At 37.5% G+C, this 44,160-nt stretch carries 45 protein-coding genes, 1 riboswitch and 1 other annotated feature; of the genes, 14 read left to right on the top strand and 31 right to left on the bottom strand.

What is annotated here, in order from left to right:
* Positions 1–120: 120 nt before the first annotated feature.
* Positions 121–348, bottom strand: coding sequence for a YuzB family protein (locus AO843_RS19800; protein ID WP_054612798.1), 228 nt, complete (start codon positions 346–348; stop codon positions 121–123).
* Between the two features lie 238 nt (positions 349–586).
* On the opposite strand from AO843_RS19800, the gene AO843_RS19805 reads away from it, so the two are divergent.
* Positions 587–1,237, top strand: coding sequence for an RsfA family transcriptional regulator (locus AO843_RS19805; RefSeq protein ID WP_054612799.1), 651 nt, complete (start codon positions 587–589; stop codon positions 1,235–1,237).
* 38 nt (positions 1,238–1,275) lie between these two features.
* Here AO843_RS19805 and AO843_RS19810 read toward each other — a convergent pair whose 3' ends face one another.
* The gene (locus AO843_RS19810) at positions 1,276–2,109 is read right to left on the bottom strand and encodes an octanoyl-[GcvH]:protein N-octanoyltransferase (protein WP_054612800.1); all 834 of its coding nucleotides are present in this window, start codon (positions 2,107–2,109) and stop codon (positions 1,276–1,278) included.
* A gap of 156 nt (positions 2,110–2,265) precedes the next feature.
* Between AO843_RS19810 and hemQ the strand changes: the two genes are divergently transcribed.
* Positions 2,266–3,015: a hydrogen peroxide-dependent heme synthase gene (gene hemQ, locus AO843_RS19815; protein WP_054612801.1), complete on the top strand. Its 750-nt coding sequence runs from the start codon at positions 2,266–2,268 to the stop codon at positions 3,013–3,015.
* A 43-nt stretch (positions 3,016–3,058) separates the two neighbouring features.
* Here the strand turns inward: hemQ and AO843_RS19820 are convergent, their stop codons facing one another.
* Positions 3,059–3,241, bottom strand: a complete 183-nt coding sequence (locus tag AO843_RS19820) for a hypothetical protein (RefSeq protein ID WP_054612802.1) — start codon at positions 3,239–3,241, stop codon at positions 3,059–3,061.
* 159 nt (positions 3,242–3,400) lie between these two features.
* Entirely contained in the window at positions 3,401–3,571 is a 171-nt protein-coding gene (locus tag AO843_RS24935; protein WP_197278966.1) for a hypothetical protein, read from the bottom strand.
* A gap of 246 nt (positions 3,572–3,817) precedes the next feature.
* Here AO843_RS24935 and AO843_RS19825 point away from each other — a divergent pair, with 246 nt between their 5' ends.
* Together AO843_RS19825 and gerQ are read left to right on the top strand one after the other, a co-directional pair.
* Positions 3,818–4,243 carry a cell wall hydrolase gene (locus tag AO843_RS19825; RefSeq protein ID WP_054612803.1) on the top strand — a complete coding sequence of 142 codons (426 nt, stop codon included), beginning with the start codon at positions 3,818–3,820 and terminating at the stop codon, positions 4,241–4,243.
* A gap of 22 nt (positions 4,244–4,265) precedes the next feature.
* Positions 4,266–4,601: a spore coat protein GerQ gene (gene gerQ, locus AO843_RS19830; protein WP_008176019.1), complete on the top strand. Its 336-nt coding sequence runs from the start codon at positions 4,266–4,268 to the stop codon at positions 4,599–4,601.
* Positions 4,602–4,685: 84 nt separating this feature from the next.
* On the opposite strand, the gene AO843_RS19835 is transcribed toward gerQ, so the two are convergent.
* The 5 genes from AO843_RS19835 to AO843_RS19855 form a co-directional block, all read right to left on the bottom strand.
* Entirely contained in the window at positions 4,686–5,861 is a 1,176-nt protein-coding gene (locus tag AO843_RS19835) for a M20 family metallopeptidase (protein WP_054612804.1), read from the bottom strand.
* Positions 5,862–6,016: 155 nt separating this feature from the next.
* Positions 6,017–6,397, bottom strand: coding sequence for a DUF423 domain-containing protein (locus AO843_RS19840; protein ID WP_054612805.1), 381 nt, complete (start codon positions 6,395–6,397; stop codon positions 6,017–6,019).
* A 27-nt stretch (positions 6,398–6,424) separates the two neighbouring features.
* Complete coding sequence (locus tag AO843_RS19845; RefSeq protein WP_054612806.1) at positions 6,425–6,694, bottom strand: YwdI family protein; 270 nt, start codon at positions 6,692–6,694, stop codon at positions 6,425–6,427.
* Positions 6,694–6,870 (bottom strand): hypothetical protein, encoded by a 177-nt coding sequence (locus tag AO843_RS19850; protein WP_054612807.1) that lies wholly within the window; start codon positions 6,868–6,870, stop codon positions 6,694–6,696. Before AO843_RS19850 ends, AO843_RS19845 begins: the two co-directional genes overlap by 1 nt.
* A gap of 75 nt (positions 6,871–6,945) precedes the next feature.
* Positions 6,946–7,623 (bottom strand): uracil-DNA glycosylase, encoded by a 678-nt coding sequence (locus AO843_RS19855; protein WP_054612808.1) that lies wholly within the window; start codon positions 7,621–7,623, stop codon positions 6,946–6,948.
* A 174-nt stretch (positions 7,624–7,797) separates the two neighbouring features.
* On the opposite strand from AO843_RS19855, the gene thiD reads away from it, so the two are divergent.
* Positions 7,798–8,628: a bifunctional hydroxymethylpyrimidine kinase/phosphomethylpyrimidine kinase gene (gene thiD, locus AO843_RS19860; RefSeq protein WP_054612809.1), complete on the top strand. Its 831-nt coding sequence runs from the start codon at positions 7,798–7,800 to the stop codon at positions 8,626–8,628.
* Positions 8,629–8,671: 43 nt separating this feature from the next.
* Here the strand turns inward: thiD and AO843_RS19865 are convergent, their stop codons facing one another.
* Positions 8,672–9,220, bottom strand: a complete 549-nt coding sequence (locus tag AO843_RS19865; RefSeq protein ID WP_016993384.1) for an acyl-CoA thioesterase — start codon at positions 9,218–9,220, stop codon at positions 8,672–8,674.
* A 192-nt stretch (positions 9,221–9,412) separates the two neighbouring features.
* Here AO843_RS19865 and AO843_RS19870 point away from each other — a divergent pair, with 192 nt between their 5' ends.
* The 3 genes from AO843_RS19870 to bshB2 all read left to right on the top strand — a co-directional run bounded on the left by AO843_RS19870 (position 9,413) and on the right by bshB2 (position 11,374).
* A complete protein-coding gene (locus AO843_RS19870; RefSeq protein ID WP_054612810.1) occupies positions 9,413–9,694 on the top strand; it encodes a hypothetical protein in 282 nt (93 codons plus the stop codon).
* Between the two features lie 626 nt (positions 9,695–10,320).
* Complete coding sequence (locus AO843_RS19875; protein ID WP_008176033.1) at positions 10,321–10,671, top strand: YojF family protein; 351 nt, start codon at positions 10,321–10,323, stop codon at positions 10,669–10,671.
* Positions 10,672–10,684: 13 nt separating this feature from the next.
* The gene (bshB2, locus tag AO843_RS19880) at positions 10,685–11,374 is read left to right on the top strand and encodes a bacillithiol biosynthesis deacetylase BshB2 (RefSeq protein ID WP_054612811.1); all 690 of its coding nucleotides are present in this window, start codon (positions 10,685–10,687) and stop codon (positions 11,372–11,374) included.
* A 47-nt stretch (positions 11,375–11,421) separates the two neighbouring features.
* Here bshB2 and AO843_RS19885 read toward each other — a convergent pair whose 3' ends face one another.
* Positions 11,422–12,165, bottom strand: coding sequence for a TerC family protein (locus tag AO843_RS19885; RefSeq protein WP_054612812.1), 744 nt, complete (start codon positions 12,163–12,165; stop codon positions 11,422–11,424).
* A gap of 367 nt (positions 12,166–12,532) precedes the next feature.
* Here AO843_RS19885 and ilvA point away from each other — a divergent pair, with 367 nt between their 5' ends.
* Positions 12,533–13,795 carry a threonine ammonia-lyase IlvA gene (gene ilvA, locus AO843_RS19890; protein ID WP_054612813.1) on the top strand — a complete coding sequence of 421 codons (1,263 nt, stop codon included), beginning with the start codon at positions 12,533–12,535 and terminating at the stop codon, positions 13,793–13,795.
* A 456-nt stretch (positions 13,796–14,251) separates the two neighbouring features.
* Here ilvA and AO843_RS19895 read toward each other — a convergent pair whose 3' ends face one another.
* From AO843_RS19895 to AO843_RS19905, 3 genes are all read right to left on the bottom strand, one after another.
* A complete protein-coding gene (locus AO843_RS19895; protein ID WP_054612814.1) occupies positions 14,252–15,046 on the bottom strand; it encodes an ABC transporter ATP-binding protein in 795 nt (264 codons plus the stop codon).
* A complete protein-coding gene (locus tag AO843_RS19900; RefSeq protein ID WP_054612815.1) occupies positions 15,039–16,067 on the bottom strand; it encodes an ABC transporter permease in 1,029 nt (342 codons plus the stop codon). Before AO843_RS19900 ends, AO843_RS19895 begins: the two co-directional genes overlap by 8 nt.
* An 81-nt stretch (positions 16,068–16,148) precedes the next feature.
* Positions 16,149–17,171: an ABC transporter substrate-binding protein gene (locus tag AO843_RS19905; RefSeq protein WP_054612816.1), complete on the bottom strand. Its 1,023-nt coding sequence runs from the start codon at positions 17,169–17,171 to the stop codon at positions 16,149–16,151.
* Positions 17,172–17,491: 320 nt separating this feature from the next.
* A riboswitch (PreQ1 riboswitch) is annotated at positions 17,492–17,536 on the top strand.
* Between the two features lie 6 nt (positions 17,537–17,542).
* Between AO843_RS19905 and AO843_RS19910 the strand changes: the two genes are divergently transcribed.
* Positions 17,543–18,025: a QueT transporter family protein gene (locus AO843_RS19910; protein ID WP_054612817.1), complete on the top strand. Its 483-nt coding sequence runs from the start codon at positions 17,543–17,545 to the stop codon at positions 18,023–18,025.
* A 69-nt stretch (positions 18,026–18,094) separates the two neighbouring features.
* Positions 18,095–18,295, top strand: a binding site (T-box leader).
* Positions 18,296–18,354: 59 nt separating this feature from the next.
* On the top strand, positions 18,355–19,518 hold the full coding sequence (gene trpB / locus AO843_RS19915; protein ID WP_054612818.1) for a tryptophan synthase subunit beta: 1,164 nt from the start codon (positions 18,355–18,357) through the stop codon (positions 19,516–19,518).
* Between the two features lie 184 nt (positions 19,519–19,702).
* Here trpB and AO843_RS19920 read toward each other — a convergent pair whose 3' ends face one another.
* Both AO843_RS19920 and AO843_RS19925 read right to left on the bottom strand, forming a co-directional pair.
* The gene (locus AO843_RS19920; protein WP_054612819.1) at positions 19,703–20,656 is read right to left on the bottom strand and encodes an L-threonine 3-dehydrogenase; all 954 of its coding nucleotides are present in this window, start codon (positions 20,654–20,656) and stop codon (positions 19,703–19,705) included.
* 349 nt (positions 20,657–21,005) lie between these two features.
* Entirely contained in the window at positions 21,006–22,676 is a 1,671-nt protein-coding gene (locus tag AO843_RS19925) for a HAMP domain-containing methyl-accepting chemotaxis protein (protein WP_054612820.1), read from the bottom strand.
* 279 nt (positions 22,677–22,955) lie between these two features.
* On the opposite strand from AO843_RS19925, the gene AO843_RS19930 reads away from it, so the two are divergent.
* Positions 22,956–24,086 (top strand): FtsW/RodA/SpoVE family cell cycle protein, encoded by a 1,131-nt coding sequence (locus tag AO843_RS19930; protein ID WP_231630210.1) that lies wholly within the window; start codon positions 22,956–22,958, stop codon positions 24,084–24,086.
* A 58-nt stretch (positions 24,087–24,144) separates the two neighbouring features.
* Here AO843_RS19930 and AO843_RS19935 read toward each other — a convergent pair whose 3' ends face one another.
* The 14 genes from AO843_RS19935 to AO843_RS20000 all read right to left on the bottom strand — a co-directional run bounded on the left by AO843_RS19935 (position 24,145) and on the right by AO843_RS20000 (position 40,456).
* Entirely contained in the window at positions 24,145–25,122 is a 978-nt protein-coding gene (locus AO843_RS19935) for an N-acetylglucosamine kinase (RefSeq protein WP_054612822.1), read from the bottom strand.
* 12 nt (positions 25,123–25,134) lie between these two features.
* Positions 25,135–26,136, bottom strand: coding sequence for an asparaginase (locus AO843_RS19940; RefSeq protein ID WP_054612823.1), 1,002 nt, complete (start codon positions 26,134–26,136; stop codon positions 25,135–25,137).
* 18 nt (positions 26,137–26,154) lie between these two features.
* Positions 26,155–27,306, bottom strand: coding sequence for an ROK family transcriptional regulator (locus AO843_RS19945; protein ID WP_054612824.1), 1,152 nt, complete (start codon positions 27,304–27,306; stop codon positions 26,155–26,157).
* Between the two features lie 14 nt (positions 27,307–27,320).
* Complete coding sequence (locus AO843_RS19950) at positions 27,321–28,202, bottom strand: sugar phosphate isomerase/epimerase family protein (RefSeq protein ID WP_054612825.1); 882 nt, start codon at positions 28,200–28,202, stop codon at positions 27,321–27,323.
* 1 nt (position 28,203) lies between these two features.
* Positions 28,204–29,262 carry a Gfo/Idh/MocA family protein gene (locus AO843_RS19955; protein ID WP_054612826.1) on the bottom strand — a complete coding sequence of 353 codons (1,059 nt, stop codon included), beginning with the start codon at positions 29,260–29,262 and terminating at the stop codon, positions 28,204–28,206.
* Between the two features lie 12 nt (positions 29,263–29,274).
* Positions 29,275–30,153, bottom strand: a complete 879-nt coding sequence (locus AO843_RS19960) for a sugar phosphate isomerase/epimerase family protein (protein WP_054612827.1) — start codon at positions 30,151–30,153, stop codon at positions 29,275–29,277.
* 19 nt (positions 30,154–30,172) lie between these two features.
* On the bottom strand, positions 30,173–31,138 hold the full coding sequence (locus AO843_RS19965) for an ABC transporter ATP-binding protein (RefSeq protein ID WP_054612828.1): 966 nt from the start codon (positions 31,136–31,138) through the stop codon (positions 30,173–30,175).
* Positions 31,131–32,123, bottom strand: coding sequence for an ABC transporter ATP-binding protein (locus AO843_RS19970; RefSeq protein WP_054612829.1), 993 nt, complete (start codon positions 32,121–32,123; stop codon positions 31,131–31,133). The genes AO843_RS19965 and AO843_RS19970 overlap by 8 nt, the downstream gene beginning before the upstream one ends.
* Positions 32,124–32,134: 11 nt before the next feature.
* Entirely contained in the window at positions 32,135–33,031 is an 897-nt protein-coding gene (locus AO843_RS19975) for an ABC transporter permease (RefSeq protein ID WP_054612830.1), read from the bottom strand.
* A gap of 13 nt (positions 33,032–33,044) precedes the next feature.
* Positions 33,045–33,968 carry a nickel ABC transporter permease gene (gene nikB, locus AO843_RS19980; RefSeq protein WP_054612831.1) on the bottom strand — a complete coding sequence of 308 codons (924 nt, stop codon included), beginning with the start codon at positions 33,966–33,968 and terminating at the stop codon, positions 33,045–33,047.
* Between the two features lie 68 nt (positions 33,969–34,036).
* A complete protein-coding gene (locus AO843_RS19985; protein WP_054612832.1) occupies positions 34,037–35,620 on the bottom strand; it encodes a glutathione ABC transporter substrate-binding protein in 1,584 nt (527 codons plus the stop codon).
* Positions 35,621–36,095: 475 nt separating this feature from the next.
* The gene (locus tag AO843_RS19990) at positions 36,096–37,451 is read right to left on the bottom strand and encodes an aspartate aminotransferase family protein (RefSeq protein ID WP_054612833.1); all 1,356 of its coding nucleotides are present in this window, start codon (positions 37,449–37,451) and stop codon (positions 36,096–36,098) included.
* A 38-nt stretch (positions 37,452–37,489) separates the two neighbouring features.
* Positions 37,490–39,019 carry a CoA-acylating methylmalonate-semialdehyde dehydrogenase gene (locus tag AO843_RS19995; protein ID WP_054612834.1) on the bottom strand — a complete coding sequence of 510 codons (1,530 nt, stop codon included), beginning with the start codon at positions 39,017–39,019 and terminating at the stop codon, positions 37,490–37,492.
* A 24-nt stretch (positions 39,020–39,043) separates the two neighbouring features.
* Positions 39,044–40,456 (bottom strand): amino acid permease, encoded by a 1,413-nt coding sequence (locus AO843_RS20000; RefSeq protein WP_054612835.1) that lies wholly within the window; start codon positions 40,454–40,456, stop codon positions 39,044–39,046.
* A gap of 233 nt (positions 40,457–40,689) precedes the next feature.
* On the opposite strand from AO843_RS20000, the gene AO843_RS20005 reads away from it, so the two are divergent.
* Positions 40,690–42,258, top strand: a complete 1,569-nt coding sequence (locus AO843_RS20005; RefSeq protein WP_054612836.1) for a PucR family transcriptional regulator — start codon at positions 40,690–40,692, stop codon at positions 42,256–42,258.
* A gap of 51 nt (positions 42,259–42,309) precedes the next feature.
* On the opposite strand, the gene AO843_RS20010 is transcribed toward AO843_RS20005, so the two are convergent.
* Positions 42,310–43,104, bottom strand: coding sequence for a carbon-nitrogen family hydrolase (locus AO843_RS20010; RefSeq protein WP_054612837.1), 795 nt, complete (start codon positions 43,102–43,104; stop codon positions 42,310–42,312).
* 551 nt (positions 43,105–43,655) lie between these two features.
* On the opposite strand from AO843_RS20010, the gene AO843_RS20015 reads away from it, so the two are divergent.
* Positions 43,656–44,123 (top strand): SHOCT domain-containing protein, encoded by a 468-nt coding sequence (locus AO843_RS20015; RefSeq protein ID WP_054612838.1) that lies wholly within the window; start codon positions 43,656–43,658, stop codon positions 44,121–44,123.
* Positions 44,124–44,160 lie beyond the last annotated feature (37 nt).

The following is a 44,160-nucleotide window of genomic DNA, read 5'->3' on the forward strand; positions in this document are numbered from 1 at the left end:
AGAAACGATTAAACGGCTTGAGTCCTTTAGAATTCAGAGCTCAAGCCGCTTAATACATTTTTTATTATTTCCACTGTCTACTTGACGGGGTGCAGTTCACAAGTAGAGATAGCTTTTTGTTTACTTATTTTTTAATTTTACTAAAACCTTTTCCATTAGTTCTTCTTCTGTTAATGCAGCAACAGGGCGGCTATTTACAAAGGTAAATGTCTTTTTGCGTCCTGGACCACAATAAGAATGACAGCCAATTTCGATGGTTGCATCAGGATCGATTTCCTTTAATTTTGGAATTAACGTTTTTAAGTTAACGGCCTGACATTCATCGCAAACTTTAAATTCGTTTGCCATTTTGTCAACAACCCTTTCTATATAGTATTTTTTCAAACAAAAAAAATCGCTCTATGGAACGCATGACCTTCACATATTTAAGTATGCAGCATACGTACAAACCTACATCGGGTATTGTATCGTACTTTTCCCCTTCTATTCAAGCATAATTCGTTCTACATGGATGAATAAAAGGTTAAAAGATTGGTCATGCTAGTCTTAAATAACAAGTTCCAAATAAAGGTGGGAGGATTTTAATATGAGTAAAATAAGACAAGATGCTTGGTTAAAAGAAAATGATGAATTATTAGCAGAGGCGGTAATTCGTCATGTAACGGAGGGTAGCACACAGCTAAACGCCTTTGAAGAAGCTGGTGATGCGTTAAATCGTACTGCTGCAGCCTGTGGTTTCCGTTGGAATGCTGTTGTTCGCAAAGAATTTGAAGAGCAATTAGCTGAGGCTAAAAAGGAAAGAAAAGAGAGAATGCGAGTGTTAGGAGCTCCTGCAAGACGTCGCACTTCTAGTATGTTTACAGTGAATAGTAGTGCAGCAGAAGGAAAATCAATTCCGCTATCTGCCCTTTCTCTTGATATTGTCATAGCTTATTTACTACGTTTACAGCATTCTGGTGAAGTAGGAAACGAATCTTCAAAATGGAGACAGCTTGTACATGTAACATCGGAGAAAAATAAAAAACTAGAGAAAACCATTATAAAGCTAGAAGAAGAAAATCGTGCGATCCGCAAAGATTACGAGCAATTCGTTCAAATTATGAATCGTGCTAGACGACTTGTCACATTAGATGAAGAGGAAGAACGAGTTGCACCTGTTTTCAAAATGGAGAAAAACGGTAATCTCGTAGTAAGTAGTTCTAATTTTCAGCCTGAAAATGGCGATGCGCTAAATTAGCAGCATCGCCTTTTTTTATGTTTACTATAATTACCCTATTATTTTCGCTCTAGCATTTTGGCATTTCTCTCAAAAACACGTTGCAAATAAAAACCGTATAATGTTAATTCATCGTCACGGAAAGACTCAGGATGTACTTCTCCAGCTAAATGCTGAAGTAATTGTTGTAGACGAATAACGACCGCTTCTACTGTTAAGTGTGGATCGACAAGCTCCGATAATGAAGCCATGACGTCAGGAACGATTTGTGGATAAGTAAATTTTGTCTCTGCTTGTTGTAAACTTTCTTCGTAAAAATCACCAATGAGCGCTGCACGCTGTGAACCGCTTCCTTCTATACATAAATAAATTTGCACGGCTACACCTTGGCGTAATCGTCTTTGTGAAATCCCTGCAAATTTTTTTCCTTCAATACTCAAATCATAAGATCCTGGGCAATATGAGCCTACTATTTCATAGGCTTCAATTTTTTCAGCTACCTCTGGAAACAAGCCTTTTACAAGGTCGACCATCACATCATAGCCATCATTTATACTTAATGACTCCATTTGTTCAGATAATATAATGGAAATATTAAGAATCCCCTCATCTAGGACGACAGCTAACCCACCTGAATTCCGTACAATAGGTTGATAACCTCGTGACTCTAGTAAATCCATTCCCTGCTGTACATAGGGCAAACGATGGTCTTGAATACCAAGCACAACGGATGCCTCGTGAACCCATGTCCGAATAGTTGGTGGTGAAACTAATTGTCCGACTAACTGGCACAAAGTATCATCGGTTGCAAAGGATTCTAACGGCGATCGTTGCTTCGCGCTAATGGATTGATCATAATAACGCCAAATTGGCTGCTGTAAAATACTTTTCATATTGGTGCTCCTCTAACTACATCTCTTCTCTTTAGCATACATCATCTATAGTTAGTGTCAAATTCGTGAAATACATTCATGAACTTATGGATTTTGTACAAACTATGATAAACTAAATTTTGAATGGTATTCACTTATAAAGGAGTGTTTTCAATAATGAATGAAGCAGCAATTACGTTAGATGGATGGTACGCTTTACATGAATTTCGCTCAATTGATTGGGCTTCCTGGAAACTCGTTTCTGCTGAAGAACGTCAAGCAGCAGTAGAAGAATTTATTGCTTATTTAGAGAAATTGAACGAAGCAGATGTTGCTAAAACAGGTGCTCATGCCTTTTATGCAATCGTTGGTCAAAAAGCTGACTTTATGATTATGACATTGCGCGAAACAATGGATGAACTACAAGAACTTGAAGCAGAATTTAATAAATTAGCCATCGCTGATTTCACAATTCCTACATATTCTTATGTATCAGTAGTTGAGCTTTCAAACTATTTAGCTGGCGAATCAAATGAAGATCCATACCAAAATCCTCATGTACGCGCACGTCTATATCCTGAACTTCCACGTGCTAAATATGTATGCTTCTACCCAATGGATAAACGCCGTCAAGGGAACGATAACTGGTACATGCTATCAATGGATGAGCGTAAATCATTAATGCGTTCTCACGGTATGATTGGCCGTGGCTATGCTGGTAAAGTAAAGCAAATTATCACAGGCTCCGTTGGTTTTGATGATCACGAGTGGGGCGTAACATTATTTGCTGATGACGTCTTACAATTCAAAAAGTTAGTATATGAAATGCGCTTTGATGAAGTGTCTGCTCGCTACGGTGAGTTTGGTGAATTCTTCGTCGGAAACCTACTTGATAACGACAAATTGGTAAAATTCTTAACGGTTTAATACCAAAAGTTAAAAATGCGAGTCCCTAGTGAGGACTCGCATTTTAAATTTCATTTTCTTCTGTATTTTCGGATTCAAATATTAAGATAATGGTCTGAATAAAAAATCCGGAAAGAATCATCAGAAAAACCAAATACCAATTATAGGGTTGATGATAGTATTCTGCTATCCCGACTGCGATAAAGGCACTAATAATTATTGCTACAAACATACTAAAAATACGCATTGTAATGCTCCTTCATGAAAGCAAAAATAAATTCAACATTAGTATGTCTCGGTATATCGTTAATATACTTATCACCCTAAATTTCTCATAAAAATAAGGAAGTGCCATCCCTCTGCGATGACACTTCCTTATTCCGCGAATTTATTTTTTCATACTTCCTCAAGAGCTTTCGTCCTTTACTTTTAAAATTAAAATCACCGTTTGAATAAAAAAACCGATCACAATAATTAAAATAAATAAATACCAATGGAGCGGCTGTCCATAAAACTCCCCTAATAAAAAGGCCAGTACCGCGCTTAGTAATATCCCAAACCAAACCCCAATTTCCATAAGTAATCACCTCACATGTATGGGCTGCACATGCAATTCACTGATCTCAAGTTCCCCTATTTATATCCTTTTTCTATTTCCCCATTTTTAAATAAATATTATCTAACCATATAGGCTTTCAGATTATTTTTTACGGACTTGTCGTTATTACTACTATATGCGTAGTAGCTTTGTTGTGTGAATTTCTTTCTTAAAAAATTGAACATGTCTACAATACCATCATGCATATACTGTCAGCGAGGAGGTATGAAAATCGCTGTTATTAAGACGAATGATGCCCAGACATCCCTACTAGCAAGGCTTATGCGTGCAGAGGCAGAAGGTGAAGGTGAGTTAGGCATGCTGATGGTTGGGAATGTTGGTGTTAATCGTGTAAGGGGGGATTGTTTAGATTTTGGTAATATTCGAACAATTGAACAGATGGTTTATCAGCGTCCAGGTGGCTTTGAAGCAACTCAAAAAAGTTATTTTTATCAACGAGCTCGCGACCAAGATATCAGGTTAGCAAAAAGGGTGATTCAAGGGGAAAGATTTCATCCAGCAAGCCGTTCCTTGTGGTTTTTCATGCCCGCGGGCGATTGCCCTGCACAATGGTATGGCCAATGGAATACAGGCAGATACAAATCTCATTGCTTCTTCTCGCCAACTGAAGAAGATTGTCCTCAAATTTAAAAAGAAAGTAGGTTGATTATTGATGATGCCTTATTATTGGACACCAACAACGCAACAACAAATGACTCCTCCTCCAGTCACAATTCCGACCGGACGACCACCTGGCCGTGAAGAGTCCTATATAGAGAATATTTTACGGTTGAATCGCGGAAAACCAGCTACCTTCCATTTTTCTTTTGAGCATGCAGTGGAACAAGGTAAAAACACAAAAACTGTGCGTGGAGTGGTGGAAGCCGCTGGTCGAGATCATGTTATCATTCGTGAACTTAAATCCAATCACCGTTTCCTATTCCCTATGATTTATTTCGATTTTGCTGAGTATGATGAAGAAATGGCCTATTTTAATCAAAATCCATAATAGCAGTATGCTAGCTTAAAAATCCGCAATACTCTCACTGACACATGTCGATGAAAGTATGCGGATTTTTATCTTTCACTTCGATTAAAGTTCTTTTAAATATTCTAACGAAGCTTTACCTAAAGTTTTAGCAGCTATTAACATCGCACGTTCATCAAAATCAAAGCGTGCGTGATGATGCGGATAGGCCGTTTCCCATTCTGGCTTTTTCGCCCCAGTGAAGAAGAATGTTCCAGGTACTTTTTCAAGATAATACGCAAAGTCCTCTCCAACCATAAACGGTGGACATGTTTTCACATGCTCTACACCTGGGACACCCGACGCTAACTGTGCCACAAACTCTGTTTCCTTCTGATGGTTATATACTGGTGGATAGCCTCTTGTGTAACGATATTCATAGCTTGCACCAAAGGCTAGACAAGTGGCGTTTAGTACTGCTTCTAACTCTTGCTCCATCTGTGTGCGCACATCTTCCTCAAAAGTACGAATTGTTCCTGCCAATACAACACGATCAGCAATAACATTAAACGGATTAATCGCCTCAAAATGACCAATTGTTAAAACAGCTGATTTTAATGGATCAATACGTCTCGAGATAAGCTGTTGTGCACTGATTACAAACTGTGAAGCAAGGGTAACTGCATCGATCGAGTGATGTGGTTCTGCACCATGTCCACCCTTCCCTTGAATGGCGATTTCTACTTTATCTGCGGCAGCCATAATTGCGCCGTCTTTCACTAAAATTTCTCCTAATGGAGTAGGAGCCCATAAATGCGTACCAAAAATAACATCAACGCCATCTAAGCACCCGTCTTCTATCATCGGCTTTGCGCCACCTGGTGCCACCTCTTCAGCGTGTTGATGAATAAAAACAACATTACCTGCAATTTCAGACTTCATCGCATTGAGAGCTTTAGCTAATCCTAGTAATGTTGCTGTATGGCCGTCATGCCCACAAGCATGCATCTTTCCAGCAACCTTAGATTTATAAGGTACATTATTTTCTTCTTGTATCGCTAATGCATCAAAATCAGCCCGTAACGCCACGGTTTTTCCTGGCTTTGCACCACGTAATACAGCAACTACCCCTCTTTCTCCTACACCTTCACGAACCTCATGTCCCAATTCTCTATGATAGGCAGCTATATAGGCTGGTGTCTCCACTTCTTCAAAGGATAATTCAGGATTTTCATGCAAATGGCGACGGATTCCTACCATCTCGTCATAATTCCCATCTATTAATGTAAATAGCTTTTCCATCCTACACAACCTCTCTTTTTGTATTTTCGAAATATTGCAAGTAATATTAGTAGTGTACTATAAATCCTTACAAAAAGAATAGGATTTAAAACGCAATCAAGTGAAAATAAAGAAAAACTCTCCTACAAATAATGTAAGAGAGTTTAATTTCAGCATTAACGAGCATGTTTTAAAGCCGATAAAATAATGAGTAACCATCCAACTAAAAATAGAACACCACCAATTGGTGTAATCGCACCCAACACTTTAATACCACTAATCGCTAGTACGTATAAGCTACCCGAAAAGAAGACAATCCCAAGATTAAAGAAAATTCCTGCCAAATTTAATTGTTTAACCTCACCAAATAATTTCGCACTCATTAATAGTCCGATAAACAACAAGCCAGTTGCATGGAACATTTGATATTGAACAGCTGTCTCCCAAATGCCTCGACTATAATCATCTAAAACTTCCTTTAAAGCATGTGCACCAAATGCTCCAAAGGCAACTGCTAATAGGCCGTGAAGAGCCCCCGTCACGATAAATTTTTTCATTTCTCGTTACCCTACCTTTAATATTGTTTAAAAATCAAAAATTGAATCACCATTTGCTCCATCTTCTTCAATTTTGGATGTGGATAAACTTGATGGCTTCGCCTCTGATACAAGCATTTGTGGTAAATGCTTAGAAGGTGGCGTTATAGATGGCGTATTACTAGGAGTATCTAACACCACATCACATAATGCTCGAATTGCTGTAAGAGCTTCGCGGATCTGCTGATCATTCCCTGCATTTTTTGCACCAGATAATTGTTTTTCAAGTTGTTGTATAACGGCTTGATAAGGAATCATTACATTCTCCCACTTTCTACTTTTGGTACAAATTTCAAACAATCGATACCTGAGGATTGTTTCACGACAACGGATGGAATTTGCTTCGTTTTAAAGCCATACGCGACACAAGCACGTGGAGTTTGAGGGTCCCAAGTTACTTTAAAAAATTGACATTGGAAACAATTCGCCTTCATCGTTGTCCCTCTCTTTCTTCTATAATAACTGTATCATGATTTATGTAGTGCATAAAGTAAACGATTTGTGCCAATCTATACTAAACACCAATCTATTGGCTGTTTACCCCATTCCACTAATTGTTGGTTAATCTTTGAATAAGGTTTACTACCAAAGAATCCCCGATAAGCACTTAACGGGCTTGGATGCGGTGCTTCTAATATGACATGAGGTGTTTCATACTTACTAATTAATTGTTTTTTACGCTGCGCTGGCTTACCCCACAGTACAAAAATAAGTGGTTCCACTCTTGCAGCTAGTTTATCAATAACAGCATCGGTAAATTGCTCCCAGCCTTGGTTTTTATGGGAGTTCGCCTGTCCTGCTCGAACTGTAAGGACTGTATTCAAAAGCATAACACCTTGCTCAGCCCATTTCGTCAATGTTCCATCTGATGGAATTGGACAGCCTAGATCATCCTGTAACTCTTGCAACATATTTCGTAAGCTAGGTGGATGCGGAATACCTGGCTTGACTGAAAAGCTTAAGCCATGTGCTTGATTTGGGCCATGGTATGGGTCCTGTCCTAAAATGATAACCTTTACATCATGATAAGCTGCAGTATAGAATGCATTCATCACATCCTGCATTGGCGGATAAATCGTTTGCGTCGTATATTCATTAGCAACAAATTGACGTAGTTTGTGATAGTATGGTTTTTCCAACTCTGCTGCGAGTATTTCTTGCCAATCATTCGGGAATACTTGTTTCATCGTCCTTTAAGCCCCTTTCTCTTCTTACAACGGTACAAAAAATCAAACATGAATTCAAGCATCAGTTCAAACTGACCCTTTAAAAATATCTTATACTGGCTATTTTTATAGATTCAGAATCAGACTATACTAAATGGTAATTTTATAACTTCTAACGATAAAGGAGATCTTTTCATGACTCTAAAAAAAACCTTAACAATTGCAGGTTCAGATACATCAGGCGGGGCAGGTATGCAAGCGGATCTTAAAACATTCCAAGAGCATGGTACCTACGGTATGGTAGCTTTAACAGTTGTCGTAACAATGGACCCTAATGGTTGGACACATAACGTCACACCATTACCAACTGAACTTCTACAAAAACAAATTGACACAGCCCTTTCAACAGGTATTGATGCTATCAAAACAGGCATGCTATCTACTGAAGAAATCATTCGTATGGCTGGAGATGCTATTGCAAAATCAGGTACTACAAATGTTGTTATTGATCCTGTTATGGTATGTAAAGGTGATGACGAAGTACTCAACCCAGGTAATACAGATGCCATGGTGCAACACCTTTTACCATTGGCAGCAGTCACAACTCCTAATCTTTTTGAAGCTGGACAATTGGCTGGCACAGGTACTCCAAAAACAATTGATGACATGAAAACAGCAGCACGAAAAATCCATGAACTAGGAGCTAAAGCTGTAGTCATTAAAGGTGGTAAGGCATTAGCCACTGAAAAAGCAACAGATTTATTCTTCGATGGCGAAGTATTCTACTTATTAGAATCTGAAAAAGTTGCTTCCACAAATAACCACGGTGCGGGCTGTACATTTGCCGCTTCTGTAACAGCAAATCTTGCAAATGGTCTTTCTGTTAAGGATTCTGTCATTGAGGCTAAAGAGTTCGTATCCGCAGCCATCGCACATGGTTGGGCTCTTAATGACTATGTTGGTCCTGTCATGCATGGCGCGAAATCTCGCTTTGGTGCTCCACAAGTAACAATAATTGAAATTTAATGATGAAAGGGATGTCTCAAAGGTCATTTGAGACATCCCTCTTTTACATATAGTTCTCCATCATTTCTAGCCGATAATCCCACGGATCATTCATTGAAATAAATTGTGCTAAAGCCTTACTTTCCTTTTTACGTTCTGCACGAGCCTTTGCTCGTTCAGAGGCTGTTTCATGTAGTTTTGTTTCCTCCACCGTTTCAGGAATCACGCGTGGAACCAGTGCAGGTTTATTATTTTCATCCAATGCTACAAAAGTTAATAATGCAGTTGCCGCAACTTTTCTTTCCCCTGTTTTCAAGTTTTCAGAGATAACTTTGACAAAGACTTCCATAGAAGATCTTCCTGTCCATGTAACATAGGATTCGAAATAAACGGAATCTGTCGGACGAATGGGATGTAAAAAATCTACGGAATCAGTTGAAGCTGTTACACAATCTTTACGGCTATGCTTTGCCGCAGAGATGGATGCAACTTGGTCAATATCACTCATTAGGCGCCCCCCGAACAATGTATTATGGTTGTTCACATCATTTGGAAAGACACGACTTGTACGCATAACCCTTGATTCCTTGCAATACTTAAAGTCCTTGTTCACATCAATTCCTCCTCTAAAGTTATCCCTACCATAATGTTACATTTTCAAGCAAAAATCAATCGAATCACCAGAAAATTACAAACACAAAACAATGTGTTAATTTAAGCACTCTGTTGGATACAGATAAAAAAAGGGACAAGATACGTTAGGACTTCATCACCCATATATTAGCTTTAGATGGGAGGGGAAAAGATGAAAAAAAACAAGGCAGAGGACTTAACTGAGGAATCAGGTTTATTAGCTGGGGAAATAACCTCTTCAAAAGTAGAAGTAATAGCTTCCATTATTTTAACTCTCGGCTATTCATTGTCCACCCTCGCCACAATATTGGCACTGCAGGAGGAAGAAGAATTGGCAAAAGAAAAAAAGACAGAAAATCAAGATCAAAATCTTTATATGAAACAAATGTTTAAACAATTGCAAAGTGTCAATAATCGTTTAGAAACAATCGAAAGAAAGCTTAATCGATACTAACAAATACATAGCCTATCCATAATCTCAATAAAAAACCGCGCTTCTCCGTCATAAAGAGAAACGCGGTTTTTTATTATACTATGATAATGAGCTTCATTCTTCTCCCTTTAATACAGCACGATGTATGATGCTGGAGGAACGTCATCTATTGTACCAAGATAGAATTCGTTTTCACCTAGTTTTACCATCCTTCAGCATTTGGTGCTGTCTACACACGATTTAGGAAGAAGCTATGGTTGCAATATCTTTTCAGATGTGAAACCGTATACAAAACGACACATTTTGTACATATATTTTCACACCCCTTATATTGATACATTACAATAATTTTTTCAAGAATATTGCTCGGAAAGTCGTCATATATTAATAGTTAATGATTCATCCTGCCCTAATTTAGTAGAAGATTTCATAATCTAGAAGGTTGAGGATAAATCTAGATAAGCCTCTTTCGGAAGACGCAGATTTTGAACAGTTATTTTTTGATTTAGTGCTGAAAAATCTGCGCGGCATTATGTGGAGGTGTATGGTATACAAATTATTAATTTGTACGTATGAAGCAATCAATTTCCCTTTGCTAATTTTTTTTACTATACTTAAAAGGAGAAATGATCGAGAGGAGTGTTAAGATGCAAGAAGTACAAGTAGAGACGTTGCAAGAATTACTAAATTCTTTCGCCAACAAAGACGTTTATATTCATCTTGAGACGACAAACGGATCTTATGCAGCACACTATGATGAAAAGTTCTTTAATGCAGGTGCCTTTATACGCAACGCAAAAATTAATTATGAACTTGCTAAAGTTGTAGACAAGACACCCCATCGTGTTGGGTTAAAATTACCTCATGGATGGGTTTATGCACAAGGCATTACTCATTATGAATTAGATGATTTAGGCCGTTTATTAATGGCTGGATTAGATTACTCTGGAAAATTGGCGATCGCACTTGAAATTAGTGAAACGCCATTTACTTACTAAGGGGGACGACTATTTGAATTTACAACCACAACGTCATATTTTAATTGTGTACCCTCACCCAGATGATGAGGCTTTTTCAGTTGCTGGCACGACCGCCTACTATACAAAAAAAATGAATACACCTGTTACATATGCCTGCTTAACATTAGGTGAAATGGGCCGTAATTTAGGTAATCCCCCCTTTGCTACACGCGAATCATTACCAGAAATACGTCGTAAAGAATTAATTGCAGCCGCAGAAGCAATGGGTATTCAAGATTTACGTATGATGGGTCTTCGTGATAAAACAATCGAATTTGAAGACGATGAGAAGATGGTAAAGCTGGTAGAAGGTTTAATTGAAGAGCTAATGCCTTCATTAATTATTACTTTCCTACCTGGATTTGCGGTACATCCAGACCATGAAGCAACAGCACGTGCTGTCGTTGAGGCGGTACGTCGTATGCCTAAGGCTGCTCGTCCGCAAGTATTTGGCTGTGCCTTCGCAAACGATACTATTGAAAAAAATGGCGAACCTCATATTGTCTATGATATTCGCGAAATGCGGATGGACAAATTACAAGCATTGCAGGCCCACGCATCACAAACTGGTTGGATGATGCAAGAAACAGAAAAACGTATTGATGACGGTGAGCCAATGAGCGAAAGCTGGCTGAATGTTGAAAGGTTCTACATTGTTGATCCTGATAAATATGTAAAATAAATAAAAGGTTCTGTCCTCTCTTGATCGGAGAACAGAACCTCTTTTTGTTAGGTAGATTTTACTTTATTCAGTATATGCACGATAAACGTAATCGAAAAAGCAATCAATAAAAACAGGAAGAATAAATAATGCGGTATATGAACATTTACAACACTTACCAACATTTTTAACCCTATGACACCAATAATAATAAAAGCAGTCGCTTCTAGTTCAGGAACTTTTTCGATGATCATTAAAAATACACCCGCTATCGTCCTCATCATTAAAATCCCTAACATACCCCCAATTAAAAGAACCCATACTTGATCTGAAACAGCAAATGCAGCAAATATTGAATCAATGGAAAAGGCAATATCCATCAGCTCTACCGAAATAACGGTTGCCCAAAAGGTTCCAAAGAATCGCACCATCAAGCCTGATTTTTTTACTTCCTTCATACTATCCTCATTCCCTATTTGAAGGAAATGAGCGATACAGAGCCATCCTAAATACAATGCACCTAACACTTTAATAAACCAAAACTCAACAAGATAGACACCTATTCCGATAAATAAAAATCTAAAAAAGTAGGCTCCTAGCATACCATACATTAAAGCTCGTTTTCGTTGCTTATCTGGCAAATGTTTGACAAGTACTGCTAATACAAGTGCATTATCCGCTGACAACAATCCTTCTATAATAATTAAGGAGGATATTAACCCCCAGGATACAGGATCCATTAACACTTCCTGCCACATTGCCCAATCGAAAAATTGGCTATATGTAGATAGAATTCCATGAATGATTTCCACTACTTACCCTCCCACTTGTCCTAAGCTAATCTAGTATATGCTTGACCATTTTTGTTATGAGAGTTGTATTTTTTTGATCAATTGCCTCCGTGTAATTGAGTTCGGATTTTTATGAGACCTATCGAAAAGTTACTCTTAAAATTCTTTGCCGCTAATGGCTTTATCGTGATTCAACATTCCATAGAGAGGGATTTTACTGTGCCTGACGCTTCACTTTCATCACAAAAAATAAGCTAAATTAAGATAAAACGCTTACATAATAAAATAGACACGGAAAATTTAGAATTTACTAAAAATTAGGTCCAAAAAGCAAAAAAAGTATGCTATCATAGATAAATGTTTTAACGTAAAACGGAGGATGAATACTATGGAAGTTGCTGATACTAGAACCGTGCAAGTGGAGAATGTCCTCATTGCACATCATTTTTTAAAAGATGTAGTTGTGCATACACCTCTACAAAAAAACGACTATTTATCAGAGAAATACGGCGCAAATATTTATTTTAAACGGGAAGATTTACAACATGTACGCTCATTCAAGCTTCGTGGCGCCTATTATAAAATTAAGAAAATCGAGGACGAAGCGCGCAAGGTTGGCGTTGTTTGTGCAAGTGCAGGCAACCATGCACAAGGTGTAGCTTATGCCTGTGCCCAATTAAAAATCCAGGCTAGCATTTTTATGCCTCAAACAACACCAAAGCAAAAAATAGACCAAGTGCGAATGTTTGGGCGCGAATTTGTAGAAATTATTTTAGCAGGCGATACGTTCGATGACTCTGCCGAAAGCGCCTTAAGTTATTGCGAAGAACACGATAAAATCTTCATCCACCCATTCGATGATTTCGATGTCATTGCCGGCCAAGGAACTGTTGCAGTAGAAATTATGAATGATATGGAGGAGCCAATCGACTACGTTTTTGGCAGTATTGGTGGTGGTGGTTTAATGTCTGGTGTTTCTGCCTACATTAAAAATCTTTCCCCTTCTAGTAAAATTATTGGTGCTGAGCCTGCTGGTGCTGGCAGTATGAAAGCTGCTTTTGCTGAAGGTGGCGCTGTTGCACTTGAGTGGATTGATAAATTCGTTGACGGAGCTGCGGTAAAATGTGTTGGCCATCACACTTATGATGTTTGTCGCCGTTATTTAGATGACATTATTCTTGTACCTGAAGGAAAAGTATGTACAACCATTTTAGATCTGTATAATAAACATGCGATTATTGCCGAGCCTGCTGGAGCATTACCAGTGGCAGCTCTTGATTTTTATAAAGAAGAAATTAAAGGTAAGTCAGTCGTTGTCATCATTAGTGGTGGTAATAATGATATCGGACGTATGCAGGAGATTAAAGAAAAGTCACTTATTCATGAAGGCTTACTTTACTACTTTATCGTCAGCTTCCCTCAGCGTGCAGGAGCATTACGCCAATTCCTCACTAGTGTACTAGGACCAAACGATGATATTACTACCTTTGAATACACAAAGAAAAACAATAAAGAAAGTGGTCCTGCCCTCGTTGGTATTGAGCTTGGCGATCAAGCGGATTATGAAGGACTACTTGCACGAATGGATGAATTCGGCTTCAAATTCAAAGAAGTAAACAACGATATACAATTATTTGGCTTACTAGTTTAAAACGAAAGAGCTTCACTTCTTTGCAAGTGAGGCTTTTTATTTGATAAGGTTTATCGATCGTTTTACATGATGTTGAAATAAGATCATGTATCAATAAGAGAAAATGACCTTTTGGCAAGGTGAAAGGTTGATTTCCGTTCCGCCAGCGTCCTTTCCAATCAACCATTCTGCAAAAGGTCTTTCATACTAGCAGTAGTGAACAAAATAGCCCATTATTTGTAGGATTAGAGAGAGGATAGGCTCTTATTTTCAATGTGAAGAAGTATTAGTCACAACAACCATCAATAATATGAGTAATGAACACCTTCATTTTATTTGTACAACCTTTGTTAAAACGACAACACTTTTGTGGATTGGGGTGGAAGGCCTTTTCACCTTTCACAATAATCCGATTGATTGTTTTGTTTTTTTCAACACATTGAAAAACGCCCATACTAGTGTATGAGCGTTTCACCTTTATCCTAATAAAGCACGATCCGAATTCATTTTTTCCCCACGAATGCGTTCAAACTCAGCCATTAAATCCGGGATCGTCAATTCATGCTTACGGTCTTCACCAACCTCTAAAATGATTTGGCCTTTATCCATCATAATAAGACGATTCCCTAAATCCAAAGCTTGTTGCATATTGTGCGTTACCATTAATGTCGTTAACTGATCTTTTTCCACTAAATACTTTGTAATACGGGTAATTAACTCTGCACGAGAAGGGTCAAGTGCAGCTGTGTGCTCATCCAGCAATAAAATGGAGGGCTTCGTAAATGTAGCCATTAACAGTGACAACGCTTGCCGTTCCCCACCTGAAAGTAAGCCTACTTTTGCAGAAAGACGATCTTCTAGATTTAAACCAAGCATTTCTAATGATTCTTTGAACAATGCACGGCGCTTTTTGTCCACACCGATGTGCAGTCCTCTACCCTTATTTCGTGAATAGGCTAGTGCTAAGTTTTCTTCAATTGTCATCGTAGGCGCTGTTCCCGCCATTGGATCTTGGAACACACGACCTATATATTGAGAGCGCTTATATTCAGGCAAATGAGTAACATTGTTTCCATCAATCGAAACCGTGCCGAAATCTGGTGTTAATGCGCCGGAAATCATATTCATCATCGTTGATTTTCCTGCCCCATTACTACCAATGATGGTAACAAAATCCCCTGGCTTTAAGTGTAAGTTAATCTCTGCAAGGGCAATCTTTTCATCCGGTGTTCCTTCATTAAATACCTTATTTATACCGTGTAATTTAAGCAAGACCTTTTCCCCCTTGCTCTACTGTTTTTACTTGTGTAAGGTCGGCTGCCCGTTTAGCCTTACGTTTACGTTCCTTACGCTTGTTAACAAATTGAGGTAAAATCAAAGCTAAAATGACGATGATAGCCGTAATTAATTTCATATCACCCGAATCAAGGAAGTCTACACGTAATGCTAAGGCTAAAATAATACGATAAATAATAGCACCAGCAATGACTGCAAAAGTTGTACGGATAATTGTCTTTGTACCAAAAATAGCTTCCCCGATAATAACGGATGCAAGACCGATCACAATCATACCAATTCCCATACTAACATCGGCGAACTTTGAATATTGTGCGATTAAAGCTCCAGAAAATGCGACAAGTGCATTGGAAAGCCCTAGCCCTAAAATAATAAGTGTATCTGTATTGGCTGAGAAGCTGCGAATCATTCGTTTATTATCACCAGTAGCCCGAATTGCCAGCCCAACCTCTGTTTTTAAGAACCAGTCTGCCACTAACTTAATTAAAATCGTGATAATTACTATGACAATCAGCACACTCCAAGTAGCTGGTACTTGTTGAATGCCCATACTTTGTAATAGGTTGTTGAGGGCATCATCAATCCCTAAATTACTCCAAAACGCTTTAAACTTTGAAAATATCGTTTCAGAGTTTAGTAATGGAATATTGGGGCGACCTATCGTATTTTCTGCAGTTAACCCCATAATCCTTAGGTTAATGGAATATAATGCGATCATCATTAAAATTCCTGATAATAATGGGTTAATCTTCCCTTTCGTGTGAAGGATTCCTGTCATACATCCAGCAATAAATCCAGCAACAATTGCCACTAAAGTCGCTAAGATTGGGTGGTAGCCAAGCAAAACCATTGTTGCTGCTGTTGCCGCCCCTGTTACAAAGCTTCCATCAACCGTTAAATCCGGAAAATCTAACACCCGAAATGTTAAATATACACCAAGTGCCATAATTGCATAGATGATTCCTTGCTCCACTGCGCCAAATAATGCTAAAAACATCGTTGAATCATCTCCTAAATCTCTTTATTATTCTACTGCTTGTAAATGAAGAGAAAGCGGGGATGGTTCCCCCGCTTCGATTTATTTTTCTAGAAGTTCTGCACCCCAAGAATCTTTAATTTCAATTCCTAAATCATCTGCTACTTTTTTATTAATTAATAGCTTTAGATTTTGTGGATATTGCGCTGGCGTTTCAGCAGGTGTTGCTTCACCTTTTAAAATTTTTACTGCCATTTGCCCAGCTTCATATCCGATATCGAAATATTCAAAACCATAAGCAGCCAAACCACCACGTGCAACAGAGTCAAGCTCTCCTACAACTAAAGGTAATTTATTTGCATTTGCTACATCAATGACAGACTCTAAAGCAGAGACTACTGTATTGTCCGTAATAATATAGAATGCATCGACTTTACCGATTAAGGATTCAGTTGCTTGTTTTACTTCCGCAGAAGTTGCCGCAGATGCCTCTTTAACCTCAAGACCTTGCTCAGCCATCACTTTTTTTACTTCCTTCACTTGTGCTACGGAGTTTTGTTCACCAGCGTTGTAGACCATACCAACGTTTTTAGCACCTAGCTCTTTTAAAAATGCCACTGTTTTAGAAATCGTTTCAGGATGTAAATCGATGGTACCTGTAACATTTTTCCCTGGCTTATCCATTGACTCAATGAGCTGAGCACCTACAGCGTCTGTTACAGATGTAAAGATAATTGGAATATCACTTGTTGCTGTTGCCGCGGCCTGTGCAGAAGGTGTAGAGTTAGCAAATATTAAATCTACGTTTGCACTTACTAGATTGTTAGCAATCGTTGTGTTAAGACTATTATCGCCTTGTGCAATTTGTGGATCATAATCAACTTTTAAGCCTGCATCTTCAATTGCTTTTTTAAAGCCTTCCGTCGCTGCATTTAACGATGGATGCTCTACAATTTGCGTAATTCCGATTTTATATGTTTTATCATCTGCGTTTCCGCTCTCACTTGCATTATTCGTTTCTTTTCCTTTTGAATCTGTTGAACTAGTTCCACCACTACCACAAGCAGCAAGTAGTAACACTAATCCAAAGAGAAGGAATGAAAGCTTTTTCACATTGCTCTTCACAAATAATCCCCCCGATTATGTTCTCGAATATCTACCACACTTTATCCAAACAAAGTGTGAATGTATCGCTATATTATCGTTATTATGGAGCTCCGTCAACAACATTATGAATGTTCTGACTTTTATATTTGACAAAATATTTTACGTTTTCATTTAATTTTGCGCTTTAAACCGCTAAACTACGCTGTTTTTGTTCTTCAATTTCTTTTTGTAACATAGCAAAATTTTTTATGACAATTTTGCGAAGATTGTCCTATAGTTAAAAAGTCTGACATTTGACTTCTATAGGCTATCTATAATAAAATGATTACTTGTGTGAAAGCACCGTGGTTCGTAACCATCCCACGAAAAAAAACTAAGGAGAAAAGAATATGAAGATAAAATTTTTAGCAGCAAGTGGTATTATTGCAGCTTTATACATTGCCGTGACCATGCTTGTTGCACCATTTGGTTTTACAGAGGTACAGTTTCGTGTATCAGAAATTTTTAACCATTTAGTAGCTTTTAATCCACGCTTTGCCGTAGGGATTATTATTGGGGTTTTTATTTCTAATATTTTTTCACCGCTCGGCATTTACGATTTAGTATTTGGTGTTGGTCATTCCATGATTACATTGGGATTGTTCATTTTAATCTGTAAATTTGTTAAAAACACTTGGGCACGTTTAATTATCAATACATTTTTATTTACATGCACAATGTTTATTATCGCCTTTGAGTTAAATTTAGCCCTAGAGCTACCATTCTTTTGGACTTGGCTAACTGTGGCAGCAGGTGAATTCGTTGTATTAGCGGTTGGTGCACCTATTATGTATATACTAAATAAACGCCTTAATTTTAAAAACTTGATTTAATAGACGAGTCTTGCAAGATTCGTCTTTTTTTCTTGACAATATTCTGAAAATAATCTACAATTCTCTCTAATAAATGCATGGAAGAAGAGTAGTAGCAAGCATTGTTACTTTGAAGAGAGCTGGTGGTTGGTGTAAACCAGTAGTACATACTTGTGAATGGACTTCAGAGCAGCCTTATCTAATGTAAGGCCGATTCACTCCCCGTTATCGGAGTTAGAAAGCGCGCAAATATTGCGAATAAAGGTGGCACCACGGTTACTCGTCCTTTTCAAGAAGGATTGGAGTGGCTTTTTTTTATGAAAAAATTAGCATAGAGGAGTCGAGTAAAGATGAGTACAGTAGTAGAGAAAAAAGGATATTTCGGTGAATTTGGTGGAAGCTTTGTTCCAGATGAGCTTCAACATGTATTAAATATTTTAGATGAAAATTTCCAAAGATATAAAGATGATGAAGACTTTAATAAAGAATTGAATTATTATTTCCATGAATATGTCGGGCGTAAAACCCCTCTTTACTTTGCAGAAAATTTAACAAAGCAATTGGGTGGCGCAAAAATTTATTTAAAACGTGAAGATCTTAACCATACAGGCTCACATAAAATTAATAATGTATTGGGACAAATTTTATTAGCGAAACGTATGGGAGCAAATCGTGTTATTGCTGAAACAGGTGCAGGCCAACATGGTGTGGCAACTGCTACTGCGTGCGCAATGTTCGGCATGGATTGCACCATTTATATGGGTTTAGAGGATACTAAACGTCAAGCATTAAACGTGTTTCGTATGGAGCTTCTTGGTGCGAAGGTAGTAGCTGTTGATAAAGGGCAAGGCCGTTTAAAGGATGCAGTTGATGAGGCATTTGCTGACTTGGTAGAAAACTATGAAACAACATTCTATTTATTGGGCTCCGCTGTTGGGCCACACCCATTCCCTTCAATGGTTAAACATTTCCAATCTGTCATTAGCCGTGAAAGTCGTGAACAAATTTTAGAAAAAGAAGGAAAACTGCCAACAGCTGTCCTGGCATGTGTCGGCGGTGGAAGCAATGCAATAGGGGCATTCGCAGAATATATTGATGATGAAAATGTTCGTCTTATTGGAATAGAGCCAGATCAGGCAGCTACTTTAAATGAAGGAACCCCAGGAGAGCTACATGGCTTCAAATGTTTAGTGCTACAGGATGCAGAAGGAAATCCTCTGCCAACATACTCGATTGCAGCTGGTTTAGATTACCCAGGTGCAGGACCTGAGCATAGCCATTTAAAAACAATTGGCCGTGCTGAATATATAACTGTAACAAATGAAGAGGTCCTAGAGGCATTTCAGATACTCTCGAAGGTAGAAGGTATTATTCCCGCCCTTGAAAGCTCTCATGCAGTTGCCCATACGCTAAAACTAGCCCCAACTCTAGCAACTGACGAAATTATTATTATTAATATCTCAGGTCGTGGTGATAAGGACGTTGAGCAAGTTTTTCATATGTTAAATAAATAATTCAAGAATGAAAGAGTGACTTCTTAAACTGGAAGTCACTCTTTTAATTACACTAATGATTTAAGGTATATTTCTGCGTCATTATCACGAAGCTTAGCCTTCAGAAATTTCCCCACGGATGTCTTCGGAATTTCTTCAAAAAAAGAAACGGATGAAGTCTATCTCTTCATCCGTTTCTTATCTATTATGAAATTGCCTTTTTATGCAGTTTAATTTTTAGCTTTTCTAACATATCTACTGTCATTTTTGCTAAATCGTACTCTGCTTTAAAGCCCCACTCTTTTTGCGCTGCTTCAATATTTATTGAGTTTGGCCAGCTATCTGCTATTGCCTGACGAACTGGGTCAACCTGATAGTTCATTGTAAAATTCGGTAAATGTTTCTTAATTTCAGCAGCAATTTGTGAGGGTTCAAAGCTCATTGCCGTAATATTAAAAGCATTACGGTGAACAAGCTTACTACCATCTGCCTCCATTAAATCTACAATTGCCTGTAAAGCATCTGGCATGTACATCATATCCATATACGTACCTTCTTGAATATAAGATGTATACTTGCCTTGTTCAATTGCTTCGTAGAAGATCTCTACAGCATAATCAGTCGTGCCACCACCCGGAGGGGTTACATAGGAAATTAATCCTGGGAAACGGACACCACGTGTATCTACTCCGAAACGACTGAAGTAATAATCACATAATAATTCGCCCGCCACTTTATTAACACCATACATTGTTGTCGGTCGTTGCAATGTATCTTGTGGTGTATCTTCCTTCGGTGTAGATGGCCCAAATGCTCCGATCGAGCTAGGCGTGAAAAATTGCATATTTAGCTCACGTGAAACTTCCAAAGCATTCATTAATCCACCCATATTTAAATTCCATGCCAACAGAGGATTTCTCTCAGCTGTAGCTGATAATAGTGCCGCTAAATGCATCATTGTATCGGCACCAAAGTCCTTTGCTAAATCATGCATTCTTTGTCCATCTGTCACGTCCAATATTTCAAATGGGCCCTCAGTATGGTCAAGCTTTCTAATGTCTGTAGCCAGTATATTGTCCTCTCCATAAATACTACGAAGTTTTTCTACAAGCTCAGAACCAATTTGACCAAGTGCTCCAGTAACCATAATCTTTTTCATTTCTCAAAACCTCCACATGTGAACAATTGTACTTCTCGAAAGTACAAAAATATATTGATAAACATTGATTTAATAACACTTTCAATGAAATTGATTATAATGTGTTCGTTTTGAAAATACAACTATTATATTAAAAATAAACATAAAAGAAACTTACAACCCCTTACTAGTTAGTATATGGCTACCTTAAAATTATTGTGCTACAAAAATATATAAAATACATTTGTATGCCCCAAAAATACACTGTTTAAAATTCGATTCAACCTAGTTATATAAGCAAACAAAAAAGAATCTTCTTTGCTAATCTCTACAAAGAAGATTCCTTTTCCCATTATGCTTGATCACTAAATTATATCGAAAAACGTTTAACGGCTATTTGTAGAACTTTGGATACTTTTCGTAATTCTTTAATATAATTATGGATTTGTTGCTGTGCGGTTAATTGATCGGCTGTCAATGCAGCAACATGTTTCGTCGATACTGTATTCGTATCTGATAATGATGTCAACATAACCGCATCATCACTAACTGTTTTTGTGTGATTGGCAATCTCTTGGACTGTAGCCGATACTTCCATAATATAAGGCTTGATTGTATGTACTTTTTCTAAAATTTGATCAAAGCTTGATGCCGTTTGTCCTGTTACGGCGACACCCTTTTCAGTTGCTACTAACACACCCTCCATCATCTGTACTGCATAGCTTGAATCTAAATGAATGTTTTGTACAATGGACGTAATGGTTTGTGTAGAATGGACGGTTTGTTCTGCAAGCTTGCGTACCTCATTCGCTACTACTGCAAATCCCTTACCATGCTCTCCCGCTCTTGCTGCTTCAATAGATGCATTTAAAGCTAGTAAATTGGTTTGTGCTGTTATTTTTTCAATTACCTCAATCATTTGATCGATAGATGATGCCCGTTCAACTAAATTAAAGATGGCTGTATTAGATTTCTCAACAGCTTGCTTAATGGTCTGCATTTGCGTCAAATTAGCTTGAACAATTTCAGTTCCACTTTCCGCATCCCTAGCAGTTTTGTGAGCAAAATTTTCTACAATTTGAATTTTTTCTAATATGACTTGGACATCGTTTAAAACTTCTTCTAAAGAAGCTGTATTAGAAGCCAATTTGCTAGTAGATGCAGCTGTTGAATCGGAAATCGATTGTACATCCTTTGCTATCTTTAATGTCGTCGTAGATGACTCCTCTGAGGATTCCTGCAACTTCCCTGTCATTTCCTCCACTTCGTAGGCACTGTCCGTTACTGTATGTAGTAAACGTTTCACTTCTGTGACCATTTGATTGTAAGACAGCACTACCTCTCCCAGCTCATCATGGGCCACGTAACTCGCATTGGCAGTGAAATCACCTTGTTCGGCTTGTTTTAATAATGATTTCAATTGCCGTGTAGGCACGTTAACTGCCTTTGTTGCTATAAACCCTATAATAATTACTAGCATCACAACTGCTAAACATACACCACCAAGCAACCAATAACCAAATTGTACATCCTGTTGGTAGGACTGTTGCTGGTCCTTAGCTCTTTGAACTAGATAATTTTGTGTTTCTTCTAATAAAGTATGGGTTTCCTGACTTATTGGTAGAAAAGTTTGCGAATAAAGTAGTTCTCGTTCTCTTTGGCTCAACGGCTGATAGCCTTCAATTACTTCCCTCTGTTTCCCTAGCAAAGACTTATACTTCTTGATTTGATGACTCATCTTTTTATCAATTGCCTGGTTTTCTAAATGGCCTAACGGCTTATCCACATCTTTTAAAATGGCTATCATTCCTTGATAGTCTCCATCAGAATCTACCATAAAATCTAATTGACGTTGTGATTCTTCCAGCTCATTTAGCCACCCGATTGGAACAAGCCCCTGTGTATAACTCTCACTTGCATGCCACGACATTTTCCTCAAATAATCCACACTAAATACACCTAGCAATACATTCGATAATACACAAACAATCATGAGTACAAGTAACTTGTCCTTCACTTTTATGAAACGGAAAAAATGCATGATCCCTGGCTCCTCCTCCAACTCTTACCAATAATGATAGTATGAAGATATAAAGCCAGTGTTATGTTTTTGTAAAGATTACACGAAGAATTAAGAATTTATGCCCATTCACTAGCTATATATAGGTAATTTACCGTACTAAAGAATCCATATCATTAATCCTTATTTACAATATGCAAATAACCGCAACCTTCCACACATTTCCAACGTTTATAGTAATAACATAGAAAGAAGGTGTTACATTTGTCGCAGCTTAAGAGAATGGATGGGAGTTTAGTTATGAGCCTCTTATTACTCGGCGGTATTAGCTGTCTTTTTGTCCATTCTAGCAGTGTCAATTTCGAACAATACTCCAGTTCCTTCATTATTAAGCAATTCATATTTTATCTTATTGGGTTTATCATCATGTTTGGGATTTCCCTACTTGATATGGAACAATTGAAGAAGATTGGATGGCCATTCTACGGATTAGTTGTAGCTTTAACTGCTGGGCTCATAATAGCACCAGAGAGTATAGCAAGGACGATAAACGAGGCCAAATCCTGGTATCAAATACCTTTTTTAGGTTCCCTTCAGCCATCCGAATTCTTAAAATTCGCCTTTTTAATTGTTGTGAGTAAGGTCATTATCGCTCATCAAGAGAAAAATGTACGTCCCTCTTATCTAGCTGATTTATGGCTATTTGTAAAAATCGGTCTAATCGTCCTTCCTCCTACACTTCTCGTTTATAAACAACCAGACACAGGCATGGTTATGTTATATATGGCAATGATTTTACCCATGATATTTTTTTCAGGTATTCATAGAAAGCTACTTATCGTTTTTACGGCCATTCCTTTAGTTCTAATCAGTACGGTCGTAGTACTCTATATCAGATTTAATGATTTTTTTACGGAGAAAATTTTAGGGGCCTTATCAGGACATCAAGTATCTCGTATTTATGGATGGCTTCAGCCTTATGAATATACAGACTCTTCGTATCAAGTCCGCCAGGGCTTTATGGCCATTGGGTCAGGTGAATTCATCGGGAAGGGCTATCTTAATAACGATGTCTATGTTCCCGAAAAGCATACAGATTTTATTTTTTCTGCAATAGCCGAGGAACTAGGTTTTGCTGGTGGAGCATTTGTCATTGCCCTACTTTTTTTTGTCATCTATAGAATTGTTCTTATTACAGTTGAAGCAAAGGACCCTTTTATGACGTTAATGGGGGCAGGTATTTCAAGCTTATTAGCCTTTCAAATTACGCAAAATATCGGCATGACAATTGGGCTTTTACCAGTAACTGGAGTAACTTTACCCTTTTTAAGCTATGGTGGCAGTTCGCTTTTGTCAAATTTCATGTTAATAGGGATTGTCATGGTTATTCATAAATCCTATAAGGGGTATATGTTTAAAGTAGAGGACTAACTAAATGCAAGTAGAGAAACAACACTCTCTACTTGCTAGATTAAAGGGAGATTATTCCTTAGATTAAAAACTTATTAATACTTTTATTATATTGATCTAAAAATACCCTTGCTTCACTACTAGGTAATTTCAATGCTGCCAACGCGGCACCACCCACTGGTAAACTATAGGCACCCATAAAGTCATACTGATTACTATGTTTTTTATCAATTGCGGCTAATCTTTCTATAAATAACCCCAATTCTTTAAAAACTCCACCAGCTAGCACGACTTTGACACGGCTAGTTGAAAATGGATTCTTTTTGTAACAAGCATCGATACTCTGATAAAAGACCTGGCAGACTTGATCCAAAATTGTATTTGCTACTACATCACCCCGTTTTGTGCATTCAATTGCCACTTTACTTAATGGAGAGATCGTATCTCGCGGATGTCCTTCACCATAAACAATTTCAATTATTTGTGGAACAGATTGTAATTGAAAATAATCTAATACTGCCGTTGTTAAAATCGTTTCAGGCCCTCTTTTATCAAATTCTTTAAAAACCGCTTTTAATGTGCGAATACCCATATCATAGCCACTACCCTCATCATCAAAAATATAACCCCATCCTGCCGTACGCTCAATTCTTCCGAATGGATCTATACTTAAAGTAATCGCACCTGTACCAGAGATCTGAACAATGCCTGGTTGACCTAATGTCCCCGCATATAGTGCGTTCAACCCATCATTCGACAATGATAGTTGACAACCTTCTGGTAAGAGCGAGGTTAATAATGTCTGTGTAATCTCCTCATTATTATTTTCTGTCACGCCAGACAGTCCCGCATGGCATTTTGTAATTTGATGAAAATGGGTAGGCTGCTGAATTTTCAAATTATCTATTAGTTCTATTATCGTCTGCGTAAATTGCTCTAAGCTCATTGATGTAGGGTTACTTTTACCCGTTTCTGCGAGCGCTATTACTTGCCCACGAAATGTAGAGATTGTCGCAATTGTTTTTGTTCCACCACCATCAATTGCCAAAACATACAAGTACCTTCACCTCTATATGATTTTAATTGTAGAAACAATTTCTCCCACCTCAAGCCCTGCGTCATTTCGCACAAAGGAAGGAGATAACGCTTTAATACGCTCAATCGTTTCTTCATTTGTATACTGAATTTGTTCCAATACAGAAGCAATCACATTTGGCCACGGACTTTCTGAGCCATTCATAATTTTTAAGGCAAAACTTAATCCTTCATTTCGTAGGGCAAAACAGTATACGCCCTGCGCTCCACCCTTCGCCACAATATTAGGGTCTTTTAACAATGCTGTACAAATAAAGTTTTGAGCTGCAATAATATGATTTTCTTGATTCATTACTGTAGTAAGCTTTATTACTGCTTCACGAATTTGATGATTATCAATCAATTCTGGCCGCGCTAGCTTTAAATAGGCTATTGCCATATTTTTTAACGGAATCGCAAAGACTGGCGAACCACAACCGTCTATTCCTGTACGAATTTTCCTCTCATCATATTCACTTAAATAAGCAATGTACTTTTTTATCATTTGCTGCAACGGATGATCTGGATGACAATATTGCTTGAAATCATAGTCATTTGCTAGACAAGCAGTTAAAAACCCTAAATGTTTGCCCGCACAATTATGAAGTAATTTTCTCTTTTCATGTCCCTGTTGAATATACAGCGTTTTTGGTTCTTCATTTAATGGATATGATGCTGCACAGATCAAATCATTTTCACTAACAGGAACTTTTTCCAACAACGAGGTCAACGCCTCTTGATGATAAATTTCACCTCTTTGTGAAGCCAAAAATAATGCACTTTCCGTTGAAGTTATCTCGTACTTTTCTATAAAATTCGTCATGAAAATTGGAATGGCTTGAAATGGTTTTGCTGCAGAACGAAAATACACAGGCTCATAATCTTGACCAACAGAAACGAATTCTTCCTTTGATAGATTCACAGCACTCATTTGGCCATAATGCACATTTTCCATTAATCCTGAACGGTACTCTTTCAAAAATTCTGAGTAAGCCACGAATCAACCAACCTTTCTTTAAACAGACAACAACTGCTTTTGTGCTTGTAATGCTGCTCCTTTGACAACTCCCACTTTCAATTGATTTGAAAACTGCAAATCGAAATGAGGTTGTAGTTCTTTCCATATATACTGTTTGCATTTTTCACTAAGGAGTTTTTGAAATGTTACATTGTGCTCAATAATTTCTCCACTGACGATGACAGCCTCTGGTTCATATAAACAAACTAAATTATTGATGGCAATGGCTAGAAATGTGGCTACATCTTGTTGAATATCTACTGCCCATTGCTCGCCTTGCTCAACACAATGTAAGATCTCTTCCATTGATTGAATATTTAGATTTTTAGGTGTTCTTTTTAGTAGAGTCACTTCCGAAATATACATCGATAAGCATCCCCTCTTACCACAGTGACACATTTCACCAAAGGGATTAATCGTTATATGACTTATTTCTCCCGCTTTATTTTGAATACCTCGATACACTTCTCCGTTTAGTAAGATAGCTGCTCCGATGCCCGTTCCAATGCCTACTAAAATACAATTTGAATAAAGAGGCGTATAGATATCACCAATTTCAGCAATGATTTGCATTTTTAATTCATTATCTACGATGACTTCACAATCAAAAACACCAGTTAAATCTTCTCTTATATGACAGTTCTCCCACTTCAATTGCTCAGAAGAAACGATAATGCCTTCTTTGTTATTAATTACTCCTGGAACACCTATTCCAATGCCTAATAATTTATCCTGAGCAATCTGATATTCTGTCAAGATATTAACTATGGACTGTTGTAGTAGATGTATAGCTTCTTCATATTGATGCTTGATGTTACATTTGACTTCCTGAAAAGCGATGAGCTTCCCTAAGAAATCTAATATACCAAGTCGAATAGTAAAACAATCAATCTCTATCCCTATAGTATATAAAGCATCTTCACGCATATGAATTAACGTGGGACGTCTACCAATAGCTGTTTCTTCCGAAATCCCTTCAAGAATAAAACCTTCCGCTTCTAGCTCCTGCACAATACGAGTAATGGTCGTAGGGCTCATTTTTGTATATTTAGATAATTGAATTCTTGAAATTGGCGCCATCTGCCTGATTGCGTCAAGCACAATATATTTATTTTGCCTTCTCATTTGTACTTGATCTTGCTTTTTCAAATTAGATTCATCCCCTATTTAAACTTTTCTATGAATTGTACAGCTTCTTGAATGTCTTTTTCGGGATTTGATCTCACTTCTCGTTCAATAGTTAAATAGCCATTGTATCCGATTTCATGTAAAGCTGAAAAATAAAGCTCGAAATTGACATCTCCCTGACCTAGTGGAAGTTCTCTGAAAAAATCCCCATTTTCCACCATTTCTTCTATTTTATCATGAGATGTTCCAGAATCGTATCCTAAGTACCCATACACGTCTTTTGGATTCGTTTGCTGCAATTGAATCCCATCCTTTACATGTGTATGTACGATATAATTGCTTAAAAGCTTAACGCCAGCTACAGGATCATCTTTCGTTACCATTACCATATTGGCAGGATCAAAATTAACTGATACCCCATCTGTTGATAGTTTATCTAAAAATGCCTTTAGTGTTTTACTCGTTTCTGGTCCTGTTTCAATCGCAAAATAAGCATCTAGTGATGTAGCAAACTGCCCTAATTCTTCACAGGCTTCAAGCATAGTTTGATAGATTGGGTCTTTCTCATCTTCCGGAATGATCCCGATATGGGTCGTGACGATTGATGTCCCAAGATCTTTAGCTAATTGCATAATTTCTTTTGATTTTTTTATTTTCCATACATTTTCATTTTTATCTTGAAAGCCATGCCCCCCCAAATCGCCACATAATGCTGAAATTTCGAGCCCTAAATCTAAAATATATTGCTTCAATTCTGCTCTTTGTGCAGCATTTAAATGATCGGGGTCTAACTCACCTGAAACTGCGTACATCTGTACTCCTTGCGCGCCAACCTCTTTCGCCTTTAACAGTCCTTCACGAATGGGCAATCTAAAGCTGTCTACAATAACGCCAATTTTATTGTTCAATTTCACCATTTTAATAAACAACTTCCTTTCCTTGCTTTGCAGAAATATAAATTCCCTCTAAAATCTTCATAATTTCTACCCCATCCTCCACAGGTGCGACTGAATCATACTGATGAAGACAGCAATCAACAAACGTATTGATTTCATTTTGAAAGGCTGCTACAAAATCAAAGGACAAATCGTTAATTTGAGGATGAATATTTAAAATGGTATTATGCTCTTCGCTGACAATTTTCAACTCAGGCTCTAACTCTGCTCCCCCATTTGTTCCATATAATTTAATGCTCATTTCATCTTTTATGGCATGTAGTGTATAGGAAACATCTACCATTAGTGAAGCTCCATTCTCAAATGTAATAAGAGCGTTTGCTAAGTCTTCTACTGTATTTTTAGTAGCATCATAGTCTGCAGCCTTATAAAAAGATAAATTTTCAATATGATTTCTATTTCCTAATTGATGATAGGTATGACCAGTTATACGTTTCACTTTTGGTCTACCCATTAAGTACCAGCATATATCAATAACATGTACACCCAAATCAATTAATGGGCCACCACCAGATTTATCGATTTCTGCAAACCAACCTCCTGGATTACCTAATCTTCTTAGGCAAGTAGCTTTAGCGTAATAAATATCGCCCAATTTGTTATCGTCTATGAACTGTTTCAGTACTTTGGTATTTGATGCAAAACGTCTTACATAGCCGACTTGAAATACTTTACGATGCTTTTCCGCAACCTTCTGGATGTTTAAAGCCTCAGCATAAGTCATGGATAAAGGTTTTTCGATAAGCACATGTAAGTCATTTTCTAAAGCAAGAATCGCCAATTCTGCATGTGTATTATTCCATGTGCAAATACTTACAGCATCAACATTTTTGTCTGCAAATAATGCTTCTTTAGAAGAAAAAACATGAGTTGCTCCAAATTGAGCAGCTTTTGCTTTGCCTCGCTCAATAGAAGCATCATACACACCATATAACTCAACCGATGGATTCTTCATATAGGAGCCTAAATGATAATCCGAAATTGAACCTGTACCAATTACACAAACTTTTAATTTGTTCATGTTCTTCCCTCCTTAGAGCTTACATTCATCCCATAAACGACGTACATTATCCATCCCTATTTTTGAACCAGCTTGACAATCCTCCATGCCTTCAAACTCCACCGTAATATAACCATCGTATCCATAGCCCTTTACAAGTTTTATAATTTCTCGAATATTTATATCACCATGTCCAACAATAGCTCCTCGGATGTAATTGTTATGAACTGTGCGGAACCATTCCCCATCACCTGGATTTTCATAATAAGGACGAATATAAAAATCTTTAAAATGCACTGTAGCAGCATAGGATATATTTTTCATGACACCGATTAGAGGTTCTTCATCAATACATAAAAAATTCCCGACATCTAAAGTAGTTTTAAAGTTATCTCTGTTGACCGCTTGAATTAATTGTTGTACACGATCACTTGTTTGAACATTAAAACCATGATTTTCAATCGTTGTCGTGATACCAAATTGTTTTGCATAATCTGCAATCAACTGACAGCCCTTAACCATTTCATCAAAGTGTTCATTGTAATAATGAATGGATGTCTGCTCCTTTGGTAAAGTAAAGAGTGTAACATCATGACGCATAATTTTGATGCCCATATGATGTACCACATCAACATGCTTCTTTAAGCGTTCAACTTCTTCAAAAAAAGCTTCCTCCGTACTATGAATAAAGTTTGCAGGTAATGAATAGGCTGATAACTCTAATCCCAGTTCTGCTGCTTTTTCTTTAATTTGAGATGCAAGTTCATAATTATCTACAACGGTAAATTCATAGGGTACTAGTTCTACATGCTGTCCACCATTGTCAGCTACCCATTGTAAAACATCCAGAACATTCATTTCCCCCTGCTTCATTTTTTTGACCATACTATATGTGCTTAATCCTACTTTCATTTATGAACACCTCTCCTTTTTAATTCACAAAATGACATGCAACACTTTGCTCTTCGTTTATTTTTCTCATCTGTGGAATAGCTTGCTTACATATATCTGATGCGAAGGGGCACCTTGTATGGAAGGTACAACCACTTGGCGGATTTTTAGGATTTGGAATATCGCCTATTAGTACTTTCTTCTTTTTTCTTAACGTTGGATCTGCAATTGGTACAGAAGCAATGAGCGCTTGCGTATAAGGATGCTTAGGATTATTAAATATAGTTTCTTTTCGTCCGATTTCTACAATGGTTCCTAAATACATGACACCAATATAATGACTAATATGTTCTACAACACTTAAATCATGAGAAATAAAGAGATACGAAATTTTAAATTCTTGCTGCAATTGCTTTAGTAGATTCAAAATTTGCGATTGTATGGATACATCCAATGCAGACACAGGCTCATCAGCAATAATTAATTTCGGTTTTGTTATTAAAGCACGTGCAATCCCTAAACGCTGCCTTTGTCCACCACTGAACTCATGTGCATATCGATCAGCGTGTTCAGCATTTAATCCTACTACTTCGAGCATTTCTAGTACTAGTTTTTCACGCTCATCTTTCGATAGTTTTGTATGAATTTCTAAAGGCTCACCAACAAGTTCCTTTACTTTCATTCTTGGATTTAATGAGGCATAGGGATCTTGAAATATCATTTGAACAGTTTGCCTTAAATGCTTTAATTCGGATTGCTTTGCAGTAGCTATTTCTTTTCCATCCACAACAATACTTCCACTTGTCGGTGCTATTAATCGAGTGATTAACCTGCCTGTTGTAGATTTTCCACAGCCACTTTCTCCAACTAGACTAAATGTTGTACCTTCCTCTATTTCAAAGGAAACATCTATTACTGCATTAACATGTTGGCTTTTTTGAAATAACCCACCGGCTACCTGAAAGCTTTTTTTTAAATTTTCCACTTTTAAAATACTGTTAGGCATTTACTTCCACATCCTTTTTCGCATATAGCCAGCAGCTACATTGGCGGGTAGCTGAAATTTCCACTGTCGGTGGACTCTCCTCCTGACATATAGACATGACTTGATTACATCGCGGAGCAAACTTACAACCTTTCGGCATATTTTGCGGAGATGGTACATGACCATTGATAGAATCTAATACTTCCTTTTTATCACCAATTTTCGGTACTGATGCTATTAAACCTTTTGTATACGGGTGCTTAGGGCTAGCAAATAATTCAAAGACATCAGCTTCCTCTACAACCTGCCCTGCATACATCACGACTACTTTATCGCACATTTCAGCCACAACACCCAAATCATGTGTGATCAATAAAATAGCGGTCTCATTTTCTTCCTTTAACTTTTTCATTAACTCTAAAATTTGGGCTTGTATCGTAACATCTAGCGCAGTGGTTGGTTCGTCAGCAATAAGTAGATTGGGATGACATGCCATTGCCATGGCTATCATGACTCGCTGCCTCATTCCCCCTGATAGCTGATGAGGATATTCATGAATGATTTCCTCTGCTCTACCTATTCCTACACTCTTTAACATTTGGATTGCGTGATGTTTACTTTCGCTCTTTGGCAGCTTCAAATGCATCTCAATTGCTTCCATCAACTGCTTACCAATTTTCAAGACAGGATTTAAAGAAGTCATAGGCTCTTGGAAGATCATCGCCATTTGCTTTCCACGAATTTTCCGAATTTCTGATTCAGACATTTTAGTCAAATCTTCTCCATTAAAATAAATAGAGCCCTTCACGATTTTGCCTGTAGTTCCATGAAATAATTGCATAATGGATAACGACGTTAGGCTTTTTCCACTACCCGATTCTCCAACTAAGCCTAATATCTCGCCCTTACGGATTGAAAAATTGACACCTCTTAAAATTTTAATTTCGGTTTTATCACGCATAAAGGACGTTTCTAAGTCACTTACTCGCAATACATGTTCTGTCATAGGCATTCTCCTTAATTATTTTTAATTTTCGGATCTAATACATCTCGTAATCCATCGCCTATTAAGTTAAATGCTAGTACAGTTAAAAATATAGCAATTCCTGGCATGATGACTACGTGAGAAGATGTTCCTAAGTAGTCACGTCCACTACTTAGCATGACTCCCCACTCGGGCATTTCAGGACTGGCACCTAAGCCTAAAAAACTTAAACCAGAGGCTGCTAAAATTGCTGTTCCTATACGCATTGTGACAAAAATAATTAATTCACTAATCGTTTCAGGGAAAATATGTTTCCACAGCACTCTTACATGTGAAGCTCCCATTGATTGAGCAGCTTCTACATATACGTTTTCTTTCGCATTCAATGTTGCGCCCCGCACTAATCGCGCAAAGGATGGTACACTAAAAATCATGACAGCGATAATGACATTATTAATACCAGGACCAAGTAATGCGACAATAGCGATTGCTAATAATAAATCAGGAAATGAAAACAATACATCACAGCTACGCATGATAACTTTGTCTATCCAACCACCAAAGTAACCACTAATTAAACCTAAAATAGTCCCTAAAATTAAACCCAAAAATACGGCACTGAAGCTTACCATCAAGGATATTTTGGCCCCTACTATCAAACGACTAAAGATATCTCGCCCATATTCGTCCGTTCCCGCTAAATGACTGGCACTTGGTCCCTCTAATAAGGCATCATAATCCGGTTCAAAGGGATCGTATGGTGCAATATAAGGACCAATAATAGCAACTACAATTAACAATCCTATAAAGATGCTTGCTAACAATGCAGCCTTTTGTTTTTTAAAAGACTTCCAAAATTCTTTTAGAGGAGAGTATTTCCTTTGCTTTTTTTGCACTTGGCTATTTTGCACAGTAGTTGGTGAAGTCATCCCGTTCCCTCCCTTAAGAATCTAATTGGATTTTTGGATTTAACACTGTATAAAGCACATCTACGATTAAATTCACTAAAATAAATTCAAACGCAAATAACAGTAGTGCTGACTGAATGACAGGATAGTCTCGAAATGCAATAGAATCGATTAGAAGACGACCCATTCCTGGAAAGCTAAATACCGTCTCAACTACCACTGAACCCCCCAGTAGAAAACCGAATTGTAAACCTGCGACCGTCACCACAGAAATTAAGGAGTTTCGTAAAGCATGCGTCACAATCACAGAATGTTCCTTCAAACCTTTTGCTCTACCCGTTCTTATAAAATCAGCTTGTAACGTTTCAAGCATGGAAGATCGAGTAAATCGAGCGATCATTGACATAATGCCTGCCCCTAAAGTCAAGGAAGGTAAAATATAACTAGAAAAGCCATCCAATCCACCTGTGGGGAACAACCCTAGTTGTACTGAAAATAATTGAATTAATAATAGTCCCAACCAAAATCCAGGAATCGAAATGCCAGAAACCGCCGTTACCATTCCAAAATAATCAGGCCATTTGTTTTTATTGATGGCAGAAAAAACGCCTATCATTAAACCTATTAACGTAGCCCAAAGCATGGAGAGGAAAGTGAGATGAAGAGAGGGCATAAATCTTGTTTTAAACATATCTATCACAGGTAATCCTGTTGTTAAGGATGTGCCAAGTTCACCCGTCATAAGGTTCTTCATATAATCTACGTATTGTTTTAAAATTGGTTTATCAAGACCCAACTCATGTCGTACATTTTCTACATCTTCGATTGTGGCATCCTTACCCGCTACTAATCGTGCAGGATCTCCTGGGATTAAATGAATGAATAAGAATGTTAATATTGAAATGACAATTAATATCGGTATCATTTCAACAATTCTTCTTGCGGTATATTTCCACACGACGACTTCCTCCTTTCTAATTTGTAGAAAAGGAATTGACCAACATCAATTCCTTTTTTTGTGTAGCATTACTCAACTTTTGCATTTTTCACATCGAGCCCACCTGTTGGATTTACTAATACACCACTGACATTTGAGCGTACACCATATACAACCTCATCTACTCCCAAGAAAATCCAAGGCGTATCTTGGTAAACTATTTCTTGTAATTTTTCATAGAGCTCAGCTTGTCGGTCTACATCTGAAATGGAGTTAGCTTCATCCATTAATTGATCTGCCTCAGTGTTATGATAATAGGCTGTGTTTGCGCCATTTGGTGGGAATGATACACTATGGAAAAGTGGTTTTGTCGCATTCGTTATATCAGAAGCATAGGCTGACCAGCTCACATACCACATTTGTAATTTTGCATCATCTGGTGTTTGTGCACCGTAGATTTCATCGGATAAAGTACCTTCTTCCATTGATTTAATCTCTACTTTTACACCGATTTGGCCTAACTGTTGTTGAATAAACTGCATGCCTTTCATCGTATCTGAATTCGTATTTCCCCAGATTTCAATATCGAAGCCATTTGGATATCCAGCCTCCGCCAACAAAGCTTTTGCCTTTTCTATATTGTGTTCATACATTTTTTGTTGTTTATAATAAACTGTTTTGGAAGGAATAATAGAGTCTAGTGGTAAACCTAGCCCTGAATTAACCACTTTTATATATGCTTCTTTGTCCACAGCATAATTAAATGCTTGTCGAACTTTAATATCATCCAAAGGTTTTTTATACGTATTTAAGGAAACATAGTGAGCAATTGTAGAAGGAACCTTATTAACTTCTACATCTTTATTGTTAGAAAGCTCGTCAATATTTTGAGCAGGTACTGGATAGATAACCTGTGCATCCCCAGCTTTTAGCATCGCTACACGCGATCCGTTTTCTGGTACTGGTTTATACGTAATTTTAGAAACACGGTCACCACCACCCCAATAGCCATCGAATTTTTCAATTGATAAATGATCCCCTTGCACCCATTCAACAAATTTATAGGGACCTGTACCGACAGGCTGCTTAGGAATATCCTTTAAATTTTCTTTAATCATTTTTGGACTAATCATTTTGGCAACCCCGAATCTTGTAATCATTGGTCCATAGGGTTCTTTTAAAGTAACTTTGATGTCATAGTCTCCTAGTATTTCCACATTACTGATTAAGCTAAAACCACGTGAATATAAACGTAAACTTTCATCATTCATGATTCGTTCAATGTTAGCTTTTACAGCTTCTGCATTAAACTGTTCCCCGTCATGGAAAGTGACCCCTTCTTGCAGCTTAAAAGTATACTCCAGAGCATTATCACTGATTGAATAATCCTCTGCTAAAACCTTAATAATTTGTCCATCAGCATCGAAGCCTAGTAAACCTTCTAACATTGTCTCCTGTACAGAACCCGAATTTGTGTCTCCTGTGTTATGCGGATCCATTGAAATAAAGTTTTCATTTACAGCGATGACAAGCTCATTTTTTGAACTCACCTTGCCTGATTCTGTAGTAGATTTTTCCCCAGTATTTGATGCGTTAGAATTGTCTTTCTCTGCGCATGCTGCTAAAAGCAACGTACATAGAATTACAAAAACCAATTTTTTAACATAATTCATCTCATCTACTCCCTTTGTAAAAATATATAAAAATATCTCCTAAAAACTTCATTAAGAAATATAATTACTAAAATCATTTATTTTCTCCACTGATGAAAATAAATAGACAAAAAATAAACTATATTTTCATTACGATTAGACAATTCAATTAGAGGAAGACATCGCTTTCTCAATTGCTTTTCATTAGAAACTATAGTTCAAAAGCCAAGATTTATTTATTCCACTGCTGAAAATAATTAACCAAAAAAATATTCCCTCCCAGGACCCTTTTACATAAAATTATCAGAAAATTTATTATTTTTTAACAACTATAAACTACGATTTATATTTTTTCCAGCATTATTTTTATTAATTTTTAAAATTTATTATTATTTTTATTGAACTATAATAAATCTCCTCATCTTTCCTTCATGTTGCAAAGTTTCGTAAAAAGGTTCTAAAAGCCCTTTTACAAGGCTTTTAGAACAACTATTATTCATGAAAGCTTATTTAAACTATCCACAACCACATCGAGTATGCGGTCAAGATCCTCTTGTACAATATTTAGTGGTGGCGATAGAGTCAAGACATTATTAAAGCCTGCCACTGTTGCCCCATTTTTCCCAATGATAATTCCTTGTCCCTTACAGGCGGCAATAACTGCATTCACCTTCTCCACTGGTAAGGGTTCTTTCGAAACTTTATCTACAACTAATTCGATCCCAATTAATAAGCCTTTGCCTCGCACATCTCCTACATTCGGATGATACTGTAGTTTTTGTTGCAATGTTTGTAGTGTTACAATACCAATTTCCTTTGAACGCTCGAACAATGCTTCATGCTCTAGAATCTCAATATTTTTTAACGCAACTGCACATGCTACTGGAGACCCACCAAATGTATTGACGTGGCGGAAATAGCCATATGCATCTGAGCCAGTGAAAGCCTCATAAATCTCCCGTTTTACGGCTGTTGCTGATAATGGCAAGTAAGCACTGGTAATCCCTTTAGCCATTGTAATAATATCTGGTTTCACACCATAATTCATAAATCCAAATGGCTTACCTGTTCGACCAAAGCCACAAATTACTTCATCCACTATCATTAAAGCCCCATGTTTTTTACATACTTCCTCAATGCCTTTTAAATAGTTATCAGGAGGCATAATGACGCCGCCACCAGTAATAATTGGCTCTAAAATCATGGCTGCGATCGTATCGCTCAGTTCCCATGTCATCGTTTTATCTACAGCCTTTACACTTGCTAAATCTAAAGGTCCAATAGCATCACTTTCATGTTCACGGTATTGATCAGGTGGTGCGACATGGATAAAGCCTGGAGACAGTGGCTCGTATTTATATTTTCGTTCCGCTTGCCCTGTTGCCGCTAAAGCCCCAAACGAATTTCCATGGTAAGCACGATAACGGGAGACAATCTTATAGCGGGAGCTGTGACCTTTTTGCTGATGATATTGTCGAGCTATTTTAAATGCTGTTTCATTCGCTTCTGACCCACTATTAGAGAAGAAAATAACATAGTCTCCACCAAGCAAATTATTTAGTTTTTCTGCTAGTTCTACGGCTGGTAAATGTCCTTGTGATAATGGTGCATAGGCATTTTTCATCATTTGCTCATGTGCGGCATCAGCCAGTTCCTTACGTCCATAGCCGACATTTACACACCATAGCCCAGCCATGGCATCAATATATTCGACGCCATCTGTGTCTATAATTCTTGCTCCATCTGATTTTTCCACTACATATGTTGCTTGCGGATTGTAGGGTTTCATTGAATGCCATACATATTGCTCATCTTTTGTTAAAACATCACTTTTAAGATTTGTCTGTGTCATAGCCAAACACCCTCTCTATTATTCTCTTTTTCACTAGATTAGCTTTTCGCATCGTTGTTACTTGGGAAAGCAAAGGAGCTCGTTGTATCTTCCGTTTCATCTGGCCAGCGTTCCGAGATTGTTTTCGCCTTTGTAAAGAATCTCGCTTGATCTGGGCCAAACATGTGCCCTTCCCCAAACTTGGAGCGCTTCCATCCTCCAAAATTGTGATAGCCGACTGGGATTGGGATTGGTACATTGATCCCTACCATACCAACTTCTATCTCTTCCTGGAATTTACGAGCTGCCGCACCACTGCTTGTAAACATCGTTACACCATTACCAAGCTCATGGTCATTAATTAAATCAATAGCTTCTTGTAATGTCTTCACGCCCACTACAATACGTGCTGGACCAAAGACCTCCTCTTTGAAAATGGTCATATTTGGCGTAACATTATTGAGTAGTGTTGGCCCAAGATAAAAACCATTAGACGTTTCGGATACTTTTGGATTTCTTCCGTCAATGACAAGGTTTGCGCCTTCAGTAACAGCCCCGTCAATATAGCGTATAATCGTTTCCTTCAATTGCTGGGTAATGACTGGTCCAAAATCGACGTCTTTTTCTGTATAAGAACCAACCTTTAGCTGTGAGATCTTATGCTTCAATATGTCCGTAAAACGTTGTTCAGTATCCTTACCTACAACAAGTGCCCCGGAAATTGCCATGCAACGCTGGGATGCTGCCCCATATGCAGCACCTAAAAAGGCATTCGCCGTTTGTTCCAAATTGGCATCTGGCATAACAATCATAAAGTTCTTACCACCGCCAAATGCTGCGACACGTTTATTATGCTTTGTTCCCGTATGATAAATATATTCAGCTACAGGCGTTGATCCAACAAATGAAATAGCTTGAATTTCTTTGTTTTCTAAAAGTTCATTGACCGCTTCTTTATCGCCATTGACTACTGTCCAAATACCATCAGGAAGTCCTGCTTCTTTCCATAATTGACTTAAATATAATGCAGAATTAGGTACACGTTCAGATGGTTTTAAAATTACGGCATTCCCGACTGCCACAGCCATACTTGTAATAGCTAGAGGTACCATAACCGGGAAATTAAACGGGGCAATTGTTGCCACTACACCAAGTGGTGACTTGGCAGAAAAAGCATTAATATTACCACCTACATTGACTGAATACTCCCCTTTTAACATTTGCGGGGCACTGATGGCCATATCTACGGATTCAATCCCTCGAACAATTTCGCCTTTCGCATCCTCCTTGGTTTTACCACTTTCCTGACAAATCACTTCAATAAGTTCTTCCTGTCTTGTTACTAACAATTGACGGAATCGATGTAAAACCTCTACCCTTTTCCCAATGGATACCTTTTTCCATGCAGGAAAAGCTTCTTTGGCATGTCGAATAGCCTGCTGTACTTCATCTCTTGAAGCAAGTGGCACTCTTGCAATAACCTCACCTGTTGTGGGATTATAAACCTCTGAGAATCTTCCACTTGTACCAGCTAGTTCTTCCCCTTTGATAAAATGTGTTAGCGTTTTCATTTCTTGCTGAACTGTCATAATTTGACCACTCCTTACGTCGGATTATTGTTCAAAATCAAACTCATCTTTGTTAAAAATAGAGCTTGATTCGTCGGCTTGCTTTATCACTTTCTTCTTTTGCGTAAGCATATAAAAAATCATTACCACCGCAACGACCACACATGTAAATAGAATTTGTGAGCGCATAGACTTAATAAAGAACATGGCAATTAATAAGGCTGTTGTTACTAGTATTGTGAAATACGTTAGATAAGGGAATAACCACATCTTCACCTTTAATAGCTCTGGATTTTCTCGTTCAATCTTTCGTCGCATTTTCAATTGTGAAAAGGCAATGATTAAATAAAGAATTAACGTAATAGCACTACAAGAACTTAGTAAAAACATAAATACTTTATCTGGTGAAACATAATTCATAATAACGGCAATATAAGAGAAAAATGTTGCTGCTAAAATGGCATTCACCGGTGCACCCTTTTTATTTAATTTCAAAAAGGTTTTTGGGGCTTCCCCCTTCTCCGCTAAAGAGAATACCATTCGTGATGTGGCATAAAGTGCTGAATTTAAGCACGATAACACCGCTGTTAAAACAACAAAATTCATGATTTGCGCAGCAGCAGGAATACCGATATAATCCAGTACTGCTACATAAGGGCTTGTTAAAATACCGGAGGAGTGCCAAGGCAATAACGTCACAACTACAGCTATAGAGCCCACATAGAAAATTAAAATGCGCCAAGTAATGGAATTGGTAGCTTTCGTTACAGCTGCCAAAGGTTCATCTGATTCACCAGCAGCTATAGCAACGATCTCTGTCCCCATAAAGGAAAAAATAACTATGACAACACCCATTAAAACAGCACCAAAGCCATTTGGTAAAAATCCACCCTGCCCTACGAGATTGGTCATACCAACTGCGTTAAAATTCGGTGCAATACCAAAAATAATAAATGCGCCTAGACCTAAGAAAACTACTATACTTGCAACCTTAATAAGAGAGAACCAATACTCAAATTCACCAAAGGCTTTTACAGAAAGAACATTTGTTAAAGTCAACGCTACAGTTAATAGTAAACTTAATAGCCATAATGGAATTCCGTCATACCAATATTGAATAATGGCTGCTGCTGCCGTTGCCTCTAATGCAATTGCAATGACCCAGAAAAACCAATATAACCAACCAATCATAAAGCCTGCCCATGGACCAATTGCTTCATGGGCATAATGTGCAAACGACCCACTCGTTGGATTGACAGCCGCCATCTCACCTAGCATACGCATCACTAAAATGACAATAATTCCTGCAAATATATACGATAGAATCGCTCCAGGACCCGCTAAGTTAATAACTGAGCCACTCCCCATAAATAGCCCAGCACCAATTACTCCCGCAATTGCGATCATTGTCATATGCCGTTTCTTTAACCCTTTTTGTAAATGCGTTTGTTGCTCCATATCTGTCACCTCTTTTATTAGATTGGATTATCGCTTACAAAAATCTTACATGTTTCATATCGTTGAAGTAATAGACAAACTGTAAAAATCTATACACTTGTTTTAAACATAATGTAAAATAGACTAAATATTCTTAAAATAATTCAATGATGATTTTTTCAAGCTATTACACAACATAAAACAGCAATAATAGATAATTTATAATAGAAGTCTGTTCAAAAGGAGGATTTATGATGAGTCAATTCCAGCTTAAAGTACTACACGCTTTAGAGAATGAGCATTTTCAACATGCGGAGGTAGTTGCAGGTCATGAGGGGCTATTAAGAATCGTTAAATGGGCACATGTTCTTGAAATAGTCCATGTAGATAATTTTTTAGTCGGAGAAGAGTTAGTGTTAACAACGGGGATCAGTCTTCAACATAGCATCGATGATTTCATTATTTTTGTTGAATCCTTAATTCAGAAAAATTGTGCTGCTCTTTGTATTGAATACGGCTCTTATATACAAGCAGTTCCAGAGGCAATAATTGCACTTGCTAACCTTCATCAGTTCCCTATTATTGTTTTTCATGAAGCAGTTCCTTTTGTTCGCATCACACAAGATTTACATAGTCAAATTATTAATCAGCAATATTTAATGGTTTCCACACTAGAATCCTACTCACAAGCTTTAAATAAAAATACTGTCTTAGGACAAAATACTGACGACATCTTACAAAATATGTATAACGAATTAAAGACACAAATCATGTTTTCTATTAAGGGACGAGAACCCGTCTTTTTTCCTAATATGACACATGGTAAACGTCAGCAATTATTAGCATTGAATAAATGTGCTCAACAATTTAAACATGAACCTATTTTTATATTTGATCAACATTATGCAGATTTAACCCTTTTTCGTGAAGATGGTCTATTCTCAGAGTTTGAATTATTAATAGTAGACCGTACAGCGACAGCGTTGGCTCAATTATTAATGCGAGAGTTCTATATTGAGGAGAAAAAGAATATTGAAGACGCTTCGATTTTAGCTGATTGGATTGATCAAAAGCTGTCTAAGGAGGAAATCTATAAATTTATCGTTACACATTACACGAACTATACACAATCTAGTGGAGCTGTTTTTATTTTGGCCTCCCCTAGTACAGTGATGAAAGCGCCAGAAGATATTGTCTATAGTAAACTTTATTATCGTAATCTCTTTGAACAACATGGCTTTATCCCATTTTTATTCGAGAGAAAAAGCTATGTTATTTTTATTTTACTTCATACGAAAGATTATCGAGCGATACGTGAAACACTAAATAGTATTTTTACTTCCCTTCCCAAAACTGAATTTTATAAAAAACAGCAAACTCAAGGTTTTCAAATAGCCGTTGGTAAAGTTGTGGCTAATGTAGAAGAAATCCCCAAAAGCTATCAAACTGCCTTAGAAACATTATATATTTGCCGTAAAGTGCAAACTTCCTCCTTCTTTTATGATGATCTGCATTTGTATCATTTAATCTATAAATTGCAAATGCAGGTGAATTTACAGGAAGTTATACACGACTATTTACAGCCAGTTATTGAGTACGATAAAAAATATAACAGCAAACTTCTGGAAACCTTACAGGTGTATTTACAAACAAATGGCTCCAAGCAGCAAACAGCTAATCAATTGTTTATCGTTCGTCAAACACTGTACCATCGCTTAAAAAAGCTTGAAAGTTTACTAGGTAAAAATTTTATGAAGGGTCACAATCGCATCACACTTGAATTCATGCTCCTTGCGAACTCTTTAATTGAACACAAGAGTTAAAAAAATGGGCACGCTCAAGAGGCTCTCTCTCCCCTAAAGCGTGCCTTCGAATTACTCTTTCACAACAACATCATGATAAAGTCCTGGTCGACGATCATCGTATACTGGAATTCTTCCGCGCACTTCATCGACAATAGAAAAGTCTACATCAATCACTGCTACTTCCTCATCTTCAGCACCGATCCAAAGCACTTCACCCCAAGGTTGAATAATCATCGATTGCCCATTAAAGTTTTCTACTTTTTTTGAAATGCGATTAACCGCTATAACAAAGCATTGGTTTTCTATCGCACGTGCCTGCAGCAATGTTTTCCAATGATCAATTCTTGGAGTTGGCCATTGTGCTGGTACAAACAATACCTTTGCTCCTTGTAAGGCATGTGCACGTAACCACTCTGGGAAACGAATATCATAGCAAATAACACCAGCAGCCTCAATTTCATCAAGTGCGAAGCGGTTCATTTCATCTCCTGCCTCTAAGTAAAGATGCTCGTCCATTAAACGGAAGAGATGTGCCTTGTTATATTCCCCAACAAGCTCTCCATTGTAATCAAATGTATACATTGTATTGTAAAATTTGTCGCCCTTTTTTGTTGAAACAGAGCCACCCACAATATGTACTGCAAGTTCCTTTGCCAATTCAGCCAAAAACGCTTTTGTGCGCTCTCCATTAACGTCCGCCAGTTCTGGTAGCTTCTCTAGCGCATAGCCTGTATTCCACATTTCTGGTAGCACAATAATTTTTGCCCCCTGTTTTGCAGCTTCTCGAATCTTGTCCTCAGCTCGTGCAAAATTTTCTTCTACTTTGCCGAAGCCAACGTTTAATTGAATACAACCGATTTTCATATCAATTCCTCCTCTAGACAATTAACAAAAAAAGTACTACCTTTCATATCACGTATTCGTTAGAGTTTATTAGCATCCAAAAATGTGTATTTCAGTACACTTTCGCTCTATTATTTTTCATTATACTACAGTTAAAATTAAACTAATTCATGTTTATACAGTCGCTTGGTCGCTTTTTGGTCGCTTGTAGACTTTTGTTAAAAGAGAAATAAAAATAGACCACCCATATTTGGTGGTCATAATGAAAACCATTTTATGTGTTTATTCAAAATGGTCCTTTATCTCTAAATTTCCGTATTTTAAAAAACCTGTAGTAAAACACTCTTCAAAGTGTTCCACTACAGGTTTTAAAATCTTAAAAACCAAAAAGTTCTTTTGATCCATCGATAACATAGTTAAATTTTATTTCATCACTTACTTTTGCTCCAAATGGTTGACCAGCAATTACTGCACCTACAACGTTATAACCAAGTAGTTCTACGTTAATTCCTTTTTTAAAATTATAAAAATAGTGATTTTTCTCAGTTTGTACCCATTCTGTTGGGAAACCATTGGCTAAACAAATTCAAATGTTCGATGATCGATTCACAGAACAAGGTGAAACACTTCTCACTGTATGTGCATCCGTTAAAGGCATAAAACAGCTTTATGTCACTGACCAAAGAGTCTTATTACACGAAATTAAAGGCCTAGTTTCAAACGATGAAAGAAGCATTCCTTTAGCATCTATTAGCAGTATCAACATTTCTAATAAGCTTGTTTACTCTACAATCGAAATCGTATCTACTGGAAATAAGGCAATCATTGACGATGTGCCAGCTCATATTGCACTCGAAATTAAGAGTGGGATTGAGAACCTAAAGGCAATGGCAAAAACAACGTCTTCCCCTGCTGCTAAACAGGAAAAGGACATGTATGATGTAGCCGATGAAATTCGAGAATTGAAGGATTTATTGGATGATGGGATATTAACGCAAGATGAATTTGACGCGAAGAAAAAGCAATTATTAGGGATATAAAATAAACCAGGCTCTCTTATGAGTACCTGATATTATC

Source organism: Lysinibacillus sp. ZYM-1, from assembly GCF_001308875.1.
GTDB lineage: Bacteria > Bacillota > Bacilli > Bacillales_A > Planococcaceae > Lysinibacillus.

What these genes read in the sequence shown, in the direction of transcription:
- AO843_RS19800 (WP_054612798.1), bottom strand. Translation starts at nt 348, where the DNA reads ATGGCAAACGAATTTAAAGTTTGCGATGAATGTCAGGCCGTTAACTTA.
- AO843_RS19805 (WP_054612799.1), top strand. Translation starts at nt 587, where the DNA reads ATGAGTAAAATAAGACAAGATGCTTGGTTAAAAGAAAATGATGAATTA.
- AO843_RS19810 (WP_054612800.1), bottom strand. Translation starts at nt 2,109, where the DNA reads ATGAAAAGTATTTTACAGCAGCCAATTTGGCGTTATTATGATCAATCC.
- hemQ (WP_054612801.1), top strand. Translation starts at nt 2,266, where the DNA reads ATGAATGAAGCAGCAATTACGTTAGATGGATGGTACGCTTTACATGAA.
- AO843_RS19820 (WP_054612802.1), bottom strand. Translation starts at nt 3,241, where the DNA reads ATGCGTATTTTTAGTATGTTTGTAGCAATAATTATTAGTGCCTTTATC.
- AO843_RS24935 (WP_197278966.1), bottom strand. Translation starts at nt 3,571, where the DNA reads ATGGAAATTGGGGTTTGGTTTGGGATATTACTAAGCGCGGTACTGGCC.
- AO843_RS19825 (WP_054612803.1), top strand. Translation starts at nt 3,818, where the DNA reads ATGAAAATCGCTGTTATTAAGACGAATGATGCCCAGACATCCCTACTA.
- gerQ (WP_008176019.1), top strand. Translation starts at nt 4,266, where the DNA reads ATGATGCCTTATTATTGGACACCAACAACGCAACAACAAATGACTCCT.
- AO843_RS19835 (WP_054612804.1), bottom strand. Translation starts at nt 5,861, where the DNA reads ATGGAAAAGCTATTTACATTAATAGATGGGAATTATGACGAGATGGTA.
- AO843_RS19840 (WP_054612805.1), bottom strand. Translation starts at nt 6,397, where the DNA reads ATGAAAAAATTTATCGTGACGGGGGCTCTTCACGGCCTATTAGCAGTT.
- AO843_RS19845 (WP_054612806.1), bottom strand. Translation starts at nt 6,694, where the DNA reads ATGATTCCTTATCAAGCCGTTATACAACAACTTGAAAAACAATTATCT.
- AO843_RS19850 (WP_054612807.1), bottom strand. Translation starts at nt 6,870, where the DNA reads ATGAAGGCGAATTGTTTCCAATGTCAATTTTTTAAAGTAACTTGGGAC.
- AO843_RS19855 (WP_054612808.1), bottom strand. Translation starts at nt 7,623, where the DNA reads ATGAAACAAGTATTCCCGAATGATTGGCAAGAAATACTCGCAGCAGAG.
- thiD (WP_054612809.1), top strand. Translation starts at nt 7,798, where the DNA reads ATGACTCTAAAAAAAACCTTAACAATTGCAGGTTCAGATACATCAGGC.
- AO843_RS19870 (WP_054612810.1), top strand. Translation starts at nt 9,413, where the DNA reads ATGAAAAAAAACAAGGCAGAGGACTTAACTGAGGAATCAGGTTTATTA.
- AO843_RS19875 (WP_008176033.1), top strand. Translation starts at nt 10,321, where the DNA reads ATGCAAGAAGTACAAGTAGAGACGTTGCAAGAATTACTAAATTCTTTC.
- ilvA (WP_054612813.1), top strand. Translation starts at nt 12,533, where the DNA reads ATGGAAGTTGCTGATACTAGAACCGTGCAAGTGGAGAATGTCCTCATT.
- AO843_RS19900 (WP_054612815.1), bottom strand. Translation starts at nt 16,067, where the DNA reads ATGTTTTTAGCATTATTTGGCGCAGTGGAGCAAGGAATCATCTATGCA.
- AO843_RS19910 (WP_054612817.1), top strand. Translation starts at nt 17,543, where the DNA reads ATGAAGATAAAATTTTTAGCAGCAAGTGGTATTATTGCAGCTTTATAC.
- trpB (WP_054612818.1), top strand. Translation starts at nt 18,355, where the DNA reads ATGAGTACAGTAGTAGAGAAAAAAGGATATTTCGGTGAATTTGGTGGA.
- AO843_RS19920 (WP_054612819.1), bottom strand. Translation starts at nt 20,656, where the DNA reads ATGAAAAAGATTATGGTTACTGGAGCACTTGGTCAAATTGGTTCTGAG.
- AO843_RS19925 (WP_054612820.1), bottom strand. Translation starts at nt 22,676, where the DNA reads ATGCATTTTTTCCGTTTCATAAAAGTGAAGGACAAGTTACTTGTACTC.
- AO843_RS19930 (WP_231630210.1), top strand. Translation starts at nt 22,956, where the DNA reads ATGAGCCTCTTATTACTCGGCGGTATTAGCTGTCTTTTTGTCCATTCT.
- AO843_RS19950 (WP_054612825.1), bottom strand. Translation starts at nt 28,202, where the DNA reads ATGGTGAAATTGAACAATAAAATTGGCGTTATTGTAGACAGCTTTAGA.
- AO843_RS19955 (WP_054612826.1), bottom strand. Translation starts at nt 29,262, where the DNA reads ATGAACAAATTAAAAGTTTGTGTAATTGGTACAGGTTCAATTTCGGAT.
- AO843_RS19960 (WP_054612827.1), bottom strand. Translation starts at nt 30,153, where the DNA reads ATGAAAGTAGGATTAAGCACATATAGTATGGTCAAAAAAATGAAGCAG.
- AO843_RS19965 (WP_054612828.1), bottom strand. Translation starts at nt 31,138, where the DNA reads ATGCCTAACAGTATTTTAAAAGTGGAAAATTTAAAAAAAAGCTTTCAG.
- AO843_RS19970 (WP_054612829.1), bottom strand. Translation starts at nt 32,123, where the DNA reads ATGACAGAACATGTATTGCGAGTAAGTGACTTAGAAACGTCCTTTATG.
- AO843_RS19975 (WP_054612830.1), bottom strand. Translation starts at nt 33,031, where the DNA reads ATGACTTCACCAACTACTGTGCAAAATAGCCAAGTGCAAAAAAAGCAA.
- AO843_RS19985 (WP_054612832.1), bottom strand. Translation starts at nt 35,620, where the DNA reads ATGAATTATGTTAAAAAATTGGTTTTTGTAATTCTATGTACGTTGCTT.
- AO843_RS19990 (WP_054612833.1), bottom strand. Translation starts at nt 37,451, where the DNA reads ATGACACAGACAAATCTTAAAAGTGATGTTTTAACAAAAGATGAGCAA.
- AO843_RS19995 (WP_054612834.1), bottom strand. Translation starts at nt 39,019, where the DNA reads ATGACAGTTCAGCAAGAAATGAAAACGCTAACACATTTTATCAAAGGG.
- AO843_RS20000 (WP_054612835.1), bottom strand. Translation starts at nt 40,456, where the DNA reads ATGGAGCAACAAACGCATTTACAAAAAGGGTTAAAGAAACGGCATATG.
- AO843_RS20005 (WP_054612836.1), top strand. Translation starts at nt 40,690, where the DNA reads ATGAGTCAATTCCAGCTTAAAGTACTACACGCTTTAGAGAATGAGCAT.
- AO843_RS20010 (WP_054612837.1), bottom strand. Translation starts at nt 43,104, where the DNA reads ATGAAAATCGGTTGTATTCAATTAAACGTTGGCTTCGGCAAAGTAGAA.